The following is a 56,771-nucleotide window of genomic DNA, read 5'->3' as shown; positions in this document are numbered from 1 at the left end:
CCCCCGCTTGGGGGTGTCCACCGTGGTGGCGGTCATGGGGTGTCTCCTCGTCGAGCGTCGGACCCGCAGCCGGGTCCGTCCGGTGCGGGAGGGGTGCTCCGCCGGCTGGTCGCGCCGGCGGTCGGAGCGCGTGCGCCGGGCGGCGGGAGGGGGCCGACTTGCGTGCAGCCCGGCCCGTCCGGCAGGTTGTCTGGACCAGTTGCGGTCAGAGTGGTCTAGACCGGAAGATGTGTCAAGCACCACACAGGCGACCGCCGGGCGGTCCGGTGCCCGGACGACGTCGACCGAGTGGGAGGGTGAGGCCGTGCACGCAGAGCAGCCCCGCACCGCCCCCGCGCCGGCCCCCCGGGCGACGCACAAGCACCAGGCCGTCCGGTCGTACCTCGAGGAGCTCGTCGAGCGCGAGCTGGCCGTCGGGGACGCCGTCCCGTCCGAGCGCGCCCTGTGCGAGCGGTTCGGCGTGTCGCGGATGACGGTCCGGCAGGCCGTGGACGCGCTGGTCGGCGACGGCGTGCTGGTCCGCGAGCAGGGACGTGGCACGTTCGTCGCCCCGCAGCGCATGGACTTCGAGATGCGGCTGACCACGTTCGGCGAGGAGATGCGTCGCCGCGGCATGCGCCCCGACACCCGGGTGCTCGACGCGCTCACCGTGCCCGCGTCGGCGGAGGCGGCCGACGCGCTGGGCACCGAGGCCGGCGCCCCGTTGCACCACCTGTGGCGCGTCCGGTTCGCCGACGGCACGCCGATGAGCATCGAGCAGCTCTGGGTGCCGGTGGCCCTGGCGCCGGAGCTGTTCGCCGGCGGCCCGCCGCCGAGCCTCTACGACGCGCTGCGCGAGGTCGGGCTCGCCCCGTCCTGGGGCGAGGAGACGCTGACGGCGTCGGAGGCCTCCGACGAGGAGGCCGCGCTGCTCGACCTGCGCGGCACCCGCGCGGTGCTGCGCGCGACCCGCCGCACGTTCAGCTCCGACACCCCGTGCATGTACTCGCGCGCCTGCTACCGCGGGGACCGGTACAGCGTGTGGGTGCCGCTCAGCACGCCGAGCCCCGCGCTCGTCCCGCGCGTGCGCGACGCCGCGCGGTACGACACCGTCGAGGCTGCCCCCGCGTCCGCCGGCGCAGCGGGCGCGGACGCCGGTGCCGCGGCGTCCGCCACGCCCCGCCGCGCCGAGGTCGTCGGGGCACGACCGTGAAACCAGGGAGGACCCGCATGGCACGACCCGACACCGACCAGGCCGCGGCGATCCTCGCCGGGCTCGGCGGGGTGGACAACATCGACGAGATCGAGCCGTGCACCACGCGCCTGCGCTCCCTCGTCAAGGAGCCGTCCCGCGTGGACACGGCCGCCCTGCGTGCGGCCGGGGCGTTCGGGGTCATGGTGTCCGGCAGGGTGGTGCAGGTGGTCATCGGGCCGAGCGTCGACACCCTCGCCCTCGACCTGGCCGACCTGATGTGACCCGCCCCCGCAGACCCCACCGACCGAGCACCGAAGGAGACACACCATGAGCAAGGCCGAGCAGATCCTCGCCGGACTGGGCGGGGACGCCAACATCGTCGACCTGGAGCCGTGCATCACCCGGCTGCGGGTCGAGGTGGAGGACCCGTCGAAGGTCAGCGAGCCCACGCTCAAGGCCGCGGGCGCCATCGCGGTCATGCAGTCCGGCACCGTCGTGCAGGTGATCGTCGGCCCCGAGGCCGACACCCTGGCCTCGGACATCGAGGACCTGCGCTGATGGCGGCCCTGACCGTCCTCGCCCCCGTCGCCGGCGCCGTGCGGGCGCTCGCGGACGTCGACGACCCGGTGTTCTCCGGGGAGATCGTCGGGCCCGGGCTCGCGGTGCAGCCCGACCCGGACGCCGGCCGCGCCGTCGTCGCGCCGGTCGCCGGCACCGTCGCGAAGCTGCACCCGCACGCGTTCGTGCTGCTCGCCGAGGGCGGGCGCGGGGTGCTGGTGCACCTCGGCATCAACACCGTGCAGCTGGGCGGGGAGGGCTTCACGCTCCACGTCGCCGAGGGGGACGTCGTCGAGCAGGGCCAGCTCCTGGTCGAGTGGGAACCGGCCGCCATCGAGGTCGGCGGCCGCTCCGCGATCTGCCCGGTGATCGGCCTGGAGGCGCAGCCCGACTCGCTGACCCGGCTCGCCGAGCCCGGGACCACGGTCGCCGCGGGCGACCCGCTGCTCTCGCTGGCCTGAGCCTCCCGGGACGGCCGGCCGCGCACGGGTGCGGCCGGCCGTCCGAGGGTCCCGGCCCGCGTCCCGGCGCCCGCCCCGGCGCGGCCGCCATACTGGGTCGATGCTGCCCCGAGCGTCCACGCGGGACCGGGTCCGCGCCCTGCCGGCGCTGACCGGCAACCTGCCCGAGGTCGATCCCTACGCGCTGCCCGCCGACCCGGTGGAGGCGTTCGAGGAGTGGTTCGCCGCGGCGGTCGACGCGGGCGTGCCGGAGCCGCACGCGATGACCCTGGCGACGGTCGGTCCGGACGGGACGCCGAGCGCGCGGGTGGTGCTGCTGGCGGACCTGGCCGACGGCGCGTGGGTGTTCGCCACGGACGCCCGCACGGTGAAGGCGCGCCAGCTCGCGGGGAACCCGCGCGCGTCGCTGTCGTTCTACTGGCAGCTGCTGGGCCGCCAGGTGCGCGTCGTCGGGACGGCCCGCGTGCTGGACGAGGCGACCTGCGCGGCCGACTTCCTGCGGCGCTCGCCCAGCTCCCGCGCGGCGGCGCTCGCGTCCCGGCCGGGGGAGGTGCTGCACTCGATCGACGAGATGACCAGCGCCGTGGTCGCCGCGCGCGCCCGGGTGGACCGCGAGCCGCGGCTCGTCGTGCCGACCTGGCAGCTCTGGGCGGTCGAGGCCGACGAGGTGGAGCTGTGGCAGGGCGACTCGGACCGCGCGCACCTGCGGGTGCAGTACGAGCGCGCGGACGGCCGGTGGGCGCGGCACCTCGGCTGGCCCTGACCGGGGCTCACGCCCGGGCGGGCGGCAGGGCGTCGGGGGCGACGTCGGAGGCCCGTGCGGCGAGGTCGTGCAGCAGACGCTCGAGCGGTCCGCGGCCGAACGCCGCGCGCCACAGCCAGCACATCCCGGTGACGCCGACGAGGAACGCGAGCCACGTCGCCGCGTCCGGCTCCCACACGACGTCGTCGCCGAGCACCGCGATCGCGACGAGGTGCCCCGTGTACGCGGTCAGCGCGAGGGCGCCGGTCGCGGCGACGGGTGCGACGAGACGCGGTGCGGCGTCCGCGACGACGAGGCTCAGCGCGAGCACGGCGAGCGCCACGCCGGTGTTCGCGACCACCTCCAGCGGTGAGGACGAGTGCGGCTCCGTCGTGACGAGGGCCGCCAGGGTGCCGTCGGGCGGGACGGCACGGGTGAGGAGCGCCGACGCCCCGTGACCGACGACGGCGAGCGCGACGCCGGTGCCGAGCAGCCGGAGCCGGACGCGGGTCGAGCGCAGGTCCGTGCGCCCCACGGCGAGCCCCACGAGGACGTACGCGAACCAGACCACCGCGGGGTAGTACGTGCCGGTGAGGATCTCGGTCCACGCGCGGCCCGGGAGCCGCTCGAGCGCCGGGTCGAGCGCGATCCGCAGCACCGGGCCGAGCGTCGCGACCACCGCCGCGGCGACGAGGAGCCGCCGGGGCGGCGTGCCGAGCAGCGGGACGGCGCAGGCGAACAGCACGGCGTACGTGGGGAGGATCACGGCCACCGGCGTGCCGAGCAGCTCGACGAGCACCCCGACCGCCAGCACGAGGAACGCCCGGACGAGCAGCCGGGTGCGCGCCTGGACGCGCCGGGTGCCCGTGACGGCCGCGTGCCCGCCGGACAGCAGCGCGACGGAGACGCCCGACAGCAGCACGAACAGTGCCGCGGGGCGGCCGTCCGCGACCTGGGCGAGCGACCAGGGCCACGGGTCCTGCGGTCCGCCGGGGCCCACGTGGGCGGTGACCATGCCGAGCACGGCGAGGCCGCGCGCCACGTCCACCCCGGCGATCCGCTGCATGCCGTCACGCTAGTGCGTGACGGCATGTCTCGGACAGCGAGACACCGCGTACCGCCCACTGGAACGGAGCCGCCGCGCCGCCCTACAGTCGGCGGGTGACCGACACGCACCCGGCCGAGGTCTACACCCACGGCCACCACGACAGCGTGCTGCGCTCCCACCGGTGGCGCACCGCGGAGAACTCGGCGGCCTACCTGCTGCCCGCCCTGCGCCCGGGCCTGTCCCTGCTCGACGTGGGCTGCGGCCCCGGCAACCTCACCGTCGACCTCGCGTCGCGCGTCGCACCCGGCGCCGTCGTCGGCGTCGACCGCTCCGAGAAGGTCCTGGAGCTCGCGCGCGAGGAGGCCGCGTCCGCCGGCGCCACCACCGTGACGTTCCAGGAGGGCGACGCGTACGCGCTGCCGTTCGAGGACGGCACGTTCGACGTGACGCACGCCCACCAGGTGCTGCAGCACCTCGTCGACCCCGTGGCGGCGCTGCGGGAGCTGCGGCGGGTCACGAAGCCGGGCGGCGTGGTCGCGGTGCGCGACGCCGACTACTCGGGCATGACCTGGTACCCGCCGTCGCCGACCCTGGACGAGTGGTCCGCGCTGTACCACGAGGTCACGCAGGCCAACGGCGCCGAGGCGGACGCGGGTCGCCGCCTGCACTCCTGGGCGCTGGCCGCGGGCTACGACCCGGACTCCCTCGTCGTCACCGCGGGCGTCTGGTGCTACGCGTCCGCCGAGGACCGCGCCTGGTGGTCCGACCTGTGGGCCGACCGCTGCGTCCAGTCCGACTTCGGGCGGCAGGCCGTCGAGCACGCGCTGGCCGACGAGGTCGGGCTCGAGCAGCTCGCCGTCGGCTGGCGCGAGTGGGGCACCGCCCCCGACGGCTGGTTCGCCGTGCTGCACGGCGAGGTGCTCGCCCGGGTGTGACCGCCGCGCGCGGCTAGGGTGGGCCCGTGCGCATCGCGAGGTTCACCACGGGGGACGACCCCCGCTACGCCCTGGTCGAGGGCGAGCCCGGTCAGGAGCAGCTCGTCGTCATCACCGGCGACCCGATCTACACCCCGGTGCAGCCCACCGGCGAGCGCATCCCGCTCGGCGACGGCGTGCGGCTGCTGGCCCCGGTCATCCCGCGGTCCAAGATCGTCGGCGTCGGCCGCAACTACGTGGACCACGCCGCCGAGATGGGCAACGAGGTGCCGACGGCGCCGCTGCTGTTCCTCAAGCCGAACACCGCGGTGGTCGGCCCGGACGACCCGATCGTGCTGCCGGACTGGACCGAGGAGGTCTCGTACGAGGCCGAGCTCGCCGTCGTCATCGGCAAGGTCACCAAGGACGTCCGCCCCGAGCACGCCCTCAGCCGCGTGTTCGGCTACACCGTCGCCAACGACGTCACCGCCCGCGACGCCCAGCGCACCGACCCGCAGTGGACCCGCGCCAAGGGGTTCGACTCGTCCTGCCCGATCGGCCCCTGGGTCGTCCCGGGGCTCGACGTCGAGGACCTGGCCGTCCGGTCGCGCGTCAACGGCGAGGCCAAGCAGGACGGCCGCACCTCGCAGATGGTGTTCGACGTCGCCGCGCTGATCTCGTACATCTCCGAGGTCTTCACCCTGCTGCCCGGGGACATCATCCTCACCGGCACCCCGGCGGGCGTCGGGCTGCTGGCCGAGCGGGACGTCGTCGAGGTCGAGGTCGAGGAGATCGGCACGCTGCGCAACCCGGTGCTGCGCCGCTCCTGACGGCCGCGCGCCCGCCGGCCCGCCGGTCGGGAGCGGCTCGCACCGTCGCTAGGGTGGAGGCCGTGAGTCCTGCTGCCCCCGGCTCCGCGCCCGTGCGCGTCCGCTTCTGCCCGTCCCCGACCGGTACGCCGCACGTCGGCCTGATCCGCACCGCGCTGTTCAACTGGGCGTACGCCCGGCACGTCGGCGGCACGTTCGTGTTCCGGATCGAGGACACCGACCCGGCGCGCGACTCCGAGGAGTCGTACCAGCAGCTGCTCGACGCGCTGCGCTGGCTCGGGCTGGACTGGGACGAGGGCGTCGAGGTCGGCGGCCCGCACGAGCCGTACCGGCAGTCGCAGCGCATGGACCTGTACGCGGACGTCGCGCGCCGGCTGGTCGAGGGCGGCTACGCCTACGAGTCGTTCACCACGCCGGAGGAGGTCGAGGCCCGGCACCGCGCCGCCGGCCGCGACCCGAAGCTCGGCTACGACGGCTACGACCGCGACCTCACCGACGAGCAGAGGGCCGCGTACCGCGCCGAGGGCCGCGAGCCCGTGCTGCGGCTGCGCATGCCCGACGAGGACGTGACGTTCACCGACCTCGTGCGCGGCGACGTCACGTTCAAGGCCGGCTCCGTGCCGGACTACGTGATCGTGCGCGGCAACGGCCACCCGCTGTACACGCTGGTCAACCCGATCGACGACGCGCTCATGGGCATCACCCACGTGCTGCGCGGCGAGGACCTGCTGTCCTCCACCCCGCGCCAGGTGGTGCTGTACCGCGCGCTGCTCGAGCTCGGCGTCGCCACCGTCATGCCGCAGTTCGGGCACCTGCCGTACGTCATGGGGGAGGGCAACAAGAAGCTCTCCAAGCGCGACCCCGAGTCGAACCTGTTCCTGCACCGGGAGCGCGGCTTCACGCCCGAGGGGCTGCTGAACTACCTCGCGCTGCTCGGCTGGTCCATCGGCCCGGACCGCGACATCTTCTCGGTCGCCGAGCTGGTCGAGGCGTTCGACGTGGCCGACGTGAACCCGAACCCGGCGCGGTTCGACCTCAAGAAGGCCGAGGCCATCAACGCCGAGCACGTCCGGCTGCTCGCCCCGGACGACTTCCGGGACCGCCTGGTGCCGTACCTGCACCGCGCCGGCCTGGTGCCCGCCGACTCCTACGCGGACCTGTCGCCGGAGCACCGGGCGCTGCTCGACGCCGGCGCCCCGCTCATCCAGACGCGCGTGACGCTGCTAGGCGAGGCCGTCGGGATGCTCGGGTTCCTGTTCGTCGCCGACGACGCGCTCGTGGTGGAGGAGGACGCCCGGGGCGCGCTCAAGGACACCGCCGCGCAGGTGCTCGACGCCGCCACGGAGGCGCTGTCCGCGCTGCCCGCCGACGGGTTCACCACCGAGGCCGTCCAGGAGGCCCTCCAGGCTGCGCTGGTGGACGGGCTGGGCATCAAGCCGCGGTTCGCGTTCACGCCGCTGCGGGTGGCCGTCTCGGGCCGCCGGGTGTCCCCGCCGCTGTTCGAGTCGCTGGAGATCCTGGGCCGCGCGTCGACGCTCGCCCGGGTCGCCGCGCTGCGCGCCACGCTGTGACGGCTCCCGCCCCCGGTCCCCTGGTCGACGGCGTCCTGTTCGACGTCGACGACACCCTCGTGGACACGCACGGGGCGTTCGCCGCGGCGCTCGCCGCCGTCGCGCGCGAGTGGCTGCCGGGCCTGGACCCCGCCCGCGATTCGGAGGTGCTCGCGCACTGGCGGGCCGACGCCCACGGGCGCTACCGGCAGTACACGCGCGGTGAGGTCAGCTACCGCGACCAGCGGATGGGCCGCGCGAACGACCTGCACGCCGCCTTCGGCGGGCCGGCGCTCGACGACGCGGCCTACGACCGGTGGAACGCCCTGTTCGAGGAGCGGTTCACGGGGGCGTGGGCGGCGCACGAGGACGCCGCGGCGACCGTCCGGCGCCTGCTGGACGCCGGCATCCGGGTCGGGGCGCTCACCAACGCCGCGACCGAGTACCAGGTCCGCAAGCTCACCCGGGCGGGCCTGGCGCAGGACGTCCCGCTGCTGGTCGGCGTCGACACGCTCGGCTTCGGCAAGCCCGACCCCCGGGTGTTCGCCGAGGCGTGCCGCCGGCTCGGCACCGAGCCCGGGCGCACGGCGTACGTGGGGGACGAGCTGGACGTGGACGCCCGCGCCGCCGTGGCCGCCGGTCTGCGGGGCGTGTGGCTCGCCCGGCCCGGGCTCGGGGCGAAGCACGCGAACGCCACGGAGGCGCTGCCCGGGGACGTGGTCATCGGCACCCTCGACGAGCTGCCGGGCGTGCTGGGGCTCTGAGCGCCGCCGGCCGGTTTGGAGCCCGCCCGTTCCTCCGGTAATGTTCTCGGTCGGCACAGCGTCCACGACGCCGTCCCTCCCACCTGCTCGTCCGGCGCCCCCGCGCACCGGCCGGCGCCGGCCCGGGAAGGCGGAAGAATGGCCGGGATCGCCATTGGGGTATGGTGTAATTGGCAGCACGAGTGATTCTGGTTCACTTAGTCTAGGTTCGAGTCCTGGTACCCCAGCAAGGTTTCCGAGAATGACCCGGGATCGGGTGGTTCGACGAGGCCGAGCAGGATGATGTAGAGTATGACCCGGTCACGCCGCTGCCGCGGTGGGATCGACTAGGCCCCCATCGTCTAGTGGCCTAGGACGCCGCCCTCTCACGGCGGTAACAGGGGTTCGAATCCCCTTGGGGGTACAGAAGAAAGGCCGGTCGCCCACGGGGCGGCCGGCCTTTCGCCATTCCCCACGCCGCCTGCGACCCGGCCGCCTGCGATCCGCGTGACCGCGGACGCCCCGTCGCATCCCGTACGGCCCACTCCGCCGTCCCGCCCGCCTCCGGCCGCCCTGCACCGCCGAGGTCGTCAGCTCGGGCCGAGGTCGTCAGCTCCACGTGACGACCTCAGCCGCACCTGACGACCTCGACCCGCCCGGCCTGCCGTGCCGTGCTGTGCCCCGCGAGGTCATCCCGCGAGGTCGGCAGTTCGGGTGCGAGGTCGGCAGTCCGAGGTGCCGATCTCGCCTGGGACTGCCGAACTCGCGTGCGTGTGCGCCGGCGCACGGCGCCGCGCCGCGCCCGCGTCACTCCGCCGTGCGGCGCAGGACCTCCGTGAGACGGTTCGCGGCGGAGACCACCGCGGCGGCGTGCAGGCGGCCGGGCTGGCGCGAGAGGCGCTCGACGGGGCCGGAGATCGACACGGCCGCGACGACCCGGCCGGACTGCCCGCGCACCGGGGCGCTGACGCTCGCGACGCCGACCTCGCGCTCGGACACCGACTGCGCCCAGCCGCGGCGGCGGACGCCGGACAGGATCGTCGCGGTGAACTTGGCGCCCTGGAGGCCGCGGTGCAGCCGGTCGGGCTCCTCCCACGCGAGCAGGATCTGGGCGGCGGAGCCGGCGGACATCGTGAGGGTCGCGCCGACGGGGATGGAGTCCCGCAGGCCGATGGGGCGCTCGGCGGCGGCCACGCAGATGCGCTGGTCGCCCTGCCGGCGGTAAAGCTGCGCGCTCTCCCCGGTGTGGTCGCGCAGGGCGGCGAGCACCGGGCCGGCCGCGGCGAGCAGCCGGTCCTCGCCGGCGGCGCTGGCGAGCTCGGTCAGCCGCGGCCCCAGGACGAACCTGCCCTGCATGTCGCGCCCCACCAGGCGGTGGTGCTCGAGCGCAACGGCCAGACGGTGGGCCGTCGGACGGGCAAGATGGGTGGCGTTGACCAGCTGCGCGAGGGTGGCGGGTCCGGCCTCGAGGGCGTTGAGGACCGAGGCGGCCTTGTCCAGCACGCCGACTCCGCTAGAGTTGTCCATAGGTCGATATTGGCGTCTCGCTGGCTGAGACGCAAGTGCGACACGGAGAACGGACCCGCGGCGGCCCCCCGCCCGGGCGGACGAGAGGACGGCGACATGGCCGGCACACTGGCGGAGAAGGTGTGGGAGAACCACATCGTGCGGCGCGGCACCGACGGCGCGCCGGACCTGCTCTACATCGACCTGCACCTGGTGCACGAGGTCACCAGCCCGCAGGCGTTCGAGGGCCTGCGGCTCGCCGGCCGGAAGGTCCGCCGCCCGGACCTCACCCTCGCCACCGAGGACCACAACACCCCGACGCTCGACATCGACCTGCCGATCGCCGACCTCACCTCGCGCACGCAGATCGACACGCTGCGCAGCAACGCGAAGGAGTTCGGCGTCCGGCTGCACTCCCTCGGCGACGCGGACCAGGGGATCGTGCACCAGGTCGGCCCGCAGCTCGGCCTGACCATGCCGGGCCTCACCGTCGTGTGCGGCGACTCCCACACGTCGACGCACGGGGCCTTCGGGGCCCTGGCGTTCGGCATCGGCACCTCCGAGGTCGAGCACGTGCTCGCCACCCAGACGCTGCCGCTGGCGCCCTTCAAGACGATGGCGATCACCGTCAACGGCTCCCTGCCGCTCGGCGCCACCGCGAAGGACATCATCCTGGCGGTCATCGCGAAGATCGGGACCGGCGGCGGCCAGGGCTACGTCCTGGAGTACCGCGGCGAGGCCATCCGGAGCCTGTCGATGGAGGGCCGGATGACGATCTGCAACATGTCGATCGAGGCCGGTGCCCGCGCGGGCATGATCGCCCCCGACCGGACCACGTTCGAGTACCTGAAGGGCCGCCCGCACGCCCCCACCGGCGCCGACTGGGACGCCGCCGTCGCGTACTGGGAGACGCTGCGCTCGGACGACGACGCGGTGTTCGACGCCGAGGTCGTCATCGAGGCCGCGGACCTCGAGCCGTTCGTCACCTGGGGCACCAACCCGGGCCAGGGCCTGCCGCTGTCCGGGTCGGTCCCGGTGCCCGAGCAGATCGCGGACGCCAACGAGCGCGTCGCCGCCGAGCGCGCCATCGAGTACATGGGCCTGACGCCCGGCCAGCCGCTGCGCGAGATCGCCGTCGACACGGTGTTCATCGGCTCCTGCACCAACGGCCGCATCGAGGACCTGCGCGCGGCCGCGAAGATCGTGCGCGGGAAGAAGAAGGCCGACTCGGTGCGCGTCCTGGTCGTCCCGTCCTCCGCCCGGGTGCGGCTGCAGGCCGAGGCCGAGGGGCTCGACAGGATCTTCCTCGACTTCGGCGCGGAGTGGCGCAACGCCGGCTGCTCGATGTGCCTGGGCATGAACCCCGACCAGCTCGCGCCGGGGGAGCGGTCCGCGTCGACGTCGAACCGCAACTTCGAGGGCCGGCAGGGCAAGGGCGGCCGGACGCACCTGGTGTCGCCGCTGGTCGCCGCCGCGACCGCCATCCGCGGCACGCTCTCGTCCGTCTCCGACCTCGGCCCCGACGTCGCGGTGCCGGACGGCTCGCCGCTGGACCTCCAGCCGGCCTGAGCCCCGCCGCCCCGACGCCCCCCACGACCCCAGGATCGAGAACCGTCATGGAGAAGTTCACCCAGCACACCGGCGTCGGCGTCCCGCTGCGCCGCAGCAACGTCGACACCGACCAGATCATCCCGGCCGTCTACCTCAAGCGGGTGACCCGCACGGGGTTCGAGGACGCGCTGTTCGCCGCGTGGCGGAACGACCCGGAGTTCCTGCTCAACCAGGACGCGTACAAGGCGGGCTCGGTGCTGGTCGCCGGCCCCGACTTCGGCACCGGGTCCTCCCGCGAGCACGCCGTGTGGGCGCTGAAGGACTACGGATTCCGGGTCGTCCTGTCCGCCCGGTTCGCCGACATCTTCCGCGGCAACTCCGGCAAGCAGGGGCTGCTCGCGGCCCAGGTCGCGCAGGAGGACATCGAGCTGATCTGGAAGATCCTCGAGACCAAGCCGGGCACCGAGGTGACCGTGGACCTCGGCACCCGCACCGTCACGTGCGACGACGTCGTGGTGCCGTTCCAGGTGGACGACTACACGCGCTGGCGCCTCATGGAGGGCTTGGACGACATCGGCCTCACGCTGCAGCACGAGGGCGAGATCACGGCGTTCGAGGCCACCCGGGACGCCTGGCGCCCGAAGACGCTGCCGGCCAAGCACCTGCCCCCGGTCGAGATCAAGGCCGCCCGCCCGGTCGAGGTCGCGATCGGCCGCCGCCCCGGCCTCTGACCCTCCCGCCCCGCCCGCACCCCACCCGCACGCACCCGCACGCACCCGCACCCGCACCCCACCCGCCGAGTTCGGCAGTCCCAGGCGAGGTCGGCACCTGGAGCTGCCGACCTCGCGCCCGGACTGCCGAACTCGCGGGAACGGCGCGGGCGGGTGGGTTGTGGAGGTTTGGGGTACGGGGACGGGCGTGCGCGGCGCGGGGGCGTGATCGCGCGCCGGCGTGCGTCACCATGGGGGGATGACCGATCTGCTGTACGTCCACGGCGGCACGCCCCTGTCGGGCGAGATCACCGTCCGGGGCGCCAAGAACTTCGTCTCGAAGGCGATGGTCGCCTCGCTGCTCGGGGAGACGCCGAGCGAGCTGCGCAACGTCCCGCAGATCCGCGACGTCGCCGTCGTGACCGGCCTGCTGGAGCTGCACGGCGTGCGGGTCGGCGCGGACGCCGAGGCCGGCGTGCTGCGGCTCGACCCGACGGACGTGGAGTCCGCGCACGTGGCCGACATCGACGCGCACGCGGGCTCCAGCCGCATCCCGATCCTGTTCTGCGGGCCGCTGCTGCACCGCCTCGGCGAGGCGTTCATCCCGGACCTGGGCGGCTGCCGGATCGGCGACCGGCCGATCAACTACCACCTCGACATCCTGCGCCAGTTCGGGGCCGTGGTGGACAAGCGCGACAACGGCATCCACATCCGCGCGCCGCGCCGCCTCCAGGGCACGAAGATCACGCTGCCGTACCCCAGCGTCGGGGCCACCGAGCAGCTGCTGCTGACCGCCGTGCGCGCCGAGGGCATCACCGAGCTGACGAACGCCGCCATCGAGCCCGAGATCATGGACCTCATCAACGTCCTGCAGAAGATGGGCGCGATCATCTCGGTCGACACGGACCGGGTCATCCGGATCGAGGGCGTCGACCGGCTCGTCGGGTTCCGGCACACCGCGCTCGCGGACCGGATCGAGGCCGCGTCCTGGGCCTCGGCGGCGCTCGCCACGGGTGGCGACATCCTGGTCCGCGGCGCCACCCAGCCCGAGATGACCACGTTCCTCAACACGTTCCGCAAGGTCGGCGGCGAGTTCACGGTCGACGACGACGGCATCCGGTTCTTCCACCCCGGCGGCGACCTGTCCTCGATCGTGCTCGAGACCGACGTCCACCCCGGCTTCATGACCGACTGGCAGCAGCCGCTGGTCGTCGCGCTGACGCAGGCCAAGGGCCTGTCGATCGTGCACGAGACCGTGTACGAGAACCGGTTCGGGTTCACGGACGCGCTGCGGGGCATGGGCGCGACGATCCAGGTCTACAAGGAGTGCCTGGGCGGCCGGCCGTGCCGGTTCGGGCAGCGCAACTTCTACCACTCGGCCGTCGTCTCGGGCCCGACGCCGCTGGCCGCCGCGGACATCGAGGTGCCGGACCTGCGGGGCGGGTTCAGCCACCTGATCGCGGCGCTGGCCGCGAAGGGCACGTCGGCGGTGCGCGGCATCAGCCTGATCGACCGGGGCTACGAGCGCTTCACGGACAAGCTCGCGGCGCTCGGTGCGGAGTTCGACCGGGGCTGACGCCCGGACGGCTCAGCTCCGCGGCCGGTCGCGAAACTCGTGCGGGCTGTGCGCCTGCGTCCCGGACACCTGCGCGACGATCTCGCCGGCGACGTCCCGCATCTTGCTGTTCCGGTGCTGCGACGCCCGCCGCAGGATCGCGAACGCCTCCTCCGGGCCGCAGCGGTTCTGCGCCATCACCACGCCGAGGGCCTGGTCGATGACCGCGCGCGACGCCATCGCCTGGCGCAGGTCGGTGTTGAGGCGGGCCTGCTCCTCGGCGCGCGCGGCGACCACCACGGCCCGCGCGGCGTCGTCGGCGAGGCGCGCGACGTCGTCCAGGACGTCCTCGTCCCACTCGCCGGGCGTGGTCCGGTACAGGTCGATCGCGAGCTCGAGCGCGCTGCGGGGCACGACGGTCGCCGGGAGCGCGGCCGCGGCGAGAAAGCCCACGCGCACCGTCTCGGCGCGCCACGCCGGCCACCGCTGCTCCCCGGCGACGTCCGGGACGGTGAGGCGCCGCCCGACGCGCGCGGCCTCCAGGCACGGGCCGTCGCCCGCGGCCTGCTCCGCCCGGTCGCACGCCGCCGCACGCTCGTCGGCGGCCGCGGCCACGGTCGACTGCCCCTCGAGCCGCACGGTGATCGCGGCGGACGACCCGGGGCCGCCGCGGTCCGCCGCGCGCCGCACGATCGCGTCGAGCAGCGCGTCCACCGGGACCGTGGCGACGAGCAGGCCGTGGAGCTCGTCGAGGATCCCGGTCCGCCACGCCTCGGCGTCCGCGGCCGGGGCGTGCGCGAGCGACCCGCCGGGCGTCGGGACGGTCGGCTCGGCCACCGTCACGCGCCGTCCGGCTCGTCCCCGCCCGTCCGGCCGGGTTCTGCCTCGTAGGCGGCCTCGGGTCCGTCGCCCTCCGAGCCGGGGGTGCTCGCCTCGGCCACGTCGTCGGGGTCCCCGTCGGGCAGCACGCCCTCGGGGCGGTCCGTCGGCTGGTCGCTCACGTCAGTCCTCCTCGGGTGCGGGTGCCTCACATGCTGCTGCGTGCGGCGGGTCCCCGCATCTCGGGACGGCCCCCGGCGGGCGGCAGGATCCGCAGCGCGACGCCCGCGTTGTCGCAGCGCCGGCGCAGGCGCGCCAGGTGCAGGGCGGCGACCGGGCCGAGCCGGCGCAGGTGCGACGCGTCGACGACGAGCATGCCGCGGGGCGGCACGGCCCGCAGGGCGTCCGCGAACCCGGCGACGAGCGCCGGCGCGGTCGCGGCGTCGGCCTCCCCGTCGAGCGCCACAAGCACCGACCGGCCGTCCAGGCGGTGCCGCACGACCAGGGGCGCCGGCGCGTCGGCCGTGCGTCCCGCCCCGTCGGCGTGCGCGCCCGCGTCGACGAGGCTCGCGAGGGCGCCGTCCAGCAGGTCCCGCGGGTCGGTGTCGCGCCGGCGGCCGGGCAGCGCGCTGAGCATCCGCTCCGCCACGGTGCGCACCTTGACGTTCAGGTGCTCGGAGTGCCACCGCAGCAGCTCGAACGCCGCCGGGCCGTCGAGCCCGTAGGCGAGCATCGCGGCGCCCTTGGCCTGGTCGATGACCTCGCGCGACGCGATCGCCGCGGTGAGCATCTCGTCCGCCCGCCGCGCGGCCGTCGCGCCGATCTCAGCGCCCAGGTCGACGAGCAGGCCCAGCAGCTGGAGGCCGCGTCCCTCGCCGGCGGGCGGGCACTCCACCGCGGGCGAGCCGTCGACGCGGGAGTGGTCCTCGGTCCGGATCCCGGCTTGCGCCCGGTGCTCCGCGGGTGCCGCGGACCCGTCGGTCCGCGTCCCGCCGGCCGCGGGGCGGGACCCGCGCGCGTGCCGCTCGTCCAGACCGGGCGCCAACGCCGCCAGCACCACGCGCTCCGTGCCCGACGCGTCGACGAGGCGGTACCGGACGCTGCGTCCCTCGCCGGGCGCGGGGGGCGCGGCGCGCAGCACCGCCTCCAGGGCGGGACGGTCGTCGCGGTGGCAGTGCGCCAGCATCAGCGACGTCGACGGGACCACGTCACCCGGTTCGAACCCGTGGAGGCGGAAGACGGGCTCGGACCAGACGAGGGCGTCGTCGCCGAGCAGGTGGAAGGTGCCGGGTGCCGTGGTGGTGCGGCGCTCCGCGGGGGACGAGGCGCGGGTGGTGAGGGACATGCGTGCTCCGGAGCCGGGGCGCGACGTGCGTGAGGGCGCGACGCGCTGGTGTCCCGTGCGGCTCGCTTCGTCCCAACGACGCCCGGGCGCCCCGCGGCTCGGCCGCGAGGACGGTCCGATAGTGCCAAATGCGCCCGCCGATCGCACGCCGACGCTCCTGCCAGCGGTTGCGCGGTTCGCGGGCGGGCCTACGCTGTGCTGCCGCGTCGGCCACCCGGAGGGGCGCGTGCGGCCGCCCGGGTAGCATCGGCTCCCGTGCACCCGCCCCGCGCCAACCGCGCCTACCGCAACGTCGCCCGTGTGCTGCGACCCGTGCTGTACGCGATCACGCGTCGCGACTGGCGCGGCGCCGAGCACCTCCCGGCGGGCGGGTTCATCGCCGCGGGCAACCACATGACGAACGTCGACCCGGTCACCTTCGCGCACTTCCTGTACGACAACGGGGTCGCGCCGAAGATCCTCGCGAAGTCGTCGCTGTTCTCGGTGCCGGTGGTGGGCTGGGTGCTGCGGACCAGCGGCCAGATCCCGGTGTACCGGAACACCTCCCAGGCCGGCGACTCCCTGCGGGCCGCCGAGCAGGCGCTGCGGGAGGGGGAGTGCGTCGCGGTCTTCCCCGAGGGCACGCTCACGCGCGACCCGGACCTGTGGCCGATGGTGGCGAAGACCGGCGTCGCCCGCCTCGCGCTGACGACCCGCGTCCCCGTCGTGCCGATCGCGCAGTGGGGGCCGCAGCTGCTGCTCGGCCGCTACGCGAAGGTGTTCAAGCCGATCCCCCCGAAGCGCGTGACCGTGCTGGCCGGACCGCCCGTCGACCTCGCGGACCTGTACGACCGCCCGCTGGACGCCGCGACGCTGCGCGAGGCGACCGCCCGGGTGATGGCGGCGATCACCGCGCTGCTGGCCGACGTGCGCGGCGAGACGCCCCCCGAGCGGCCGTACGACATGCGCCGCGCCGGGGGCGGCGCCGGGGCGGCCGGGCCTGCCGCCCCCACGGCGGACGGGGCCGCGTGACGCGCGCTGCCGTCCTCGGCGCCGGCGCGTGGGGCACGACGTTCGCGGCCGTGCTCGCCGACGCGGGCTGCGACGTCACCGTCTGGGGGCGCGACGCCGCCGTGTGCGCCGAGATCGCCGGGTCGCGCCGCAACGAGCGGTACCTGCCGGGGGTCGACCTGCCCGCGCGCGTGACGGCCGACCCGGACCCGGTCGCCGCGGTGGCGGGCGCGGACGTCGTCGCCGTCGCGGTGCCGTCGCAGTCCGCCCGGGCGACGCTCGCCCCGCTGGCCGGCCGCCTCGACCCGGGCGCCGTCGCGGTCTCCCTCATGAAGGGGGTCGAGCTGGCGACGGACCGCCGGATGAGCGAGGTCGTGGCCGAGGCGCTCGACCTGGAGCCGGCCCGGGTGGCGGTGCTGTCGGGCCCGAACCTCGCCTCGGAGATCGCCGCCCGCCAGCCGACGGCCACCGTCGTCGCGTCGTCGGACGCCGGCACCGCCGAGCGCGTCGCCGCCGCGTGCGCGTCCGGGTACTTCCGGCCCTACACCAACGACGACGTGGTGGGCGTCGAGCTGTGCGGGGCGGTGAAGAACGTCATCGCGCTCGCGGTCGGGATCTCCCAGGGCCGCGGCCTGGGCTACAACACGATGGCGACCGTCATCACGCGCGGCCTCGTGGAGATCACGCGTCTCGGCCTGGCGCTCGGTGCGAGGGCGGAGACGTTCCCGGGCCTCGCGGGCATGGGTGACCTCATGGCGACGTGCGCGTCGCCGGACTCCCGCAACCACCGCCTGGGCCTGCGCATCGGCCAGGGGATGACGCTCGACGAGGCGGTCACGGCCACCGGCGGCACCGCGGAGGGCGTGAAGTCCTCGCGCTCGGTGCTGGACCTCGCGGAGCGCGCGGGCGTCGAGATGCCGATCACCGCGGCCGTCGTGCAGGTGCTGCACGAGGGTCTGCCGGTGGACGCCCTGGCGCCGCTGCTGCTGGGACGCCCGCGCAAGGCGGAGGGCCTCTAGGCCGGGGGAGGCCCGACGAGGCCCCGGTCGCCCTCGAGCCGCAGCACACCCGGTGGGTGCGACCGGTCCGGCGACGGGTCGACCTGCGCGCCCCGCACGAGCGTGAGCAGTGCGCCGTCGGTGAGCCCCTCGGCGCGGGCCCTGCGGACGAGCGCGCGCACGTCGTCCAGCAGCGTCGGTGTGCCGTGCGCGCCGTCCCGGCCGTCCGCGGCGTCCCGCCGGTGCGCAGGGGCCGTGCCGGCCTCCGGACCCGCGACGACGGTCCCGACGCGGCGCCGCGACGTCACCACGCCGGCCGCCTCGAGCTCCCGGTAGGCGCGTTGCACGGTGCCGACCGCGATGCCGAGGTCGCGCGCGAGGTCGCGGGAGGCGGGCAGGCGCTCGCCCGGAGTCAGGGTGCCGAGCGCGACGAGGCCCGCGACCTGGGCCCGGATCTGCTCGTAGACGGGCGTCGCGGCGGAGACGTCGACCCGCAGCTCCGTCACGCGGCCACGCCCCGGACCCTGTCGCCGGCTGCCGCGGCCGGGGTGAGCCTGCGGGCGGGCACGGCGGAGCCGGCGAGGCCGAGCGAGACGACCAGGAAGGCGGCGCCCGCCGCGGCTGCGGCCGCGCTGCCCGCGGGGTGCTCGGCGTTCGCGAGGGCGGCGGCGGCGACGAGCAGCATGAGGCCGAGGGCGGAGCCGGTCCACGCCTGGACGCCCGCCAGCACCCGCGCGGCAGACGTGCGGCGGATGACGTCGTCGTGGGCGGTGGGCAGCACGGGCAGCGGGGGGCGCCGGGTGATGACGCGCAGCGCGACCAGTGCCGCACCGAGCGCCAGGAGCAGTGCGACCGCGACCGGCACGCCGAAGGGCCAGCCCGGGTACGGCCCGGACGCGCCGGTCCCGACCACCCGGCCCGCGGCGTCGAGGACCGGCGGGTGCGCCACCGAGCGGCCGTCGGGGGCGGCCGTGAGGCCCAGGACCACGACCGCGACCAGCCCCGCCGCGACGGTCCCCAGCAGGGCGACGAGGCGTCGGCCCCCGAGGTCGCGGACCGTCCGGCGCGCGAGCGGCGCGGAGCGGACGGCGCCCCGGGGGCGGGGCCAGGACGTCTCCCCGAGCGCCCGGACGGCCGCGAACACCACCGATGCGAGGAACGGCGCGGTGTACGCGAGGACGCCCGGCGCGGCGGGCAGGGGCTCGTACGTCGACGTCCAGACGACGTCGGAGGAGCCGACGACCGCGAGCGCCACCAGCACGCTGGTCGCGGTGGCGCCGAGGGACACCAGCGTCTCGTGCCGCCGGGCGGCGCGTGTGACGGCCGGGGCGTCCGCGGTCGTGCCGCCCCGTGCCGCCGCGAGCAGCAGCGCCAGGAGCACGCCCACGCACCCGGCGAGCGCCAGCAGGAGCAGGAGGACGAGACCGGCCATGAGGTGCTCCAATGAGTCGATGAGTCAACTCATTGAACACCGCCCGGGCGTGCGGCGGCAAGCCCGGGGTCGGTCCCGGGACGGGCGTCAGCCGCGCCCGGTGCCGACGACGGGCTCCTGCGGCTGCACGACCGCCGCGACCAGCGCCTCGATCGCGAACTCGCTGGTCCGCGCCAGCTCCACGTCGTCGCGGGCCAGCAGCCACTGCACCTGGAGCCCGTCCATGACCGCGAGGATGGCGGCGGCGGCACGGCCAACCGTGTCGGGCTCGGTCACGCCGCGCTCGGCGCAGACCTCCCGGAACGCGTCGGCGATCTCGGCGCGCAGCGTGCGGTAGCGCTCCTCGAAGTACGCGCGCGCGGGGTGGTCGTCGGTCACGGACTCGGCGGACAGCACCGCGTAGGCCTGGACGATGCCGGGCCGCTCCTCGTTGGCGAACGCGGTCCGCACGAGGTGGCGGAACAGCTCGATGCCGCCGGGGATGTGCTGCTCGGCGAGCCCCTCGACGTCGGACTGGTCGCGGAAGCGCAGCACCTCGACGAGGAGCTGGTCCTTGGACCCGAAGTGGTGGAGGATCCCCGCGTGCGTCATGCCGACCTGCTCGGCGATCTCCGTGAGCGGGCCGTTGTTGTAGCCCTTGCTGCCGAACGTCGTCATGGCGGCGGTCAGGATGCGCCGCCGGCGCTCCAGGGTCTCCGGGCGCGGCCGGACGGGCCGCTTCGCCGAGCTCATGGCTGTCTCACTTCCTCTGCCGCCGCGCCCGCCGGCGTGGTCGCGCGCCGATCGTAGCGGCCGGGGCTGCTGCCGACCGGGACCCGCCTGCCGTGACCAACTCGTGATCTCCGGGGCCTGGCGGACACTTACTGACAGTGTAGTAACGTTCCGCGCAGCACGACCGCGAGGACGCGGCGTGACCTCAGACGCCGGCTGCGTCCCGGCGCCGTTTCGAAGGAGAAACCATGAGGGTGAAGTACCCGGCGGTCGCGCTCGGCGTGGCCGCCGCCCTGGCACTGACGGCCTGCTCCGGCGGGTCGGGCGGGGCGGGCGACGAGGGCAGCAGCACCGGCGGCACCGGGGCCCCGCTGACCATCGCCAAGCCGGACGGCGCCATCGCCACCGAGTCGAACAACCCGTGGGTCGGCGACGCCTCGGGCATGAAGCTCGGCTACATCAACGCGATCCTGGAGCCGCTGGGGTTCGTCAACCTCATCGACCCCAGCGACGACGTCACGCCGTGGCTCGCCCAGGAGATCACCTGGAACGACGACTACACCGCGGTCACGCTCGTGGCCCGCGACGGCGTCACCTGGAACGACGGCGAGGACTTCACCGCCGACGACATCGCGTACACGTTCACGCTGCTCAAGGACAAGCCGGAGCTCGACAACGCGGCGCTCGGCATCGAGGACGTCGCGCTCGACGGGGACACCGTCACGATCTCCTTCGCCGCGTCGATGTTCGCCAAGCAGGACAAGGTCCTGCACAAGCTCATCGTCCCGAAGCACATCTGGGAGGACGTCGCCGACCCGGCCACGGACCCGAACCTCGAGCCCGTCGGCACCGGCCCCTACGTGCTGTCGCAGTTCTCCTCGCAGAGCGTCGAGCTCACCGCGCGGGACGACTACTGGGGCGGGGAGCTGGCCGCGCCGACGCTCTACTACGTGTCGTACAACGACAACACCGCGCTCACCACGGCGCTGGCCAACGGCGAGGCCGACTGGGCGCAGGCGTTCATCCCCAACGTGCAGTCCGCGTACCTCGACAAGGACGACGCGAACGTCTACTGGGCGGCCGCGGGCCTCGGCATCGACGCGATGTTCGTCAACACGCAGACCAAGCCGTTCAGCGACGTCGCGTTCCGCCAGGCGATGAACCTCGTCGTCGACCGCACCAAGCACCAGGCGATCGCGCGGGAGGGCGGCGTGCCGGAGCTCACCTCGGTGACCGGCCTGCCCACCCCCGCGGGCGACCCGTTCATCGCCGACGACTTCGCCGGCGAGACGTACGGCGTCGACGTCGACGGCGCGAAGGAGATCCTCACGGACGCCGGCTACACCTGGGACGGCGACGCTCTCGTCGACCCCGACGGCGAGCCCGTCACGTTCGAGCTGAGCGTCCCGCAGGGCTGGAGCGACTACGTCACCGGCATCTCGCTGATCGCCGACTCGGCCAAGGAGCTGGGCGTCGAGGCCACGGTCGACACCCCGGACGCCGACACCTGGTGGGCCATGAAGTCCGAGGGCGACTTCCAGGCGATCCTGCACTGGACCGACACCGGCGCCACGCCGTACGACCTGTACAGCGACATCATGGACGGCCGGTGGCTGAAGCCGCTCGGCGAGGCCGCGGACTACAACTTCGGGCGGTTCGACAGCCCGGAGGCCACGGCCGCGCTCGACACCTACGCCACCGCGACGGACGACGCCGCGCGCGCCGAGGCCCTGGCGGAGGTCCAGGAGATCTTCGTCGAGCAGGTGCCCGCGCTGCCGATCGGCACCCGCCCGTTCATCGGCGAGTACAACACGCGCAGCTACGTCGGCTGGCCGGGCGAGGACGACCCGTACGCCAACCCCGACCCGACGCAGCCCACCGCCGCGCTGATCCTCACCAGCCTGGAGCCGGCGAGCTGACGCGCCGCTGCGGCCGGCCGGCGACGGGACCTCGTCCCCGCCGCCGGCCGGCCGCAGCCGTGCCGGGCAGACGGGCGGGCCACGGGTCCGCGGGAAGACGGGAAGGTTCAGTGACGACGACCAACGACGTGCTGACGGTGTCGGACTTCAGCGTCGTGTACGACGTGGACCCGCCGGTGGAGGCGGTCCGGGAGGTGTCGCTCAGCGTCCGCCGGGGCGAGATCCTCGGCCTCGCGGGCGAGTCCGGGTGCGGCAAGACCACGCTGGCGTACGGCGTGCAGCGCCTGCTGAAGGCGCCCGCGGTGATCGCGGGTGGCTCGGCGACGTTCCACGACGCCTCCGGGGCGGACATCGACCTCGGGGCGCTCAGCGACGCCGAGATGCGGGCGTTCCGGTGGGACAAGGCCTCGATGGTGTTCCAGGGCGCGATGAACGCGCTCAACCCCGTCGTGGCGATCGGCAAGCAGCTCGACGACGTGTTCCGCACCCACCGGCCCGCGATGCCGAAGGCCGAGCGCCGCCGCGAGTGCGGGGACCTGCTCGACATGGTCGGCGTCGGCCGCGAGCGGCTGCGGTCCTTCCCGCACGAGCTCTCCGGCGGCATGCGCCAGCGCGTCATGATCGCGATGGCGCTCGCCCTGCGGCCGCAGCTCATGATCATGGACGAGCCGACCACCGCCCTCGACGTGCTCGTGCAGCGCGAGATCCTGCAGCAGATCTCGGACCTGCGCCGCGAGCTCGGGTTCTCGGTCGTGTTCATCACGCACGACCTGCCGCTGCTGCTCGAGATCAGCGACCGGATCGCCGTCATGCGCGAGGGCCGCATCGTCGAGCTCGACACCGCCGAGAACATCTACCGCCACGCGCAGCACCCCTACACGCAGCGGCTGCTCGGGTCGTTCCCGAGCCTGACCGGCGAGCGCGGGGACTTCGTGCGGACGGGCAGCGCCGAGGAGGCCGCACGATGACCACCAGCACGCTGGAGCTCCGCGGCGTCACCAAGCGCTACCGCGTCCGGGGGGCGGGGGACATGCTCGCGCTCGACGACGTGTCGTTCACGCTCACGTCCGGGCAGACGATCGCCCTGGTCGGGCAGAGCGGCAGCGGCAAGTCCACGATCGCCAAGATCATCACGCAGCTCGAGCGGGAGACCAGCGGCGAGGTGCTGCTGGACGGCGCCCCGATCCCGCGCCGGGGCCGGGCGCTGCGCCGCTACCGGCAGCAGGTGCGGATGGTGTTCCAGGACCCGTTCGCCTCGCTGAACCCGTACCACACCATCCGCCACCACGTGGAGCGCCCCCTGCGGCTGGACCGCGTGGTCCCGCCCGACGAGGTGGACGCGGAGGTGGTGCGGCTGCTCGAGCGCGTCCACCTGGACCCGCCCGCCGTCGTCGACCGCCGCCCGCACGAGCTGTCGGGCGGCCAGCGCCAGCGCGTCGCCATCGCCCGCGCGCTGGCGTCCCGGCCGTCGCTGCTCGTCGCCGACGAGCCGGTGTCGATGCTCGACGTGTCGATCCGGCTCGGCGTGCTCAACCTGCTGGCCGAGCTGCAGCGCGAGTCGGACCTCGGCGTCCTCTACATCACGCACGACCTCGCCACGGCCCGGCACTTCAGCGACGAGATCATGGTCCTGCACCACGGCGTCGTCGTGGAGAGCGGCCCCGCGGACGACGTGATCCTGCGCCCGCAGCACCCCTACACCCGCGCGCTGCGGGACGCCTCGCCCGACCCGGACACGCACTTCGCCGGCCCGGCGACGTCGACTGCCAGGAGCTGACCGCCGTGAGATTCGCCGTGCGCCGCGCCGTGTTCTACCTGTTCACGGCATGGGCGGCCATCACCATCAACTTCTTCCTGCCCCGCATGATGAAGGGCGACCCCGTCTCGGCCTACCTCCAGAAGAACCAGGGCCGCATCAGCCCGGACGCCGCCGACTCGCTGCGGACGCTGTTCGGGCTCGACGACGGGAAGTCGCTGCTGCAGCAGTACGCCGACTACTGGGGGCTGCTGCTGCGCGGGGACCTCGGCCGGTCGTTCTCCAAGGGGCTCGCGCCCGTCACCGACGTCATCGCGACCGCCCTGCCGTGGACCGTCGGGCTGGTGGGCATCGCCACCGTCCTGAGCTTCTTCCTCGGCACCGGGCTGGGGTCGTGGATCGGGTGGCGCCGCGGCAGCCGCGCGGACGCCCTCGTCCCCGTCGCCACGTTCTTCTCGACCGTGCCGTACTTCTGGATGGGCCTCATCGCCATCGCGGTGTTCTCCACCACGCTCGGCTGGTTCCCCGCGTCGCACGCCTACGACAAGGGCAGCACCCCCGCCCTCACGTTCGACTTCGTCGGGCAGGTGGTCCAGCACGGCACCCTGCCGGCGCTGACGATCGTGCTCGCGTCGCTGGGCGGCTGGATCCTCGGGATGCGCAACATGATGGTCACCGTCCTCGACGAGGACTACGTGACGGTCGCCGAGGCCAAGGGCCTGTCCCCGCGGCGCGTGATGGTGAACTACGCCGCCCGCAACGCGGTGCTCCCGCAGCTGTCGTCGTTCGCGCTGTCGCTCGGGTTCATCGTCGGCGGCACGCTCGTCATGGAGCTGGTGTTCTCCTACCCCGGCGTGGGCAAGCTGCTGCTCGACGCCACGACCGCGAAGGACTACCCGCTCATGCAGGGGCTGTTCCTCGTCATCACGCTGACCGTGCTGGTCGCGAACATCCTGGCGGACGTCGCGTACGCCGTCCTCGACCCGCGCACCCGCCAGACGGAGGGCTGAGCCATGACGTTCCCCACCACCACCGCCACCGAGGAGGCCGCGGTCCCCGTCGCCCCCGGGCCGGCCGGACCGGCGTCCCGCGGCACGGGCGCCGCGGCGCGGCTCGGGCGGGCGTTCGCGATGTTCCGCAACGGCAAGTCCCTGACCGGGCTCGCGATCCTCGGGTTCTTCGTCCTGCTGGCCGTCTTCGGTGACCTCATCGCCCCGTACGGCCCGCTCGACAAGGACTTCGACGCGCTCCGGCAGCCGCCGTCCGCCCAGCACTGGCTCGGCACCACGCACATGGGCGAGGACGTCTTCAGCCAGATCGTCCTGGGCACCCGCGGCGTGCTCGTCGTCGGGTTCAGCGCCGGCGTCATCGCGACCCTCGTCGCGGTGGCCGTGGGCGTGACCGCCGGCTACGTCGCCGGGTGGCGCAGCGAGTCGCTGTCCGCGCTGACCAACGTGTTCCTCGTGCTGCCCGGCCTGCCGCTGATGATCATCGTGGCCTCCCAGTACGACAACCCGAGCCTGCTGCTCATCTCCGCGGTGCTCGCCATCACCGGCTGGGCGTGGGGCGGGCGCGTGCTGCGCGCGCAGACGATGTCGCTGCGCAACCGGGACTTCGTGCAGGCCGCGCGGGCCAACGGCGAGCCGCTCCACCGCATCATCGCGGTCGAGATGCTCCCGAACCTGACGGCGATCATCGCCTCGTCGTTCGTCGGGACCGTGACCGCCGCGGTGCTGGGCCTCACGACGCTGGCGTTCATCGGGGTCATCCCCATCACGAACCTCAACTGGGGCACGATCCTGTACTGGGCGCAGCAGAACGGCGCGTTCCCCGACTTCTGGTGGTGGTACGTGCCGGCCGGGCTGTGCATCGCGCTGCTCGGCATGGCGCTGTCGCTCATCAACTTCGGCATCGACGAGTACGTGAACCCGCGGCTGCGGTCCGCCGGGGAGCGGGCCCGCGCGATGCGCAAGCGCGGCCTGCGCCCCACCAGCGGCGTCACCGCCGTGCGCCCCGCCCCGCACCACCCGCCGCACCCGCGGCAGCACTCCGAGCAGAAGGACCCCTCGTGACCGAGACCACCACCGCCGCCTACCTCGACGCCGCCCTGCCCGTGGCCGACCGGGTCCGGGACCTGCTGGACCGCATGACCGTCGAGGAGAAGGTCGGGCAGATGCTGCAGCTCGACGCCCGCGACGACGTGGCCGACCACGTGCTGCGGCGGCTCGCCGGGTCGCTGCTGCACGCCTCGCCGGAGCGGCTGGCGCTCGCGCACGAGCTCGTCGACTCCACGCGGCTGCGCATCCCGCTGCTGGTCGGCGAGGACTGCATCCACGGGCACTCGTTCTGGGTGGGGGCGACGATCTTCCCCACGCAGCTCGGGATGGCCGCGAGCTGGGACCCGGCGCTGGTCGAGCAGGTCGCCCGGGCCACCGCGCGGGAGGTCGCCCCCACCGGCGTGCACTGGACGTTCAGCCCGGTGCTCTGCATCACCCGCGACCTGCGCTGGGGCCGCGTCGACGAGACGTTCGGCGAGGACCCGCACCTCATCGGGGAGCTCGCCTCCGCGATGGTCCGCGGCTACCAGGGTGACGGCCTGGCCGACCCGACCGCGATCCTCGCCACCGCGAAGCACTTCGCCGGGTACTCCGAGACGCAGGGCGGCCGGGACGCCTCCGAGGCGGACATCTCGCGGCGCAAGCTGCGGTCGTGGTTCCTGCCCCCGTTCGAGCGGGTGGCCCGGGAGGGCTGCGCGACGTTCATGCTCGGCTACCAGACCACCGACGGCGTGCCGATCACCGTCAACGACTGGCTGCTCAACGAGGTGCTGCGCGGCGAGTGGGGCTACACCGGCACGCTCGTCACCGACTGGGACAACGTCGGGCGCATGGTCTGGGAGCAGAAGGTGCAGCCCGACTACGCGCACGCCGCCGCCGCCGCGGTGAAGGCCGGCAACGACATGGTCATGACGACGCCGCGGTTCTTCGAGGGCGCGCTGGAGGCGATCGAGCGGGGCCTGCTGACGGAGGCGGACCTCGAGCCCGCGGTCGCCCGCATCCTCACGCTGAAGTTCCGGCTCGGGCTGTTCGAGGACCCGCGCCGCCCCGACCCGGCCACCCAGGCCGCCGTCATCGGCCGCGCCGACCACGCCGCGCTCAACCTCGAGGTCGCGAGGCGCTCGCTGGTGCTGCTGCGCAACGAGGGCGCCGTGCTGCCGCTGGCCGGCGGCTGCACGCCCGGGACCGCTGCGGCGCCCGGAGCGCCCGTCCCGCCGGGCGGCGCCGCCGCGGTCCGTTCGGTGGCTCCGACGGGCGCCGGCAGCCGGCGGATCGCCGTCGTCGGGCCGCTCGCCGACGACGCGCAGACGCAGCTCGGCGACTGGGCGGGCTCGTCCGGCCAGGCCGACTGGCTGCCCGACGGCCAGCCGCGCGACATGATCACGACGGTGCTGGACGGGCTGCGGGCCGCCGCGCCCGAGGGCTGGGTGGTCGACCACGCCCGCGGTGCGGAGATCCTCACGCTGGAGCCCGACCCGGAGGGGGCGACGTTCCCCGACGGGCAGCCGCGCCCGCCGGTCGTCGTGCCCGCCGAGCCGGACGAGGCGATGATCGCCGAGGCGGTCGCGGCGGCGCGCGACGCGGACTACGTGGTCGCCGTCGTGGGGGACCGCATCGAGCTGGTCGGGGAGGGGCGCTCCACCGCGACCCTCGAGCTCGTCGGCGGGCAGGTCGCCCTGCTCGACGCCCTCGCCGCGACCGGGACGCCGCTCGTCGTGGTGCTGCTGGCCTCGAAGCCGCTGGTGCTGCCCGAGTCGGCGCTCGGCGCGGACGCCCTCGTGTGGGCCGCGAACCCCGGCATGCAGGGCGGCCGGGCGCTCGCGGAGCTGCTGCTCGGGCTCGCCGAGCCGTCCGGCCGCCTGCCCGTGTCGTTCGCGCGGCACGTCGGCCAGCAGCCGACGTACTACAACCAGATCCGCGGCCAGCACGGCGACCGCTACGCCGACCTCACCCAGCGGCCGGCGTTCGCGTTCGGGGAGGGCCTCACGTACTCCACCGTCGAGTACGCCGACCTCGCGCTCGCGGCCACCGACCTGGGCGCCGGCGACGTGGTCCGGGCCGAGATCACGGTCCGCAACACCGGCGCGCGGCCCGTGCGGGAGACCGTGCAGGTCTACGTCTCGGACCGCGTGACGTCGGTCTCGTGGGCCGACAAGGAGCTCAAGGCGTTCCGGCAGGTCGACGTCGCCCCCGGCGAGTCGGTGCGCGTCGCGCTGGAGGTGCCGGTCGCGGACTGCACGATCGTCGACGCCGCCGGCCGCCGCGTCATCGAGCCCGGCGAGTTCGACCTCCTGGTCGGCCCGAGCTCCCGCGACGCCGCGCTCCTGCGCGCCCCGTTCACGATCCGCTGACGCGCGAGGTCGTCAGCTCGAGCCGAGGTCGTCAGGCCGGGCTGACGACCTCGGCCGGACGTGACGACCTCGCAGGTCCGCAGGTCGCACAGGAGGACCGGGCGGGAGGGTCAGGAGGGGAGCGCCTGGGCGAGGTCGCGCCAGAGGTCCTCGACGTCCTCGATGCCGACCGAGAGGCGGAGCAGGTCCTCCGGGACCGTGGGGGACTCCGTCGCGAACCGGCGGCGGCGCTCGATGCTGGACTCCACCCCGCCGAGGCTGGTGGCCGGCACCCACAGCCGCAGCCGCTCGACGACCGCGTCCGCCCCGGCCGCGCCGCCCGCCGGGCGCAGCCCGATGATCGAGCCGTAGCCGGCCATCTGCGCGGTCGCGCGGGCGTGGCCCGGGTCGCCCGGCAGGCCCGGGTGGCGCACCTCGACGACGCCGGGGTGGGCGGCGAGGCGGTGCGCGAGGTCGAGCGCGGTGCGCTGCGAGCGCTCGACCCGCAGCGCGAGCGTCCGGACGCCGCGCAGCGCCAGGTACACCTCGAACGGGCCGGCGATCGCGCCGTGCACCGTCCGGTAGGTGTGCAGCCGCTCCCGCAGCGCCGCGTCGTCCGTGAGCACCGCGCCGAGCACGACGTCGCTGTGGCCCGCGAGGTACTTCGTCACGGAGTGCACGACGACGTCGGCCCCGTGCTCGAGCGGCCGCTGCACGAGCGGCGTCGCGAACGTGTTGTCGACCGCGACCAGCGCGCCGGCGGCGTGGCCGGCCGCGACCAGGGCCGGGAGGTCCGCCACCTCGAGCATCGGGTTCGTGGGGGACTCGACCCACAGCAGCGACGTCGGCCTGCCCGTGGGGGAGGTGGACGGGTCGAGGGCCGCGACGACCGCCGCGGTGTCCGCGACGTCGACGTGGTCCACCTCGACGTCCGAGCGCTCGGCGAGGTCGCGCGCGTACCCCAGCGTCACCTGGTAGGCGTGCCGCGGCAGCACCAGGCGCCCGCCGTGCGGGACCAGCGAGAGCGCCGCGGCGATCGCCGCCATGCCGGAGCCGTACACGAGCGCCGGGTGGGTCGAGCCCTCCAGCGCGCCGAGCGTCTGCTCGAACGGCCCCCACGTCTCGGTGTCGCCGCGCGCGTACATCAGCTCGCCCGGCTGCGGCACGCCCTGCGACACGTACGTCGAGGACAGCACGACGGGCGGGTTGACCGGGGCGCCCTGGGCGCGCGGCGGGCGTCCGGCGGTCACGGCGAGCGTCTCGCGGGCGAGGGCGGTGGGGTCGGGGTGCGTCACGCAGCGCAGGGTACGCCGCGACCGCGTGCCGCCCTCGCGCGTCCCACGCTGCGACTAGGCTCGCGGGCGATGTCCAGCACCGAGCAGTCCCCGTCCGCCCGTCCGCGCGTCCTCGTCCTGTTCGGCGGGCGCTCCAGCGAGCACGCGATCTCGTGCGCCACCGCCGGCGCCGTGCTGCGTGCGATCGACCGCGACCGGTACGACGTGCTGCCCATCGGCATCACCCCGCAGGGCCGCTGGGTGCGCGTCGCCGACGACCCGGACCGGTGGGCGATCGTCGACGGGCGGCTGCCGGAGGTCGAGGCGGCGCCGGAGCAGGTGCTGCTGCCGCAGGAGGCCGGGTCGCGCGAGCTCCAGGTCATCGAGCCGGGCGTGCCCGCGGCCGCCCTGGGCGCCGTCGACGTGGTGCTCCCGCTGCTGCACGGGCCGTTCGGCGAGGACGGCACGCTCCAGGGCATGCTCGAGCTCGCGGACGTGCGCTACGTCGGCGCCGGCGTCCTCGCGTCGGCGGTCGGCATGGACAAGCACTTCATGAAGGTCGTGCTCGCGGGCGCGGGCCTGCCCGTGGGCCCCTACGTCACGCTGCGGGGCGACGACCTGGCCACCGACCGCGACGGCGTGCGGGCGCGCGTCGAGGCGCTCGGGCTGCCGCTGTTCGTCAAGCCCGCCCGCGCCGGCTCCAGCATCGGCATCACCCGCGTGACCGACCTGGCCGACCTGCCCGCCGCCGTCGCGGAGGCGCAGCGGCACGACCCGAAGGTCGTCGTCGAGGCCGCGATCGTCGGGCGCGAGATCGAGTGCGCCGTGCTCGGGGGCCGCGGCGGCTCCCGACCGCGCGCGTCGCTGCCGGGCGAGATCGTCGTCACCGACGACCGCCACGGGTTCTACGACTTCGAGGCGAAGTACCTCGACGAGGCCGCCGTCGAGCTGTCCTGCCCCGCCGACCTGCCGGCGGACGTGATCGCGCGGGTGCAGGACGTCGCCGTCCGCACGTTCGAGGCGGTGGACGGCGAGGGCCTGGCCCGCGTCGACGTGTTCGTCACGCCCGACGGCGACGTGGTGGTGAACGAGATCAACACCATGCCGGGGTTCACGCCGTTCTCGATGTACCCGCGCATGTGGCAGCAGAGCGGCCTGTCCTACCCCGACCTGCTGGACGAGCTGCTGCGGCTGGCGCTCGAGCGCCCCACCGGGCTGCGCTGAGCGGTCAGACGCAGGAGCGCGTCGCCTCGACCTGCGCGATCGCCGGGCTGAGGGCGTCGAGGAACGACGTCGACCGCTCCGCCACGACGGCGGCCGGCACGTGGACCTCCACCGCGGGGTCGCGCCCGTAGGTCACGAAGGTCCAGTCGGACGAGCCCGGGTTCTCGGCGGGGTCCGCGGGCGCGTTCGCGCCGTCCGCCGCCTCCGCCTCGGCGCGCACGAGCCAGTCGATGCCCGGCCCGCTCGCGGTCTCCATCGTCACGCACTGCTCGGTGGTCGGGCCGGGCACCTCCACGCCGCAGCGCAGCGTCACCGGGTCGGACGGGTCGCCCCACGCCGCGGTCGCCTGGCTGGTGGTGCGGACCTCGTCCAGGCCGTCGCCCAGCGAGTCGGGCAGCGTGAGCACGACGCGGGCGCAGGCGGGGTCCGTCGCGTGCGGGGCGACGGTGACGCCGACCTGCGGTGCGCACCCCGCCAGCGCGGCCCCGGCGAGGGCGACGGCCGCGACCACCCCCGCCCGGGCCGCCGCGCGGTGCCGCGGCGCCGTGCCGGAGCGGGAGCCCGCGGGGTGCGGGCCGGCGGGCGCGGACGTGGTGCGGGCGGTCACCCCGTCACGGTAACCCGGCCGGCGGGCGCTACCGTGACGGGCGTGACCGACGCCGCAGCCCCCGACGCCGCTGTGACCCCGGGGGACGGCGGCCGCGCCCCGGTGGTCGCCGACGTGTCCGAGGACGACCTGCTGGCCCGGATCTTCCCGCACCTGCCCGCGGGTGACCGCACCCTGCTCGGCCCGGGCGACGACGCCGCCGTGCTGGGGGCGCCCGACGGCCGGTTCGTGGTCTCCACGGACGTCCTGGTGGAGGACCGGCACTTCCGGCTCGGGTGGTCGAGCGGCGAGGACGTCGGCTGGCGGGCGGCGATGCAGAACCTGGCCGACGTCGCCGCGATGGGCGCGCGTCCCACGGCGCTCGTCGTGTCCCTCGTCGCACCGGGGGACCTGCCGGTGGCGTGGGTCGAGGGGCTCGCGCGCGGGCTCGGCGAGGCCTGCCGCACGGTCGGCGCGGGCGTCGTCGGCGGCGACCTGTCGGGCGGCGGCGCCGTGGTCGTCGCGGTCACCGTGCACGGGGACCTGGGTGGCCGTGAGCCGGTGCTGCGCTCGGGTGCGCGGCCCGGCGACGTGCTCGCGCTCGCGGGCACGGTCGGCAGGTCCGCCGCGGGGCTCGCGCTGCTGGACGCCGGGCGCCCGGAGGCGGGGCCCGACGCGGTGCGGGTCTACCGACGCCCGCAGCCGCCGCTCGCCGCCGGCCCCGAGGCCGCGCGCGCGGGTGCCACCGCGATGCTCGACGTCTCCGACGGGCTGCTGCGCGACGCCGCCCGGATCGCCGCGGCGAGCCGGGTCGTGCTCGACCTCGACGACCCGCGGAGCGCGCTGGCGGACGACCTGGCGGCGCTCCGGGGCGCGGCCGCGGCGCTCGGGGCCGACCCTGTCGCGTGGGCGCTCGGCGGCGGGGAGGACCACGGGCTGCTCGCGTCGTTCCCGCCCGGCGCGGTGCCGGCGGGCTTCCGGGTGGTCGGCCGTGTCCGGGAGCCCGACGCGGGTGCTCCCGCCGGCACCGTCCTCGTCGCCGGCCGGCCGCCGCACGCCGTGCCCGGCTGGGAGCACTTCCACCGCTGACGGGCCGGCGGGCCGGACCCGGGGAGGTCCGCGCCGGCCGAGGGGGTCGGCGCCGGGCGAGGGTCAGCGCCGGCGGTACCGGACCTCCAGCAGGTCCGTCCCGCCCAGCTCCTCGGTGCGCTCGGTGCCGTCCGGCTGGAACCCGTGCCGCCGGTAGAAGTGCCGGGCGCGCTCGTTCTCCGCGAACACCCACAGCGTCACGGCCGTGCGCGGGGGCACGTCGGCGAGCGCGGTCCGCAGCAGCTCGCGGGCGGCGCCCGAGCCCCACAGGCCCGGTTCGAGGTAGATCGCGTAGACCTGCAGCGTGCCCCGCTCGGCGTCCTCGTCCTGCGACGGGCCCAGCGAGATGAAGCCGACCACCTCGTCGTCCACCGTCGCGACCCACGCGCGGACGCGGCTCCCGGGCGCGAGGTACCGCTGCCAGGCCTCGGTGCGGCTGTCGACGTCGAGCGACGCCAGGTAGGAGCCCGGCACCATGCCCGCGTACGCGTGGCGCCACGTCTCGACGTGCACCCGCGCGATGCCCGCGGCGTCGGCGGGCTCCGCGGGACGGACCGAGTGCTCGCGACGCTGCTCGCTCATGCGACCAGCGTGCCACACGGTCCGGCGCGCCGGGGGCCGTCCGTCGTGACGTCCCCGGGCAGCACGAGGGCCCGCGCGGATCGCTCCGCGCGGGCCCTCGTCGAGCCTGGTGCGCTCAGACGGCGCGCTGCACCTTGCCGGCCTTGAGGCACGAGGTGCAGACGTTCATCCGCTTCGGGGTGCCCGCCACGACGACGCGCACACGCTGGATGTTCGGGTTCCAGCGACGCTTCGTGCGCACGTGCGAGTGCGAGATGCTGTGCCCGAAGCTCGGGCCCTTGGCGCAGACGTCGCAGTTGGCAGCCACGGTCTTCTCCTGATCCGGTCATTGCACGCCGCTCGGGGGGTGCCCCGGGCGGCAAGTCCTGGTGGGTCGGCGGGCCCGCACCAGCGGTCCGAGGACCGGCCGGGGGGCGCACCCGTGCCCGGCAGAGGCCAGGCAACCGGACAAGACTAGCCCACGAGCGCCGTGCGCCTCAAAACGACGTCCGTCACACCGGGCCCCGGCGCGTGCCGCGCGTCCCCGGTCCGGTGTTCCCGGCGGGTGCACGGGCCCGGGGTGCCCGGGGACGACGCGTGGGCTGTCACCGCGGTGGGGCAGAGTAAGGGGGTGCGGGTCAGCGGGTCCGCACGGACGACGGAAGGACTGCGCGCGGACGTGGCTGGGCGACCCGGGACCGGACGGCTGGACGACGGCGCCGTGCTGCGCGACTGGCTCGACCGCGCGGTACCCGCCCTCGAGGCGGCGCAGCAGCGGATCGACTCGGTGAACGTCTTCCCGGTCCCCGACGGCGACACCGGCACCAACGTGCTGCTCACGGTGCGCGGCGCCGCCGAGGAGGTGGCGGCCGTCCCCGCCGGGGCCGGCGACGGGCCGCAGGTGCTGCGGGCGCTCGCCCGGGGCGCGCTGCTGTCCGCCCGCGGCAACTCCGGGGTGATCCTCAGCCGCTACCTGGGCGGCCTGGCCGGCGCGGCGTCCGGCACGCTGCCCGAGGCGCTCCGCGTGGCGGCGCAGGCCGCCCGGGAGGCGGTGCCGGTGCCCGAGGACGGGACGGTGCTGACCGTCGCGGCGGGCGTCGCGGACGCCGCCCGTGAGGCCGCGGACGCCGGGGCGGACGACGCCTCGGCGCTCGCCGCCGGCGTGGCGACGGGACGGGACGGGCTGGCACGGGTGAGCGCCACGCACCCGGTGCTGCGCTCCGCGCGGGTCGTCGACGCCGGCGCGTGCGCGCTGCTGGTGCTGCTCGACGTCCTGGCGGCGGCGCTGGCCGGCCGCGCCGGGGCGGTCGACGTCGGCTGGCTGACCGAGCACGCGCGCCCGGCCGGGCCGGCGCCGGAGGTCGACGGCCCGGAGCGCGCCCGGCCGGGCGGCGGCGTCCCCGCCGGCCCGGCCGCCTACGAGGTGGTCGCGCTGCTCGGCACCGCCGACGCGGTGGCCGTGGCCGGCGCGCTGGCCGGGGCGCTCGGGTCCGCGGGCGACGCCGTGGCGGTGGTCCCGGGCGACGGGCTGGTCACGGCCCACGTGCACACGCCCGCGCCCGTCGGGGCGGCCGCCGTGCTCGACGCGTCGGGCGCGGCCTGGACCGCCACGGTGCGCGCGCTGCTCGGCGGGGTCCGGCCCGTCGTCGCGTGCACGGCGTCGGCGGCCGCGTCCGCGTCCCTCGCGGACGCCGGCGCGGTGGTGGCGCTGCTGCCCGCCGGGACCGCCCCCGCGGCCGCGCGCGACGCCGTGCGCCGGGCGGCGGGCGACGCCGCGGCCGGCGGGGGCCCGGTGACGGTCCTGCCGGGGGGACTGCTCGCGCCGGGCGACCTGGACCCCTCGTGGGCGGTCGTCGCGGGCGTGGTGGACGACCGCGCGGTGCGGGCCGCGACGCGCGGGGAGCCTGCGGAGGCCCGGACGACGGGGGCCCGCGCGTGACGGCCCCGGACGACGCGGTCGTGCGGCCGCTGCCCTACCTGGAGCAGGACCTCGGCAGGGTGGTGCCGGGTGTCGCGAAGAAGCTGGCGAAGCTCGACGTGCTCACCGTCGGCGACCTGCTGCGCTACTACCCGCGGCGCTACCACCGCTGGGGCCACCCGACCTCGATCGGCGAGCTGCGCGTCGGCGAGCACGTCACGGTGGACGCCGAGGTCGAGCAGGCCACGATGCGCACGATGCGCTCCCGCGGCGGCGTCATCCTCGAGGCGGTGGTGCGCAACGGGCGCGACCGGCTGCACCTCACCTGGTTCGCCAAGCACCAGGGCGCGCTGCGCCGGTTCGAGCAGGAGCTGCGGCCGGGAGCGGTCGGGCTGTTCTCGGGGACGGTCAAGGACTACCGCGGGCAGATGCAGCTCCTGCACCCCGAGTACGAGCTGCGGGAGACCGACGACGTCGCGGACGAGGCCACCCGGCTGGCGGAGAGCGAGCGGCCCCGGCCGGTCTACGGGCTGACGTCCGGGCTGAAGAACCAGACCGTCGTCGAGGCGGTCAAGGTCGTGCTCACCTCCATGACGGACCGGGACCTGCCCGACCCGCTGCCGGACGACGTGCGCGGCGCGATGCCCGGGCTGCGGGAGGCGCTGCTCGGCGTGCACCGGCCGCACGACCAGGCCGAGCTCGACCGGGCGCTCGGGCGGCTGCGGTTCGAGGAGGCGTTCGTCCTGCAGGCGGAGCTCGCGCGGCGCAAGGCGCGGTTCGCCGCCCAGGGCGCCGTCGCCCGTCCGCGGCGGGCCGGGGGCCTGCTGGACGCGTTCGACGCGCGGCTGCCGTTCGCGCTCACCGCGGGGCAGCGCGCGACCGGGGAGGAGATCGCCCGGCAGCTCGCCGCGGACAGCCCGATGCAGCGCCTGCTGCAGGGCGAGGTGGGCTCCGGCAAGACCGTGGTCGCCGCCCGGGCGATGCTCCAGGTGATCGACGCCGGCGGTCAGGCGGCGCTGCTGGCGCCGACCGAGGTGCTGGCCGCCCAGCACGCCCGGACGCTCCAGGCCCTGCTCGGCGACCTCGCGGAGGGCGGCATGCTCGGCGGCGCGGACGGGGCGACCCGGGTGGCGCTGCTGACCGGCTCGCAGGGCTCGGCGGCCCGCCGGCGCGCGCTCGCGGACATCGCGGGCGGCGCGGCGGGGATCGTGGTCGGCACCCACGCGCTGCTGTCCGAGCACGTGCAGTTCGCGGACCTCGGCCTGGTCGTCGTGGACGAGCAGCACCGGTTCGGCGTCGAGCAGCGCGACGTCCTGCGCGCCAAGGCCGGCGGGGTGCCGCACCTGCTGGTGATGACCGCGACGCCCATCCCGCGCACGGTCGCGATGACGGTGTTCGGGGACCTCGAGACGTCGACGCTGCGCGAGGTGCCGGCGGGTCGCGCGGAGGTCGTCACGCACCTGGTCCCGGCCGCGCGGCCGGCCTGGCTGGACCGCGCCTGGCAGCGGGTGCGCGAGGAGGTCGAGCGTGGCGGGCGGGCGTACGTGGTGTGCGCGCGCATCGACGGGGACGCGAAGCGTGAGGACGTCGACGGCGCGGACCTCGTGACGGACCTGCCGGACGGGCCCGGGGACGACGCCCCCGCGCCGCGGCCGCTGCGCGCCGTCACCGAGGTCGCGGCCGAGCTGCGCGGGACGCCGGCCCTGCGGGGCGTCCGGGTCGGCGAGCTGCACGGCCGGATGGGCCCGGAGGACAAGGACCGGGCGCTCGCCGACTTCGCCTCGGGCGCGGTGCCGGTGCTCGTCTCGACCACGGTGATCGAGGTCGGCGTGGACGTGCCCGACGCGACCGTCATGGTGGTGCTCGACGCCGACCGGTTCGGGATCTCCCAGCTCCACCAGCTCCGCGGGCGCATCGGCCGGGGGAGCCGGCCCGGGGTGTGCCTGCTGGTGGCGGACGTCGCCGAGGGCACGCCCGCCGCCGTCCGGCTCGGTCGGCTCGCGGCCACGCGGGACGGCTTCGAGCTCGCGGACGTCGACCTGGAGCTGCGGCGCGAGGGCGACGTGCTGGGGGCCGCCCAGTCCGGCCGGGGGTCCTCGCTGCGGCTGCTGCAGGTCACGCGGCACGCGGACGTGATCGAGCGCGCCCGGGTCGCCGCGCGCGCCCTGGTGGAGGGCGACCCGGACCTCGCGGGCCACCCGGCGCTCGCGGCCGCGATCCAGGGCGTGCTGGCGGGCGAGCGCGAGGAGTTCCTCGACCGCACGTGACCGGACCGGACGCGGGCCGACGGTCCCGCCGGGACGCCCCGCGGCGGTGCGTACGCTGCTGCCGTGTCGAAGCAGCCCGTGATCCGTGCCGTCGACCTGCTCGTCGGCTACGGCGGGGAGCCCGTGTGCGCCCCCGTGTCCTTCACCCTCCCACCGGGCCGCGCGCTCGCCCTCGTCGGCGCGAACGGCTCCGGCAAGTCGACCGTCCTGCGCGCCGTGCTCGGTCTGCTCGAGCCCGTCGGCGGCCGGGTGGAGGTGCTGGGACGACCGGTCGACGAGCGCGAGGTCGGCTTCCGGACGCGGGTGGCGAGCGTGCTGGACGACGACGCGTACTTCCCGGCGCTGACCGTCGCCGAGCACCTGTACCTCACGGCCCGGGCGCACGGCGTCCAGGGCGCGGACGCCGTGGTGGACGGGCTGCTGGACGAGTTCGGGCTGACCGAGCACGCGGCGGCGCTGCCGGTCGCCCTGTCGTCGGGCCAGCGGCGGCGCCTGCTGCTGGCCGCCGGGCTCGTGCGTCCGCGGTCGCTGCTCGTGCTGGACGAGCCCGAGCAGCGCCTGGACGTCGCGATGCGCGACCACCTGGCGGAGCGCCTGGTCGCCGAGAAGCGCGCGGGCGGCTCGGTGCTGCTCGCGACGCACGACCCGGAGCTGCTGCGCGCCGTCGCGGACCGCGCGGTGCTCGTGGGCGACGAGAGCTCCCGGCTGCTCGGCGTCGCGGACGCCGTCGAGGCGCTGCGCCCGGGCGTGCTGTGACCGCGCAGCGGCCCGGCGCGGAGTCGGTCGACGAGTTCGCCACGCGGGACGGTGCGACGGGCGACGCCACCTGGGAGGACGCGCCCGCGCCGGCGGTGTCGCCGAGCGAGGGGGTGACCCCGGTCCCCGCCGCGCGGTCCATCCGCCGGTACACCGCGCAGGTCGCGCGCCGCCGGTCGGGGGCTGGCCTCGGCGAGGTGCTGGGCGACGTGTACTACGCCGCGGTCACGACGGCGATCGGCCTCGGTGTCGCGCTCGGGGTCGCCGGCCAGCTCCGCACCGCGCTGCCCCACGTCCCCGACCAGGCGCTGTCCACCGGCATCAGCCTGCCCACCGTGGTCGCCGTCGTGGCGGTGCTGGTGGGCGGGGCCGTGCTCTCCCTCGGCGCGCGGCTCGGGCCGGTCGGTGCGGGCGGCGCCGAGGCCACGTGGTGGCTCGGGTCCCCGGTGGACCGCCGCGGGCTGCTGCGGCCGACGGCCCGGCGCCTCCCGGTCGCCGCCGGCGTGGTGGGCGCGGTCGTGGTGGCCCTGCTCGACGGCGGCCTGCTCGCGGACCACGGCGTCGGGCACGTGCTGCGCATCGGCGCGGCCGCCGGGCTGTCCTGCGCGGCGCTGGTGCTGCTCGCGGGCCTCGCGCAGTCCCGCGGGGTGCCGCGCAGGACCACGGCGGTCGTGGGGGACCTCGTCGTCGCCGCCGCCCCGGTGCTGGCGCTGGTCGCCGCGCTCGCGGGCTGGCGGGTGACGGCGCTGCCGGACGTCCCGGCGGCGGTCCTCGGCGTCCTCCTCCTGGCCGTCGGCGGCCTGGCCTGGTGGCTGGACACCCGGCTCGGCCGGATCCGCGGCCGGCACCTGCGGGAGAGCGGCTCCGTCGCGACCCAGGCGGCCGGCGCCGTGGTGTCGCTCGACTCGCGCGAGCTCGGCCGCGCGCTGTCCGACTCGGCGGCCCGGCCCCGCCGGCGCTCCGTGCGGCGCATGCGGCTGGTGCGCGGACCGGTGTCCGCGGTCGTGGTCGCCGACACCACGGTGCTGCTGCGCTCCCCGCGGCACCTCGTGCAGCTCGTGGTGTCCGCGCTCGTGCCCGTGGTCGTCGTCGTCACGCCGCAGCTCGCCGGGGTGCTGGGCGTCGTGGTCGCGGTGCTGGTCAGCGGCTACGTCGGCATGCTCGCGACCGCCGAGGGCGCGCGCCGCGCGGAGATGGCGCCCGTGGTGGACCGGCTGCTGCCGCTGTCCGCCGCGCGGGTCCGGCGGGCGCGGCTCGTCGTGCCCGGTGTCGCGATGCTGCTGTGGTCGGGGGTCGCGTTCGCCGCGATCGGCCGCTGGGAGGGCGACCTCGTGGCCTGGCTGCTGCTCGGCGTCGTCTCGGCACCCGTGTGGGCGGGCGCGGCCGTGCGCGGCGCGTACCGCCCGGCGCCGAACTGGCAGGGGCCGCTGGTCTCGACCCCGATGGGTGCGCTGCCCGGCGGCGTGGCCGGCGTGCTGTCGCGGGGCCCGGACGTCGCCGTGCTCGGCATGGTCCCGGTCGTCATCTGCGTGGCGCTCGGCACCGTCGTGCCGACGCTCGTGGTGGTGCAGGCGGTGGCCTCGGCGATCGCGCTGGCGTTCGGGTCCAGCACCAGCACGAAGACGATGATGGACCGGCTGGCGGAGGCGACGGAGCCGGAGAAGGGCGGTGGGCGGTGACGCGGATCGTGGCGGGCTCGGTCGGCGGGCGGACGCTGGCCGTGCCGCCCCGGGGCACGCGCCCCACGAGCGAGCGCGTCCGCGAGGCGCTGTTCTCGCGGCTCGAGCACCTCGACGCGGTCGAGGGCGCCCGGGTGCTCGACGGCTACGCGGGCTCCGGGGCGCTCGGCCTGGAGGCGGCGAGCCGCGGGGCCGCGCGCGTGGTGCTGGTCGAGTGGGGCCGCGCCGCGGCGGACGTCTGCCGCCGCAACGCCGCCGCGCTGGGCCTCGCGGACCGCGTCGCCGTGGTCCGCGACCGTGTCGAGGCGTACACCGCCCGCCCGCCGGCCGAGCCGTGGGACCTGGTGCTGCTCGACCCGCCGTACGACGTGCCCGACGCGACGCTGGCCGAGGTCCTCGCCGCGCTGGTGCCGGCCCTGACGGTCGAGTCCGTGGTGGTGGTCGAGCGGTCCGCCCGGAGCGCGGCGCCCCCGTGGCCCGCGGGGATGCACGGCTTCGACACCCGGACCTACGGCGAGACGGCCGTGCACCTCGGCGCGCGCAGCCCCGTCCCGGACGACGAGCCGGCCCGGAGGTAGATTCGCTGGCGTGACGCTCGCGGTCTGCCCTGGCTCGTTCGACCCGTTCACGCTCGGCCACCTCGACGTGGTGCGCCGCGCGGCGCGGCTCGCCGACGAGGTCGTCGTGCTCGTCGCCCACAACGCCGCGAAGCGCCCGCTGCTGGACGTCGGCACCCGGGTCGCGCTGATCGAGGACGCCGTGGCGGACCTGCCGGGTGTCCGCGTGGCGTCGTCGGACGGCCTGCTCGCCGACGAGCTGCGCGCCCTCGGCGCCACGGTCGTGGTCAAGGGCCTGCGGGGCGGCGCGGACTTCGACGCGGAGCTGCCGATGGCGCTGATGAACCGGCACCTGTCGGGGGTCGAGACCGCGTTCGTCGTCGGCGACCCGGCGCTGTCCCACGTCGCGTCGTCGCTCGTCAAGGACGTCGCCCGGCACGGCGGACCGGTGGACGACCTGGTGACGCCCGCCGTCGCGGCCGCCGTGCGTGCCGCGCTGGCCCCTGCGCCCGGACCCGAGGGGAGCCCCGCATGACCGAGCCGACCGCCGCCGCCCGCCACGGCCTCACCGCCGTCCTCGACGCGCTCGAGGAGGCGCTCCAGGCCGCGCGCGCGATGCCGATGTCGTCGTCCGTCCTCGTCAGCCGCGCGGAGCTGCTGGACCTCGTCGCGCAGGCCCGCGAGGCCCTGCCGACCCAGCTCGGCCGGGCGGACGAGGTGCTGTCCGCCGCGGACGCCGAGCGGGCGGCCGCGCGCGCCGACGCGGAGCGCATCGAGGCGGCCGCGCGGCGCCGTGCCGCGGAGCTCGTCGAGCAGGAGGCGGTCGTGGCGCAGGCCGGCGAGCGCGCCGCCGAGATCGTGCGCGAGGCGGAGGAGACCGCCCGCGCCCTGCGCCGTGACGCCGACGACTACTGCGACCGCCGGCTGGCGGAGTTCGAGATCGACCTGGGCAAGGTGCTGAGCCAGGTCCAGGCCGGGCGGGCGAAGCTCGCGGGACGGCTCGAGGACGACCCGGCGTAGCGCGCCCGGGCGCCGGCAGCGGCCGGATTGGGCGCACGCCCCCGCCGTGCCGTAGGATCGACCGTTGGTCCTGCCGGTCACCGCAGGCACCGAGACCCCTCACGACAGGAACGTGGACCGTGGAGCGCCCGACTCACCTCGATCCCCGCTCGCCGCTCGTGCTCGACACCCACGAGCTCGGGCGACGTCCGGGATCGATGCGGCGGGTGCAGCGCACGGTTCCCGCGCCCGAGGACCTCGGTACCGACGTGATCGGCGTCCCCACCGGCGACGACCTCGAGCTGGATCTGCGGCTCGAGGCGGTCATGGAGGGGGTCCTGGTCTCCGGAACCGTTGGTGCCCGGGTGGTCGGGGAGTGCGTCCGCTGCCTGGACGAGGTCGTCGACCACGTCGACGTCCCGGTGCAGGAGCTGTACGTGTATCCCGGTCGCGCCGAGGTGGCGGCGGAGAACGGCGACGACGAGGAGGACGTGCGCGAGCTGGACGGCGACCTGGCCGACGTCGAGCCCGCGCTGCGGGACGCGCTGGTGACTGCGCTACCGTTCCAGCCGTTGTGCCGGGACGACTGCCCGGGTCTGTGCTCCGAGTGCGGAGCGCGCCTGGCGGACGAGCCGGGACACTCGCATGACACCATTGACCCTCGGTGGGCGGCCCTCGGCGGCCTGCAGAGCACGCTTGACGAGAAGAGAGAGAGCTAGCCGTGGCTGTTCCGAAGCGCAAGATGTCGCGCAGCAACACCCGTGCGCGTCGGTCGCAGTGGAAGACCACTGCCACGACGCTCAGCACCTGCCCGCAGTGCAAGTCGGACATGCGCCCGCACCAGGCGTGCCCGACCTGCGGTGCCTACGCCGGTCGCCGCTACGCCGAGGCGATGCGGACCGAGCACGCCGGCTGAGCCGACGCGCCACCCGTCCGCCCGAGCCGCCGACGCGCCGCCCGGGCGGATGACCGCACCATGAGCACAGCAGCAGCAGAGCTCGCCCAGCAGCTCGGGGTCCACCTGGACCCCGAGCTGCTGGTGCTGGCACTCACCCACCGGTCGTTCGCCCACGAGGCGGGCGGCATCCCGACGAACGAGCGCCTGGAGTTCCTGGGGGACACCGTGCTCGGGCTCGTCGTCACCGAGGAGCTCTACCGGCGGCACCCCGCGCAGTCGGAGGGCGAGCTCGCGAAGATGCGGGCCGCGACCGTGTCCCAGCGGGCGCTGGCGGAGGTCGCGCGGACGCTCGACCTCGGCTCGTACGTGCTGCTCGGCAAGGGCGAGCTCGCGACGGGCGGCCGGGACAAGGACTCGATCCTGTCGGACACGCTCGAGGCCCTGTTCGGCGCGGTGTACCTGTCGCACGGGCTCGAGGTCTCGCGCGGGGTCGTCATGGGGCTGGTCGGTCCCACGCTCACCGCCGCGGCGGACCTCGGCGCCGGCCTGGACTGGAAGACCAGCCTCCAGGAGCTCACGGCCACGCTCGGCCTCGGTGCGCCCGCCTACGCGGTGACGAGCGACGGGCCGGACCACGCGCGGACGTTCACCGCCGAGGCGGTCGTGGCCGGCGTCGTGCGCGGCACCGGGACGGGCACCGCGAAGAAGCTCGCCGAGCAGCGGGCCGCCGCCCTGGCGTACGCCGCGCTCGAGGGCGAGGCCGGGGCCGGCGACGACGGCCGCTCGGCCGGCTGACGGCCCCGTGCCCGAGCTCCCCGAGGTCGAGACCGTCCGCGACGGCCTCGAGCGGCACGTCGTCGGTCGCACGGTGCGCGCCGTCGAGGTGCGTCGCCCGTACAGCGTCCGCCGGCACGTCGCGGGTCCGGACGACCTCGCGGGACGGCTCGTCGGGCGCACCCCGGTGGCGGCCGTCCGGCGCGGCAAGTTCCTGTGGCTGCCGCTGGACCGCCCCGCCGGCGAGCACCCGGACGACGCCCTGCTGGCGCACCTCGGGATGAGCGGGCAGCTGCTCGTGCGCGGGTCCGCGGCCGACGTCGAGTCGGGGGACGCCCACCCGCACCTGCGCGTGCGGCTGCTGCTGGAGGACGGCGGCGCGCTGGACTTCGTCGACCAGCGGACCTTCGGGCACGTGTCGGTCGCCGACCTGGTGCCCACCGCCGACGGCGGTCCGGGCGGCGCGGGCTCCGCGCTGTCGCTGCTGCCCGCCCCGGTCGCGCACATCGGGCGCGACCTCCTGGACCCGGCTCTCGACGCGGAGGCCGTCGCCCGCGCGGTGCGGCGCCGGCGCACGGAGGTCAAGCGCGCGCTGCTCGACCAGGGCCTGGTGTCGGGCGTGGGCAACATCTACGCCGACGAGGGGCTGTGGCGGGCGCGGGTGCACCCCGCGGCGCCGACGTCGTCGCTCGACCAGGGCACGGCGCTGCGCGTGCTCGACGGGGCCGCCTCCGTGATGCGGGACGCGCTCGCGCAGGGCGGCACGAGCTTCGACGCGCTGTACGTGAACGTCAACGGGGCGTCCGGGTACTTCGACCGCTCGCTGGCGGTCTACGGGCAGCAGGGCCGGCCGTGCCCGCGGTGCGGGGCACCCGTGGTGCGGGTCGCGTTCGCGAACCGGTCGTCGCACTACTGCCCGGTCTGCCAGACGCCCTGACCCCGGCAGGCCCTGCCGGGATCCGCCGGGCCCCGGCAGGCCCCGCCGGTCAGCGGCGCACGAGGTTGCGCAGCGGCTCGTCCCGGACGAACGCCGCGATGTTGTCGGTGAGCAGGGTGTCCGCACCGACCGGCCGACCGCCGGCGGCGTGCGGCGTGATGAGGATGCGGGGCTCGTCCCACAGCGGTGACGACGCGGGCAGCGGCTCGGTCTCGAAGACGTCGAGCGCGGCCCCGGCGAGGCGACCCTCCCGGACGGCGGTCAGCAGCGCCTCCTCGTCGAGCGTGGACCCGCGGCCCACGTTCACCACCCAGGCGTGCCGGGGCAGGCGCCCGAGCACCCGCGCGTCGAGCACCCGGCGGGTGGCGGGCGTCGAGGGCAGGATGCCGATGAGCACGTCCGTGCCGGGCAGCGCCTCGTGCACCTCGGCCGCGGTGATCACCGGGTAGCCCGCCCGGGTCCCCGCCGTCGACGCGACCCCGACGACCTGGGCGCCCAGGACGGTCAGCAGCGGTGCCAGCCGGGTCGCGATGGACCCGAAGCCCCACACGAGCACCCGTGCGCCCGCGAGCGAGCGGAAGTCCCCGCCCTCGTGGGGGAGGCGCTGGACGCCGCCGAGCTCGGCGGCCCACCGGTGCTCGTCCTGCGCGCGCACCAGCTCCGGCAACCGGCGTGCGACCGCGAGCACCAGGGCCAGCGTGTGCTCGGCGACCGGCCCGTCGTGCAGGCCGCGCCCCGAGGTCACCCGGACGTGCGGCGCGAACCCGGCGGACAGCACGGAGTCGGGGCCGGCGGCCAGCGTCTGCACCCAGCGCAGCCGTCCCATGCGGCGGGCGGCGTCCGCGAGCTGGTCGGTCGGGTTCCCCCACGCCACGAGGGCGTCGGCGTCCAGCAGCGCGTCGGGCAGCGGCTCCCGCACGTCGTACGCAGCGGTGCGCACGCCGTCCGGCAGCGTGGGGGAGAGCGCGATCGAGGAGGGCAGCAGGACGGTGGTCGTCATGCGGGCAGGCTCCCGTACCGGACGGGAGGGCGCCAGGCGACGCACCGGCGGGGCGTCGGAGCGCCGGTGCGTCGCCTGGCGCCCGCGTGTCGTTACGATGCCATCGTGTCCGCCACGAACAGCGCAGTCCCGCCGGCCCGCACCGGGCCGATCTCGGTCATGATCGTCGACGACCACGAGGTCGTCCGGCGCGGCATCGCCGAGGTCGTCGAGCGAGCCGACGGCATGAAGGTCGTCGCCGAGGCGGGGTCGGTCGCCGACGGCGTCCGGCGCGCGGGCCTCGTGCACCCGGACGTGCTCCTGGTCGACCTCCAGCTCCCCGACGGCACGGGCATCGACCTCATGACCCAGGTCAAGGTCACCCTGCCGACGGCGCGGGCGATCGTGCTCACGTCGTTCGACGACGACGACGCCCTGGCCGCGGCCCTGGACGCCGGGGCCGCCGCGTACCTCCTCAAGAGCGTGCGCGGTGCCGAGATCACGGACGTCATCCGTGCCGTCGCCGCGGGCCGGACGCTGCTGGACGAGCGGACGGTCACCCGGCGCCGGGCCGGGCACGAGGACCCGACCGAGAACCTCACGCCGAGCGAGCTGAAGGTGCTCGACCTCATCGGCGACGGCCTGTCGAACCGGGAGATCGCCGAGCGCCTGGGCGTCGCGGAGAAGACGGTCAAGAACCACATCACGTCGCTGCTCGCCAAGATGGGCCTGCAGCGCCGCACGCAGGTCGCGGCCTGGGTGGCCGCGCGGCGTCACAGCGGGTGGCGCGCGGAGACCGGCCACTCCTGATCCGGCTCAGCCGAGCGGGACCTCCCACGACAGCAGCGTCCCCGTCCCCCCGGGCGCGACGCCGAGCGAGAAGGTCCCGCCGTGCTGGCGCGCGCGGGCGGCGAGGTTGCCGGTGCCGGACCGGCGGTCCCGCGTCGCCGGCAGACCCGCGCCGTCGTCCTCCACCTCCACGCGCACCGCGCCCGTCGGGCCCGCGCCGCGCACCCCGATGCGCACGCTGACCGAGGACGCGTGGGCGTGCCGGGCGGCGTTCGCGAGCCCCTCGCGGACCACCGCGACGACGTCGTCCGTCCGGTCGGGACCGATGCGCTCGTCCACGAGGTCCGCGACGATGTAGTCGCCGTCCGGCACGGCCTCCCCGTCGAGCAGCACCACCAGCGAGGGCGCGAACCCCAGGCCCGTGCGCGCGAGCGACGCCTCGCGCCGCAGCCGCTCGACGATGCCGGTCGCGGCGTCCGGGTCCCGCAGCGCGTACACGATCTGGCGGATCTGCCGCACGGAGGCGTCGACGTTGTCGAGGGCCTCCTCGACGATGCTCGTCAGCTCGGAGGGGTCGACGCCGCGGGAGGACCGCCGCCGGACGGTCTCGAGCTGCATGCCCGTGGCGAAGAGCTGCTGGATCGCGAGGTCGTGCAGGTCGCGTGCGATGCGCTCCCGCTCGTCGAGCAGCGCGGCCTGGTCCTGGGCGTGGCGGGCCTCCGCCAGCACGAAGGCCAGGGCCGCCTGGGAGGCGAACGACTCGGCCGTGGCGAGGTCGTTCGCGTCGAACGCGGGCGAGCCGATGCGGCGCAGCAGGATGAGCACGCCCACGCCGCGCCCCGAGGTCTGCAGCGGGGCGAACAGGGCGGACCCGAACGACCGCATCGCGGGCACGGTGATGCGCCGCGACTTGGCGAGCGAGTCGATGACGAGCCCGGTGCCCTCCTGCATGACCGACCAGGTCGGCCCGCCGGGGGTGAGCTGGGCGCCGACCAGGGTCTCGGCGTTGTGCCCGTCCGCCAGCTCGATGAGCAGCTCGCCGCCGACGCCCGGCAGCGCCAGCGCGGCGGCGTCCGCGTCGGCGACGTCCCGCGCGGTCGCGGCGATGTGGGCGAGCGCCTCCTCCTCGTCCGCGCCGGACAGCAGCATCGTCGTGATGTCCTGGCCGGCGCGCAGCCAGTGCTCGCGGCGGGCCGCGTCCGCGTAGAGCTGGGCGTTGGAGACGGCCACGCCCGCGGTCGCGGCGAGCGCGATGACGGTGGTGGCATCCTTGTCGGTGAACCCGCCGTCCTTCTCGGACAGGTACAGGTACCCGTACACCTGGTCGCGCACCCGGACGGACGCGCCGAGGAACGAGCCCATCGGCGGGTGGCCGGCGGGCCAGCCGCGGAACGCGGGGTGCTGCGTGAGGTCGTCGAGCTTGAGCACGCCCTGCGCGGGGATCCGGCCGAGCACGCCCTGCGCGTGCGGCGGGTGGCCCATGAGCGCCGCGGTCGCCGCGGGGACGCCGGTCTGGACGAACGTGGTCGACTCGCCGCGGGAGTCCAGCACGTTGATCGCGCCGTAGCGGGCGCCGGTCAGCTCCACGGACACCCGCACGAACCGCTCGAGCACCCCGGGCAGCTCCAGCCCGGACGCCACGGACAGGACCGCGTCGAGCAGGTCGGCGAGCTCGTCACCGGTCTCGGCGGCGGTGCCGAGCTCCAGGTGGGAGCGGCCACCGGGCTCGCGGACGTGGATCGTGGTCGTCACGCCCGGGCCGGACCCGGGCGCGCCGGCACCGGGACCGGGTGTGGTGTCCGGTGCCCTCAGGTGGTCCGCCATGTCTGTGCCCCACTGTCGTGCTGCTCGGTCGCGTGGGCCACACGGTAGTCGGCGTCGGTGTCCAGCAGGTGCGCGTGCGTCCCGCGCGCCGCGACCCGGCCGTCCCGGAGGACGACGACCTCGTCCGCGGCGCCCAGGGGCGCGAGCCGGTGCGTGACGACCAGCACGCCGCGACCGCCGCCGGCCGTGCGCGGCGTGCCGAGCAGGTCGCCGACCAGCCGGTCCGCCGTCACGGGATCGAGGTGCTCCGCGGGCTCGTCCACGAGCAGCAGCGGGGCGGTCGCCAGCAGGGAGCGGGCCAGCAGGAGCCGGCGCCGCTCGCCGCCGGAGACGCTGCGCGCGTCGGGCCCCAGCGCGGTGTCGATGCCGTCCGGCAGGCCCGCGAGCCACTCGCCGAGGCCGGCCCGCTCCAGCGCCGCGACGGCGTCCTGCGCGGTGGCGTCCCCGCGGGCGACGCGCAGGTTCTCCAGCACGGTGGTCTCGAAGACGTGGGCGTCCTCGGTGGTGAGCGCCAGGCGCGAGAGCCGCAGGGCCGGGTCGACGGCGGCCAGCGGCACCCCGTCGAGCAGGAGCTCGCCGCCGCGGACCGGCAGCATCCCGGCGAGGGTCAGCAGCAGCGTCGTCTTGCCGACGCCGGACGGTCCGACCACGGCGACGCTGCGCCCGGGGGCCAGGTCGAGGTCCAGGCCGGTCACCACCGACTCCCGCCCGGGCCAGCCGACGGCGAGGCCGCGCGCGGCGAGGTGGGGGCCGCCGGCGGAGGGCGACGCGGAGCGGGGGGACGCCGCCACCGGAGCCGGGGCGGCACCCGCCCCGTCCGCGGCGGGATCCGGCTGCGCCGCGTCGTCCAGCAGCGCGACGAGCCGCTGCGCGGCCGCCCGCGAGCGGTGCACCTGGATCGCGGCCGCCGGGAGCACGCTCGTCGCTTCGAACGCGGCGAGCGGGGTGAGGACCACCACCGCGAGCTCCACGGGGGCGAGCGTCCCCGCCGTCACGGCCGGCACGCCGACCAGCAGGGCGGCGACGACGGCGAGCCCGACGGCGAGCGTGCCGAGGGCGGCGGCGAGCGCCGCGGGACCGGCGCCGGAGTCCGTCGCCGCCGCGAGGTCGGAGTCGGCGGCGCGGAGCCGGGACAGCTCGGCACCGGTGCGGCCCTGGACGGCGAGCGGCCCGGCGTCCTCGAGCAGACCCAGGGCGGTGGCGGCCATCTCGGCCCGGGCCGTGGCGGCGCGCTGCTCGGTGGTCCGCGCGGCGCGCTGGGCCAGCCAGGGGGCGACGACGCCCGCGAGGAGGAGGCACACGGCGAGCGTGAGGCCGGCGGCCGGGAGGAGCAGGCCCATCGCGACGACCGTCCCGAGGCCCAGGACCGCCGCGACGGCGGCCGGCAGGAGCCCCCGGACGACGACGTCGCCCACGGCGTCGACGTCCGCGCCCACCCGGGCGAGCAGGTCGCCGCGGCGCAGGCCCAGGGTGGCCTCCGCGCGCCCCTCCGCGAGGCGGCGGTAGAGCGTCGTCCGCAGCCGGCTCATGCCGCGCAGCGCGACGTCGTGCGACACCAGCCGCTCGAGGTAGCGGAACAGGCCGCGGCCGATGCCGAAGGCGCGCACCGCGACCGTGGCGACCGAGAGCTCGAGCACCGGCGGCATCTGCGCGGCGCGTGTGATGAGCCAGGCGGACACCGCGGCGAGCGCGACCGCCGACCCGAGCGCCGCCACCCCGAGCAGCACCGCGAGCGCGGCGCGCCGGGGGTTCACGTCCAGCAGCCGCACGGCGCGCCACAGCGGGTCGCCGGAGAGGCGGTGCCGGAGCCCGCGCGGGCGGCGGTCCGGGCCGGAGTCGGCGGACGCGGCACGGATGGGTGCGCCACCGACGGGCGCGGCGGCCGCGGGGTGCGCGGCCGGGAGGCGGCCTGCCGCTGCTCCCGGAGGCGTCGGCGAGGTGCTCATCGTGCGCCCTCCGCCCGTCCGGAGGCTCCGGTGCCGCCTGCCGCGACGCCGCCGCCCGCGACCCCGGCGCCCGCGACGACGCCGTCAGGGGCGGACGCGGGAAGCGGCGCGGACCGCACGGTCACGACCTCGTCGGCGAGCGCGACCAGCGACGGCCGGTGCGCCACCAGCACCACGGTCCGGTTCGCGGCGCGCAGGGCGCGGACCGTGTCGAGGACCACCTGCTCCCCGGCGGCGTCCAGGTGCGCCGTCGGCTCGTCCAGGACGACGAGCGGCGCCTCGGACAGCAGCGCCCGGGTGAGCGCCACCCGCTGCCGCTGCCCGACGGACAGCCCCGCCCCGCCCCGTCCGAGCTCCGTGCGCCACCCGTCCGGCAGGCCCGCGACGACGGCGTCGAGCCCCGTCAGGGCGGCAGCCCGGTCGCGGTCCGCGCGGGCGGCGGGCGTGAGCTCCGCGTCCTCGGCGCCGGCGACAAGGCGGCCCACCGAGCCGGGCTCCAGGACGGGCCGCTGGGGGAGCCAGGCGACCTGCCGCCAGTAGGTCTGCGGGTCGAGGTCCGCGAGCGGCGTCGCGCGGCCGTCGGGGTCGACCACCTCCACCGCGCCCCGGTCGGGACGCAGGAGGCCGAGCAGCAGGTCCACGGTGGTCGACTTGCCGGCACCGCTCGGGCCGGTCACGGCGACGGTGCGCCCCGGGGCGACGGTCAGGTCCAGCCCGGCGGGCGCGAGCAGGTCGCGTCCGGGTGCCCGCACGCTCACGTCCCGGAGGCGCACCGCGGCGGCGCGCAGGTCCGGAGCGGGCTGCTCGCCACGCCCGGGGACGGGCGTCTCGAGCACGGCGAAGACCTGGTCGGCGGCGGCGACGCCGTCCGTGGACGCGTGGAACTGCGCCCCGACCTGCCGCAGGGGCAGGTAGACCTCGGGAGCGAGCACGAGGACGGCCAGACCGGTCTCGAGGTCGAGCTGGCCGTAGACGAGCCGCAGGCCGATGCCCACGGCGATCAGCGCGACGGACAGGGTGGTGAGCAGCTCCAGCACCATGCCGGACAGGAACGCGATCCGCAGGGTGCCCATCGTGGCGCGGCGGTGCGCGTCGCCCAGCGCCTGCACGCGGGCCGCCGGGCCGCGCTCGCGCCCGAAGGCACGCAGCGTGGTCAGGCCCGCGACCAGGTCGAGCACCTGCGACCCGAGGCGCTGCATCACGCGCAGCCCGCGGTCGGAGCGCCCCTGCGTGAGCTGGCCGATCAGCACCATGAAGATCGGGACCAGCGGCAGCGTGCCGGCGGCGATCGCGGCGGAGACCCAGTCGAGCCCGAGGATCACCACGAGCGTCGCCGGGGTGACGGTCGCGGAGAGCACGAGCTGGGGGAGGTACCGCACGAAGTACGGCTCGAGCGCCTCGAGCCCGCGGGTGGCGAGGGTGACGACGCGCGCGCCCTCACCCTCCGCCAGCCACCGCGGGCCGAGCTCGGCGGCCCGCGCGACGACCTGCTCGCGCAGCTCCGCGACGGCCCGGGTCGCCGCGCGGTGCGCGAAGCGCTCCTGCACGGCCGTCACGACCGTGCGCGCCGCGACGACGGCCGCCAGCCACCCGACCCGCGGGAGCAGGTCGGGCAGGCCGGCGCCGTCGTGCGCGGCCGCCGCGAGCACCTGCGCCAGCAGCACCGCCTGGGCGATGACGAGCCCTGCCGTGACGATCCCCAGGGAGGCCGTCAGGGCCAGGTACCCCCGGGCGGCACGGGCGTGGCGGAGCAGGCGCGGGTCGAGCGGCTTCACGCGGCTGGGCGGTCCTCAGGCCCGGGTCGAGCCGTCGGGGAGGTGCCGCCGTGACCGGTGCCGGCACCGACCTTCGACGTCACCTCGGCGAACGTCAGCCCGGTGTGCTCCGGGATGTGGTCCGTCGAGATCCGCTTGCGGAACACCCAGTACGTCCAGCCCTGGTAGAGCAGCACGATCGGGGTGAGGATCACGGCGACCCACGTCATGACGGTGAGCGTGTAGTGCGTGGACGACGCGTTGTCGACGGTCAGCGAGTTCGCCGGGTCGAACGCCGGCATCACGTCCGGGTACATCGACCCGAAGATCAGCACCACGGCCGCGACGATCGCCACGGCGGAGGCGATGAACGCCCAGCCCTCGCGCCGCGCGCGGGTCGTCAGGACCAGGGCCACGAGCGCGCCGGCCGCGACGACGACCGCCGCCCACGTCCAGGCCACCGAGTAGGCGAGCTGCGCCCACACGGCCCAGCCGCCCGCGACCACGAGGGTGACGACCGAGAGCCGGGCGGCCACCGCGCCGGCCCGCTCGCGGATGTCGCCGGAGGTCTTGAGCGCCAGGAACACGGCGCCGTGCGTGAGGAAGATCAGCAGCGTCGTGGCGCCGCCCAGCAGGGCGAACGGGTTCAGGAGGGCGAAGAACCCGCCGACGTACTGGTGGTTCGCGTCGAGCTCGACGCCGCGCACCAGGTTGCCGAACGCCACGCCCCACAGCAGGGCCGGGACGTAGGAGCCGATGATGATGCCGCGGTCGGACCACGCCCGCCACGCGTCCGTGTTGATCTTCCCGCGCCACTCGAACGCCACGATCCGCATGATCAGCGCGAGCAGGATCAGCAGCAGGGCGAGGTAGAACCCGGAGAACATCGTGGCGTACCACTCGGGGAACGCCGCGAACGTCGCGCCGCCGGCGGTGAGCAGCCACACCTCGTTGCCGTCCCAGACCGGGCCGATCGTGTTGATCATCACCCGGCGGTCCTTGTCCTTGCGGCCGAGGAACGGCAGCAGCATGCCGACGCCGAAGTCGAACCCCTCGAGGACCAGGTAACCGGTCCACAGGACGGCGATGAGCAGGAACCAGAGAGTCGAGAGCTCCATGTCGGTCAGTCCCTCCGTCCGTCAGTAGGCGAACGACAGCGGGCGGTCCGCGGCGTCCGGGGAGTTGTCGGGCTTGTTGTCCGGGTTGTCGGGGCTGACGTCCTTCTCGGTATCCGCGACGCCCTCGACGGCGTAGCGCTTCATCAGCTTGAACCAGACCACGGCGAGCGCCCCGTACAGCAGGGTGAACGCGGCCATCGAGATGACCACCGTGGTGGGGAGACCACCTCGGAGACGCCGCGCTGCGTGAGCAGCCAGACGCCGTCGACGCCCGTCGGGTTCGGGTAGACGACCCAGGGCTGGCGGCCCATCTCGGTGAAGATCCACCCGAACGCGGACGCGAGGAACGGCGTCGGGATCGCGATGAGCGCGATCCGGGCGAGCCACTTGTTGTCCGAGACCCGGCCCTTGCGGGTGAGCCACAGCGCCGACAGCGCGAGCGCGACGGAGCCGAGCGCGAAGCCGATCATGAGGCGGAACGACCAGTACGTCACCGTGAGGTCGGGGATGTAGTTCACGCCCTCGCCGAACTGCTCCTCGTACCGCGCCTGGAGGTCGTCCACGCCCTCGATCGTCGAGTTGAAGTCGTTGTTCGCGAGGAACGACAGCAGGCCCGGGATCTGCAGGTAGTGCGTCACGCCCTCGCAGTTGTTGGTGAGGTCGCCCACCGCGAACAGCGAGAACGCCGCGCCGTCCTCGGTGACGCACACCGCCTCGGCCGCCGCCATCTTGGTGGGCTGCTGCTCGAACATGAGCTGGCCCTGGGCGTGACCGGTGATCGCGAGGCCGACGCCCGAGATGAGCATGGTCACGACGCCGAGCATCACGGCTGGGCGGTAGACGGTGCGCGCCTTCTCGGCGTGGCCCTGGCGCACCAGGCGCACCATCCACCAGGCGGCGATGCCGGCGACGAAGGTGCCCGCGGTGAGGAACGCCGCGGTGATGGTGTGCGGGAAGGCCGCGAGCAGCGTGTTGTTGGTGAGGACGGCGCCGATGTCGTTCATCTCGGCGCGACCGGTCTCCGTGTTGAAGATCGCGCCCACGGGGTGCTGCATCCACGAGTTGGCCGCGAGGATGAAGTAGGCCGACAGGTTCGTCGCGATCGCGACCGCCCAGATGCACGCCAGGTGGATCTTCTTGGGGAGCTTGTCCCAGCCGAAGATCCACAGGCCGAGGAACGTGGACTCCACGAAGAAGGCGGCGAGGGCCTCCATGGCGAGCGGCGCGCCGAACACGTCGCCGACGAAGCGGGAGTACTCGGACCAGTTCATCCCGAACTGGAACTCCTGCACGATGCCCGTCGCCACGCCGATGGCGAAGTTGATGAGCAGGAGCTTGCCGAAGAACTTGGTCAGGCGCAGCCAGGCCTCGTTGCCGGTGCGCACCCAGATGGTCTGCATGATCGCGACGAGCGGCGCGAGCCCGATCGTCAGCGGGACGAAGATGAAGTGGTAGACGGTGGTGACACCGAACTGCCAGCGAGCCAGATCGAGGGCTTCCATGGGCGATCCGTCCAGGAGCAGGTGCGAGTTGGGGGCCGTACGGCCTAGGTGCCGGCCGCTCTCCGAAGGTATTGCGCGCGGCTTCACAAGGGTAGGACGAAGGTCCCGCGATCTGACGCCGTGTCGTCTCATCGTGACGCGCTTCACGAGCGTGATCTAGGGCACTGTGCGATACTGACGGCGGACTCCCGGGATCCACACACCCCGGGCGCCCACCGTGCTCGCCGCACCAGCGCATCGCGCTCGCCAGGCGCCGCCGGCCGCGGACGGTCCACCCGGACTGCCGCGCCAGGCAGGCGATGGCGCCGAACGCCCGTGCAGCGGCCGACACCGACGACTTCCGTCGCCGCGGGGACGCGAGCGACGACCGACCGCCCGAGGGCGCCGCGCGTGTGGCCGGCGTACCCGGGCTTGCAGGAGCACCACGCGTGACGCTCGACAACACCTCGGACACCACCCCGCAGCAGCACCGGGGGTGAGCAGGCCGAGGCGACCGCCCGGCCGCGTCGCACCCCCGCAAGCGCGTGACGAAGGCCGCCGGGTCGCCCGGCGCCCCGGCCGCCGAGCCCGCCGCCGACGCGCCCGCCTTGGCCGCGCCGGCCGCGGACGCCGCGCCGGCCGCCGACGAGGCGCCGGCGAAGCCCGTCCGGCGCCGCACGCCCCGCAAGACCAAGGCGCAGCTCGCCACCGAGGCCGCCGTGCAGGACGAGGCCCAGGCGGACGAGTCCGCCGCGGGCGCCACGGCCCCGGCGGAGCCCGTGGCCGTCGCCGAGCCGGAGCCCGCCCCGCGTCGGCGCCGGTCCACCCGCAAGGCCGCGCCTGCCGCGGACGCCGCCGCCGTCGAGGCCGCGGACGCCCAGCCCGCCGCCGATGCCGCGCCGCCCGCTGCCGCGCCGCCCGCCGCCGAGCAGCCCGCCCCCGCGGCGGAGCAGCCCGCCGAGCCGGCCGCCTCCCGGCCGCGCCGGTCCCGCCGTGCCACCCGCCCCGCCGCGGCACCGGTCGATCCCGTCGAGCCGGCCGCCGTGCTGCGGAGCCGGTCGCGCCGGTCGACGAGCCGCTGGTCGAGGACCCCGAGGACGAGCAGATCGCCGAGACGGTCGAGCAGGCCGAGCAGACGTCCGCCGCGGCGCCGGAGTCGCGCCTCGACGTGCTGGCCGAGCTGGGGCGCACCACGCCGTCCGCCCCCGCGGCGCCGGCGTCCACCACGCCCTCCACGTCGTCCGCCCCGAGCGGCGACCAGGACCGCACCGCCGCCCGTCTCGCGACCACCGCGCTGCTGTTCCAGGCGCCCGAGGCCCCGCGTCGCCGCCGGCGCGCGCAGGCGCCGTCCGGGTCGCCCGAGACGATCTCCGCCGCCGCCCAGGCCGCCGAGGCCCAGGCCGCCGAGGCGCGGCCCGAGGCCGCCGGGCCCGCCGCGGCCGCTCCCGCCGAGGAGCAGACGGCGCCGTCCCGTCGCCGTGGTCGCCGCGGCCGCACCCGTGCCGAGGAGGCCCCGGAGGCCGTCGAGCCCGCCGAGGCCGACGCCGTCGAGGTCCCCCTCGAGCAGGACGCGGAGCCGGCGGACGCCGAGGAGCAGGCCGCCGGTGCCGCCGAGGCCGCGGACGGCGAGCAGGACGGCGACGAGGGCACCCCGCGCCGCCGTCGCCGTCGCGGTGGCCGCGGTCGGCGTTCCCGCGGGACGTCGGACGGTGACGCCGAGGCCGCCGACGGCCCGGAGGACGCCGCCGACGACCAGCAGGACGCCACGGAGGACGCGGACGGCGCCGAGGGCGCGGACGACGCGGACGACGCGGACGACCGGTCCGAGGGCGACGAGCAGGGTGGCGGCAGCCGTCGTCGCCGTCGTCGCCGCCGCTCGGGCCGCGGCAGCGAGGCGGCCGAGAGCGAGCCGCGCCGGTCGGGGACCCGCAGCGACGAGGTCACCGCGCTGCGCGGCTCGACCCGCCTGGAGGCGAAGCGCCAGCGCCGCCGCGAGGGCCGTGACGCGGGCCGCCGCCGCCAGATCATCACGGAGGCCGAGTTCCTGGCCCGCCGCGAGTCGGTCGAGCGCTCGATGATCGTGCGCGAGGCGCACGGCAAGACGCAGATCGCGGTGCTCGAGGACGGCGTGCTCGTCGAGCACTACGTGTCCCGGCAGGCGCAGGTCTCGATGGCCGGCAACGTCTACCTCGGTCGCGTCCAGAACGTGCTGCCCAGCATGGAGGCCGCGTTCGTCGACGTCGGCAAGGGCCGCAACGCGGTGCTGTACGCCGGCGAGGTCAACTGGGACGCCGCGGGCCTCGAGGGCGGCCAGCCGCGCCGCATCGAGCAGGCGCTGAAGTCCGGCGACTCGGTGCTGGTGCAGGTCACCAAGGACCCGATCGGCCACAAGGGCGCCCGCCTGACGTCGCAGATCACGCTCGCCGGCCGGTACCTCGTGTACGTCCCGGGCGGCGGCATGACCGGCATCAGCCGCAAGCTGCCGGAGCCCGAGCGCGCGCGCCTGAAGAAGATCCTGCGCGAGGTCGTCCCGGACTCCGCCGGCGTCATCGTGCGCACGGCCGCCGAGGGGGCGAGCGAGGAGGAGCTGCGCGCCGACATCGCCCGGCTGCAGTCGCAGTGGGAGGCGATCGAGAAGAAGGCGAAGACCGCGTCCGCGCCGGCGCTGCTCCAGGGCGAGCCGGACCTGGCGATCCGCGTGGTCCGCGACATCTTCAACGACGACTTCTCGTCGCTGGTCGTCCAGGGCGACGGCGCGTGGTCGACGATCTCGTCGTACATCGGGGAGCTCGCGCCGGACCTCGCGCAGAAGGTGTCGAAGTACACCGGCGCGGGCGACGTGTTCCACGACCACCGCGTCGACGAGCAGCTCGCCAAGGGCATGGACCGCAAGGTCTGGCTGCCGTCGGGCGGCTCGCTGGTCATCGACCGCACCGAGGCCATGACGGTCGTGGACGTCAACACCGGCAAGTTCACGGGTGCGGGCGGCACGCTCGAGGAGACGGTCACCCGCAACAACCTGGAGGCCGCGGAGGAGATCGTCCGCCAGCTCCGGCTGCGGGACATCGGCGGCATCATCGTCATCGACTTCATCGACATGGTGCTGGAGTCCAACCGCGACCTCGTGCTGCGCCGGCTCGTGGAGTGCCTGGGGCGGGACCGCACGAAGCACCAGGTGGCCGAGGTCACCTCGCTCGGCCTGGTCCAGATGACCCGCAAGCGGGTGGGTCAGGGGCTCGTCGAGGCGTTCTCGGAGACCTGCGAGCACTGCAACGGCCGCGGGTTCATCGTGCACACGGAGCCGGTCGAGAAGGGCAACGGCCGCCCCGACGCGGGCGCCCCGCAGCAGGCGCCCGAGGGCGGCGAGGCCAAGAAGTCCCGCCGCAAGCGCGGTGGCGCCAAGGAGCAGCCGGCGGCCGGCGCGCCCACGGCGTCCGTCCGGTGCTGCCGGAGGCGCGCGAGGCCGTCAAGGCGACGCTCGCGACGATCGCCGCCGCCGCGGCCCACGCGCACGCCCACGACGACGAGCCGCAGCACGACCACGTCGCCGACGCGGAGGCGGACGGCACGACCGTGCCGCAGCCCGCGACCGCGGAGCAGGCCGAGGGCCGGGACGCCGCCGGCGACCGGGCGCCCGAGCCGGAGCAGCACCCCGTCGTGCT

The 56,771-nt window shown here is 75.7% G+C and carries 53 protein-coding genes, 2 tRNA genes and 1 pseudogene (2 of these 56 running past the window's edge); 37 read left to right on the top strand and 19 right to left on the bottom strand.

Features of this window, described 5'->3' with window-relative positions:
* On the bottom strand, positions 1–36 hold the 5' end (the start) of the coding sequence (locus P9841_RS04865; RefSeq protein WP_283320948.1) for a PTS transporter subunit EIIC. 1,317 nt of this gene lie to the left of the window's left edge; only the first 36 of its 1,353 coding nucleotides appear in the window; it begins with the start codon at positions 34–36; its stop codon lies beyond the left edge, outside the window.
* 268 nt (positions 37–304) lie between these two features.
* Here P9841_RS04865 and P9841_RS04860 point away from each other — a divergent pair, with 268 nt between their 5' ends.
* The 5 genes from P9841_RS04860 (at position 305) to P9841_RS04840 (ending at position 2,956) form a co-directional block, all read left to right on the top strand.
* Positions 305–1,192: a GntR family transcriptional regulator gene (locus tag P9841_RS04860; RefSeq protein ID WP_283320947.1), complete on the top strand. Its 888-nt coding sequence runs from the start codon at positions 305–307 to the stop codon at positions 1,190–1,192.
* Between the two features lie 17 nt (positions 1,193–1,209).
* Positions 1,210–1,455: a PTS sugar transporter subunit IIB gene (locus tag P9841_RS04855; RefSeq protein ID WP_283320946.1), complete on the top strand. Its 246-nt coding sequence runs from the start codon at positions 1,210–1,212 to the stop codon at positions 1,453–1,455.
* A gap of 46 nt (positions 1,456–1,501) precedes the next feature.
* Positions 1,502–1,732: a PTS sugar transporter subunit IIB gene (locus P9841_RS04850; protein WP_222171790.1), complete on the top strand. Its 231-nt coding sequence runs from the start codon at positions 1,502–1,504 to the stop codon at positions 1,730–1,732.
* Positions 1,732–2,193: a PTS sugar transporter subunit IIA gene (locus P9841_RS04845; RefSeq protein ID WP_283320945.1), complete on the top strand. Its 462-nt coding sequence runs from the start codon at positions 1,732–1,734 to the stop codon at positions 2,191–2,193. The genes P9841_RS04850 and P9841_RS04845 overlap by 1 nt, the downstream gene beginning before the upstream one ends.
* Before the next feature lie 100 nt (positions 2,194–2,293).
* A complete protein-coding gene (locus tag P9841_RS04840) occupies positions 2,294–2,956 on the top strand; it encodes a pyridoxine/pyridoxamine 5'-phosphate oxidase (RefSeq protein ID WP_283320944.1) in 663 nt (220 codons plus the stop codon).
* A gap of 7 nt (positions 2,957–2,963) precedes the next feature.
* Here P9841_RS04840 and P9841_RS04835 read toward each other — a convergent pair whose 3' ends face one another.
* Complete coding sequence (locus P9841_RS04835; protein ID WP_283320943.1) at positions 2,964–4,001, bottom strand: heparan-alpha-glucosaminide N-acetyltransferase domain-containing protein; 1,038 nt, start codon at positions 3,999–4,001, stop codon at positions 2,964–2,966.
* Between the two features lie 95 nt (positions 4,002–4,096).
* Between P9841_RS04835 and P9841_RS04830 the strand changes: the two genes are divergently transcribed.
* The 6 genes from P9841_RS04830 to P9841_RS04805 all read left to right on the top strand — a co-directional run bounded on the left by P9841_RS04830 (position 4,097) and on the right by P9841_RS04805 (position 8,444).
* On the top strand, positions 4,097–4,918 hold the full coding sequence (locus P9841_RS04830; protein WP_283320942.1) for a methyltransferase domain-containing protein: 822 nt from the start codon (positions 4,097–4,099) through the stop codon (positions 4,916–4,918).
* Positions 4,919–4,944: 26 nt separating this feature from the next.
* Entirely contained in the window at positions 4,945–5,727 is a 783-nt protein-coding gene (locus P9841_RS04825; RefSeq protein WP_283320941.1) for a fumarylacetoacetate hydrolase family protein, read from the top strand.
* Positions 5,728–5,789: 62 nt separating this feature from the next.
* Positions 5,790–7,298 carry a glutamate--tRNA ligase gene (gene gltX / locus P9841_RS04820; protein WP_283320940.1) on the top strand — a complete coding sequence of 503 codons (1,509 nt, stop codon included), beginning with the start codon at positions 5,790–5,792 and terminating at the stop codon, positions 7,296–7,298.
* On the top strand, positions 7,295–8,041 hold the full coding sequence (locus P9841_RS04815; protein WP_283320939.1) for an HAD family hydrolase: 747 nt from the start codon (positions 7,295–7,297) through the stop codon (positions 8,039–8,041). Before gltX ends, P9841_RS04815 begins: the two co-directional genes overlap by 4 nt.
* Positions 8,042–8,196: 155 nt before the next feature.
* Positions 8,197–8,268: transfer RNA gene (locus P9841_RS04810), tRNA-Gln, on the top strand.
* Between the two features lie 103 nt (positions 8,269–8,371).
* Positions 8,372–8,444: transfer RNA gene (locus P9841_RS04805), tRNA-Glu, on the top strand.
* 383 nt (positions 8,445–8,827) lie between these two features.
* On the opposite strand, the gene P9841_RS04800 is transcribed toward P9841_RS04805, so the two are convergent.
* On the bottom strand, positions 8,828–9,547 hold the full coding sequence (locus P9841_RS04800; RefSeq protein ID WP_146836102.1) for an IclR family transcriptional regulator: 720 nt from the start codon (positions 9,545–9,547) through the stop codon (positions 8,828–8,830).
* 96 nt (positions 9,548–9,643) lie between these two features.
* Between P9841_RS04800 and leuC the strand changes: the two genes are divergently transcribed.
* From leuC to murA, 3 genes are all read left to right on the top strand, one after another.
* A complete protein-coding gene (gene leuC, locus P9841_RS04795; RefSeq protein ID WP_283320938.1) occupies positions 9,644–11,095 on the top strand; it encodes a 3-isopropylmalate dehydratase large subunit in 1,452 nt (483 codons plus the stop codon).
* 47 nt (positions 11,096–11,142) lie between these two features.
* Positions 11,143–11,808, top strand: coding sequence for a 3-isopropylmalate dehydratase small subunit (gene leuD / locus P9841_RS04790; RefSeq protein WP_283320937.1), 666 nt, complete (start codon positions 11,143–11,145; stop codon positions 11,806–11,808).
* Positions 11,809–12,046: 238 nt separating this feature from the next.
* Entirely contained in the window at positions 12,047–13,363 is a 1,317-nt protein-coding gene (murA, locus tag P9841_RS04785; protein ID WP_283320936.1) for a UDP-N-acetylglucosamine 1-carboxyvinyltransferase, read from the top strand.
* A 12-nt stretch (positions 13,364–13,375) separates the two neighbouring features.
* Here murA and P9841_RS04780 read toward each other — a convergent pair whose 3' ends face one another.
* The 3 genes from P9841_RS04780 to P9841_RS04770 are packed head-to-tail and all read right to left on the bottom strand — an operon-like array spanning position 13,376 to position 15,506.
* A complete protein-coding gene (locus P9841_RS04780) occupies positions 13,376–14,185 on the bottom strand; it encodes a GAF and ANTAR domain-containing protein (RefSeq protein ID WP_283320935.1) in 810 nt (269 codons plus the stop codon).
* Positions 14,182–14,343 carry a hypothetical protein gene (locus P9841_RS04775; protein ID WP_283320934.1) on the bottom strand — a complete coding sequence of 54 codons (162 nt, stop codon included), beginning with the start codon at positions 14,341–14,343 and terminating at the stop codon, positions 14,182–14,184. The genes P9841_RS04780 and P9841_RS04775 overlap by 4 nt, the downstream gene beginning before the upstream one ends.
* 26 nt (positions 14,344–14,369) lie before the next feature.
* A complete protein-coding gene (locus tag P9841_RS04770; RefSeq protein ID WP_283320933.1) occupies positions 14,370–15,506 on the bottom strand; it encodes an ANTAR domain-containing protein in 1,137 nt (378 codons plus the stop codon).
* Positions 15,507–15,761: 255 nt separating this feature from the next.
* Here P9841_RS04770 and P9841_RS04765 point away from each other — a divergent pair, with 255 nt between their 5' ends.
* Together P9841_RS04765 and P9841_RS04760 are read left to right on the top strand one after the other, a co-directional pair.
* Entirely contained in the window at positions 15,762–16,517 is a 756-nt protein-coding gene (locus P9841_RS04765) for a lysophospholipid acyltransferase family protein (RefSeq protein WP_283320932.1), read from the top strand.
* The gene (locus P9841_RS04760; protein WP_283320931.1) at positions 16,514–17,515 is read left to right on the top strand and encodes an NAD(P)H-dependent glycerol-3-phosphate dehydrogenase; all 1,002 of its coding nucleotides are present in this window, start codon (positions 16,514–16,516) and stop codon (positions 17,513–17,515) included. The genes P9841_RS04765 and P9841_RS04760 overlap by 4 nt, the downstream gene beginning before the upstream one ends.
* On the opposite strand, the gene P9841_RS04755 is transcribed toward P9841_RS04760, so the two are convergent.
* The 3 genes from P9841_RS04755 to P9841_RS04745 form a co-directional block, all read right to left on the bottom strand.
* A complete protein-coding gene (locus tag P9841_RS04755; RefSeq protein WP_283320930.1) occupies positions 17,512–18,000 on the bottom strand; it encodes a GntR family transcriptional regulator in 489 nt (162 codons plus the stop codon). The two genes, P9841_RS04760 and P9841_RS04755, sit on opposite strands and share 4 nt — an antisense overlap.
* Positions 17,997–18,926: a hypothetical protein gene (locus P9841_RS04750; RefSeq protein ID WP_283320929.1), complete on the bottom strand. Its 930-nt coding sequence runs from the start codon at positions 18,924–18,926 to the stop codon at positions 17,997–17,999. Before P9841_RS04750 ends, P9841_RS04755 begins: the two co-directional genes overlap by 4 nt.
* An 87-nt stretch (positions 18,927–19,013) precedes the next feature.
* Positions 19,014–19,658 carry a TetR/AcrR family transcriptional regulator gene (locus tag P9841_RS04745; protein ID WP_283320928.1) on the bottom strand — a complete coding sequence of 215 codons (645 nt, stop codon included), beginning with the start codon at positions 19,656–19,658 and terminating at the stop codon, positions 19,014–19,016.
* Between the two features lie 227 nt (positions 19,659–19,885).
* On the opposite strand from P9841_RS04745, the gene P9841_RS04740 reads away from it, so the two are divergent.
* The 6 genes from P9841_RS04740 to P9841_RS04715 all read left to right on the top strand — a co-directional run bounded on the left by P9841_RS04740 (position 19,886) and on the right by P9841_RS04715 (position 27,720).
* On the top strand, positions 19,886–21,556 hold the full coding sequence (locus P9841_RS04740) for an ABC transporter substrate-binding protein (RefSeq protein ID WP_283320927.1): 1,671 nt from the start codon (positions 19,886–19,888) through the stop codon (positions 21,554–21,556).
* A gap of 110 nt (positions 21,557–21,666) precedes the next feature.
* Positions 21,667–22,524: an ABC transporter ATP-binding protein gene (locus tag P9841_RS04735; RefSeq protein WP_283320926.1), complete on the top strand. Its 858-nt coding sequence runs from the start codon at positions 21,667–21,669 to the stop codon at positions 22,522–22,524.
* Positions 22,521–23,333 carry an ABC transporter ATP-binding protein gene (locus P9841_RS04730; RefSeq protein WP_283320925.1) on the top strand — a complete coding sequence of 271 codons (813 nt, stop codon included), beginning with the start codon at positions 22,521–22,523 and terminating at the stop codon, positions 23,331–23,333. Before P9841_RS04735 ends, P9841_RS04730 begins: the two co-directional genes overlap by 4 nt.
* 5 nt (positions 23,334–23,338) lie before the next feature.
* The gene (locus P9841_RS04725) at positions 23,339–24,322 is read left to right on the top strand and encodes an ABC transporter permease (RefSeq protein WP_283320924.1); all 984 of its coding nucleotides are present in this window, start codon (positions 23,339–23,341) and stop codon (positions 24,320–24,322) included.
* A 3-nt stretch (positions 24,323–24,325) separates the two neighbouring features.
* Positions 24,326–25,384, top strand: coding sequence for an ABC transporter permease (locus P9841_RS04720; RefSeq protein WP_502848477.1), 1,059 nt, complete (start codon positions 24,326–24,328; stop codon positions 25,382–25,384).
* Positions 25,381–27,720: an exo-beta-d-1,3/1,6-glucosidase gene (locus tag P9841_RS04715; RefSeq protein WP_283320923.1), complete on the top strand. Its 2,340-nt coding sequence runs from the start codon at positions 25,381–25,383 to the stop codon at positions 27,718–27,720. The genes P9841_RS04720 and P9841_RS04715 overlap by 4 nt, the downstream gene beginning before the upstream one ends.
* A 110-nt stretch (positions 27,721–27,830) precedes the next feature.
* Here P9841_RS04715 and P9841_RS04710 read toward each other — a convergent pair whose 3' ends face one another.
* Complete coding sequence (locus P9841_RS04710) at positions 27,831–28,994, bottom strand: trans-sulfuration enzyme family protein (protein WP_283320922.1); 1,164 nt, start codon at positions 28,992–28,994, stop codon at positions 27,831–27,833.
* 69 nt (positions 28,995–29,063) lie between these two features.
* Here P9841_RS04710 and P9841_RS04705 point away from each other — a divergent pair, with 69 nt between their 5' ends.
* Entirely contained in the window at positions 29,064–30,197 is a 1,134-nt protein-coding gene (locus P9841_RS04705) for a D-alanine--D-alanine ligase family protein (protein WP_283320921.1), read from the top strand.
* A 4-nt stretch (positions 30,198–30,201) separates the two neighbouring features.
* On the opposite strand, the gene P9841_RS04700 is transcribed toward P9841_RS04705, so the two are convergent.
* Positions 30,202–30,804, bottom strand: a complete 603-nt coding sequence (locus tag P9841_RS04700; RefSeq protein ID WP_283320920.1) for a DUF3515 family protein — start codon at positions 30,802–30,804, stop codon at positions 30,202–30,204.
* Positions 30,805–30,846: 42 nt separating this feature from the next.
* On the opposite strand from P9841_RS04700, the gene P9841_RS04695 reads away from it, so the two are divergent.
* On the top strand, positions 30,847–31,872 hold the full coding sequence (locus P9841_RS04695; protein WP_283320919.1) for a thiamine-phosphate kinase: 1,026 nt from the start codon (positions 30,847–30,849) through the stop codon (positions 31,870–31,872).
* A 63-nt stretch (positions 31,873–31,935) separates the two neighbouring features.
* Here the strand turns inward: P9841_RS04695 and P9841_RS04690 are convergent, their stop codons facing one another.
* The gene (locus P9841_RS04690; RefSeq protein ID WP_283320918.1) at positions 31,936–32,454 is read right to left on the bottom strand and encodes a GNAT family N-acetyltransferase; all 519 of its coding nucleotides are present in this window, start codon (positions 32,452–32,454) and stop codon (positions 31,936–31,938) included.
* Between the two features lie 115 nt (positions 32,455–32,569).
* On the bottom strand, positions 32,570–32,761 hold the full coding sequence (gene rpmB / locus P9841_RS04685; RefSeq protein WP_146839379.1) for a 50S ribosomal protein L28: 192 nt from the start codon (positions 32,759–32,761) through the stop codon (positions 32,570–32,572).
* A gap of 351 nt (positions 32,762–33,112) precedes the next feature.
* Here rpmB and P9841_RS04680 point away from each other — a divergent pair, with 351 nt between their 5' ends.
* From P9841_RS04680 to mutM, 11 genes are all read left to right on the top strand, one after another.
* Positions 33,113–34,372, top strand: coding sequence for a DAK2 domain-containing protein (locus P9841_RS04680; RefSeq protein ID WP_283320917.1), 1,260 nt, complete (start codon positions 33,113–33,115; stop codon positions 34,370–34,372).
* Positions 34,369–36,618 carry an ATP-dependent DNA helicase RecG gene (locus P9841_RS04675; RefSeq protein WP_502848472.1) on the top strand — a complete coding sequence of 750 codons (2,250 nt, stop codon included), beginning with the start codon at positions 34,369–34,371 and terminating at the stop codon, positions 36,616–36,618. Before P9841_RS04680 ends, P9841_RS04675 begins: the two co-directional genes overlap by 4 nt.
* 63 nt (positions 36,619–36,681) lie before the next feature.
* On the top strand, positions 36,682–37,374 hold the full coding sequence (locus tag P9841_RS04670; protein ID WP_283320916.1) for an ABC transporter ATP-binding protein: 693 nt from the start codon (positions 36,682–36,684) through the stop codon (positions 37,372–37,374).
* Positions 37,371–39,053: a DUF6297 family protein gene (locus P9841_RS04665; protein ID WP_283320915.1), complete on the top strand. Its 1,683-nt coding sequence runs from the start codon at positions 37,371–37,373 to the stop codon at positions 39,051–39,053. Before P9841_RS04670 ends, P9841_RS04665 begins: the two co-directional genes overlap by 4 nt.
* On the top strand, positions 39,050–39,631 hold the full coding sequence (rsmD, locus tag P9841_RS04660) for a 16S rRNA (guanine(966)-N(2))-methyltransferase RsmD (protein ID WP_283320914.1): 582 nt from the start codon (positions 39,050–39,052) through the stop codon (positions 39,629–39,631). Before P9841_RS04665 ends, rsmD begins: the two co-directional genes overlap by 4 nt.
* Before the next feature lie 10 nt (positions 39,632–39,641).
* Positions 39,642–40,145 carry a pantetheine-phosphate adenylyltransferase gene (gene coaD / locus P9841_RS04655; protein ID WP_283320913.1) on the top strand — a complete coding sequence of 168 codons (504 nt, stop codon included), beginning with the start codon at positions 39,642–39,644 and terminating at the stop codon, positions 40,143–40,145.
* Positions 40,142–40,630 (top strand): hypothetical protein, encoded by a 489-nt coding sequence (locus P9841_RS04650; RefSeq protein ID WP_283320912.1) that lies wholly within the window; start codon positions 40,142–40,144, stop codon positions 40,628–40,630. Before coaD ends, P9841_RS04650 begins: the two co-directional genes overlap by 4 nt.
* A 119-nt stretch (positions 40,631–40,749) precedes the next feature.
* Complete coding sequence (locus P9841_RS04645) at positions 40,750–41,328, top strand: YceD family protein (RefSeq protein ID WP_283320911.1); 579 nt, start codon at positions 40,750–40,752, stop codon at positions 41,326–41,328.
* Positions 41,329–41,330: 2 nt separating this feature from the next.
* The gene (gene rpmF, locus P9841_RS04640; RefSeq protein ID WP_146839392.1) at positions 41,331–41,525 is read left to right on the top strand and encodes a 50S ribosomal protein L32; all 195 of its coding nucleotides are present in this window, start codon (positions 41,331–41,333) and stop codon (positions 41,523–41,525) included.
* Positions 41,526–41,585: 60 nt separating this feature from the next.
* Positions 41,586–42,302 carry a ribonuclease III gene (gene rnc, locus P9841_RS04635; RefSeq protein ID WP_283320910.1) on the top strand — a complete coding sequence of 239 codons (717 nt, stop codon included), beginning with the start codon at positions 41,586–41,588 and terminating at the stop codon, positions 42,300–42,302.
* A gap of 7 nt (positions 42,303–42,309) precedes the next feature.
* The gene (gene mutM, locus P9841_RS04630; RefSeq protein ID WP_283320909.1) at positions 42,310–43,218 is read left to right on the top strand and encodes a bifunctional DNA-formamidopyrimidine glycosylase/DNA-(apurinic or apyrimidinic site) lyase; all 909 of its coding nucleotides are present in this window, start codon (positions 42,310–42,312) and stop codon (positions 43,216–43,218) included.
* 49 nt (positions 43,219–43,267) lie between these two features.
* On the opposite strand, the gene P9841_RS04625 is transcribed toward mutM, so the two are convergent.
* On the bottom strand, positions 43,268–44,218 hold the full coding sequence (locus tag P9841_RS04625) for a phosphoglycerate dehydrogenase (RefSeq protein ID WP_283320908.1): 951 nt from the start codon (positions 44,216–44,218) through the stop codon (positions 43,268–43,270).
* 159 nt (positions 44,219–44,377) lie between these two features.
* Between P9841_RS04625 and P9841_RS04620 the strand changes: the two genes are divergently transcribed.
* Positions 44,378–45,007, top strand: coding sequence for a response regulator (locus P9841_RS04620; protein WP_222172615.1), 630 nt, complete (start codon positions 44,378–44,380; stop codon positions 45,005–45,007).
* 6 nt (positions 45,008–45,013) lie between these two features.
* On the opposite strand, the gene P9841_RS04615 is transcribed toward P9841_RS04620, so the two are convergent.
* The 5 genes and pseudogenes from P9841_RS04615 to P9841_RS04595 all read right to left on the bottom strand — a co-directional run bounded on the left by P9841_RS04615 (position 45,014) and on the right by P9841_RS04595 (position 53,130).
* Entirely contained in the window at positions 45,014–46,738 is a 1,725-nt protein-coding gene (locus tag P9841_RS04615; RefSeq protein WP_349306926.1) for a sensor histidine kinase, read from the bottom strand.
* Positions 46,739–46,794: 56 nt separating this feature from the next.
* A complete protein-coding gene (cydC, locus tag P9841_RS04610; protein ID WP_283320907.1) occupies positions 46,795–48,756 on the bottom strand; it encodes a thiol reductant ABC exporter subunit CydC in 1,962 nt (653 codons plus the stop codon).
* A complete protein-coding gene (cydD, locus tag P9841_RS04605; RefSeq protein WP_283320906.1) occupies positions 48,753–50,531 on the bottom strand; it encodes a thiol reductant ABC exporter subunit CydD in 1,779 nt (592 codons plus the stop codon). The genes cydC and cydD overlap by 4 nt, the downstream gene beginning before the upstream one ends.
* On the bottom strand, positions 50,528–51,628 hold the full coding sequence (gene cydB, locus P9841_RS04600) for a cytochrome d ubiquinol oxidase subunit II (RefSeq protein ID WP_283320905.1): 1,101 nt from the start codon (positions 51,626–51,628) through the stop codon (positions 50,528–50,530). The genes cydD and cydB overlap by 4 nt, the downstream gene beginning before the upstream one ends.
* Before the next feature lie 21 nt (positions 51,629–51,649).
* Positions 51,650–53,130: pseudogene (locus P9841_RS04595) on the bottom strand (cytochrome ubiquinol oxidase subunit I).
* Between the two features lie 1,147 nt (positions 53,131–54,277).
* Between P9841_RS04595 and P9841_RS04590 the strand changes: the two are divergent.
* Positions 54,278–56,771, top strand: the 5' portion of a protein-coding gene (locus P9841_RS04590) for an Rne/Rng family ribonuclease (RefSeq protein WP_349306925.1). Its footprint extends 287 nt past the window's final position; 2,494 of the gene's 2,781 nt are visible here — the first part of the coding sequence; it begins with the start codon at positions 54,278–54,280; its stop codon lies beyond the right edge, outside the window.

This window comes from Cellulomonas sp. ES6 (assembly GCF_030053835.1).
In the GTDB taxonomy this organism is placed as follows: domain Bacteria; phylum Actinomycetota; class Actinomycetes; order Actinomycetales; family Cellulomonadaceae; genus Cellulomonas.
This window is presented reverse-complemented; position numbering and strand designations above follow the sequence as displayed.

Excerpts from the sequence above, each read along its gene's own strand:
- P9841_RS04835 (WP_283320943.1), bottom strand. The coding sequence starts at position 4,001 with ATGCAGCGGATCGCCGGGGTGGACGTGGCGCGCGGCCTCGCCGTGCTC.
- P9841_RS04800 (WP_146836102.1), bottom strand. The coding sequence starts at position 9,547 with ATGGACAACTCTAGCGGAGTCGGCGTGCTGGACAAGGCCGCCTCGGTC.
- P9841_RS04840 (WP_283320944.1), top strand. The coding sequence starts at position 2,294 with ATGCTGCCCCGAGCGTCCACGCGGGACCGGGTCCGCGCCCTGCCGGCG.
- P9841_RS04855 (WP_283320946.1), top strand. The coding sequence starts at position 1,210 with ATGGCACGACCCGACACCGACCAGGCCGCGGCGATCCTCGCCGGGCTC.
- P9841_RS04745 (WP_283320928.1), bottom strand. The coding sequence starts at position 19,658 with ATGAGCTCGGCGAAGCGGCCCGTCCGGCCGCGCCCGGAGACCCTGGAG.
- P9841_RS04730 (WP_283320925.1), top strand. The coding sequence starts at position 22,521 with ATGACCACCAGCACGCTGGAGCTCCGCGGCGTCACCAAGCGCTACCGC.
- P9841_RS04705 (WP_283320921.1), top strand. The coding sequence starts at position 29,064 with ATGTCCAGCACCGAGCAGTCCCCGTCCGCCCGTCCGCGCGTCCTCGTC.
- P9841_RS04740 (WP_283320927.1), top strand. The coding sequence starts at position 19,886 with ATGAGGGTGAAGTACCCGGCGGTCGCGCTCGGCGTGGCCGCCGCCCTG.
- P9841_RS04845 (WP_283320945.1), top strand. The coding sequence starts at position 1,732 with ATGGCGGCCCTGACCGTCCTCGCCCCCGTCGCCGGCGCCGTGCGGGCG.
- P9841_RS04720 (WP_502848477.1), top strand. The coding sequence starts at position 24,326 with ATGACGTTCCCCACCACCACCGCCACCGAGGAGGCCGCGGTCCCCGTC.
- P9841_RS04770 (WP_283320933.1), bottom strand. The coding sequence starts at position 15,506 with ATGTCCCTCACCACCCGCGCCTCGTCCCCCGCGGAGCGCCGCACCACC.
- P9841_RS04620 (WP_222172615.1), top strand. The coding sequence starts at position 44,378 with ATGATCGTCGACGACCACGAGGTCGTCCGGCGCGGCATCGCCGAGGTC.
- P9841_RS04850 (WP_222171790.1), top strand. The coding sequence starts at position 1,502 with ATGAGCAAGGCCGAGCAGATCCTCGCCGGACTGGGCGGGGACGCCAAC.
- cydC (WP_283320907.1), bottom strand. The coding sequence starts at position 48,756 with ATGAGCACCTCGCCGACGCCTCCGGGAGCAGCGGCAGGCCGCCTCCCG.
- murA (WP_283320936.1), top strand. The coding sequence starts at position 12,047 with ATGACCGATCTGCTGTACGTCCACGGCGGCACGCCCCTGTCGGGCGAG.
- cydB (WP_283320905.1), bottom strand. The coding sequence starts at position 51,628 with ATGGAGCTCTCGACTCTCTGGTTCCTGCTCATCGCCGTCCTGTGGACC.
- rnc (WP_283320910.1), top strand. The coding sequence starts at position 41,586 with ATGAGCACAGCAGCAGCAGAGCTCGCCCAGCAGCTCGGGGTCCACCTG.
- P9841_RS04690 (WP_283320918.1), bottom strand. The coding sequence starts at position 32,454 with ATGAGCGAGCAGCGTCGCGAGCACTCGGTCCGTCCCGCGGAGCCCGCC.
- P9841_RS04625 (WP_283320908.1), bottom strand. The coding sequence starts at position 44,218 with ATGACGACCACCGTCCTGCTGCCCTCCTCGATCGCGCTCTCCCCCACG.
- leuD (WP_283320937.1), top strand. The coding sequence starts at position 11,143 with ATGGAGAAGTTCACCCAGCACACCGGCGTCGGCGTCCCGCTGCGCCGC.
- leuC (WP_283320938.1), top strand. The coding sequence starts at position 9,644 with ATGGCCGGCACACTGGCGGAGAAGGTGTGGGAGAACCACATCGTGCGG.
- P9841_RS04650 (WP_283320912.1), top strand. The coding sequence starts at position 40,142 with ATGACCGAGCCGACCGCCGCCGCCCGCCACGGCCTCACCGCCGTCCTC.
- P9841_RS04750 (WP_283320929.1), bottom strand. The coding sequence starts at position 18,926 with ATGGCCGGTCTCGTCCTCCTGCTCCTGCTGGCGCTCGCCGGGTGCGTG.